Source organism: Paractinoplanes maris (genome assembly GCF_023544465.1).
In the GTDB taxonomy this organism is placed as follows: domain Bacteria; phylum Actinomycetota; class Actinomycetes; order Mycobacteriales; family Micromonosporaceae; genus Actinoplanes; species Actinoplanes maris.
On record NZ_JALPVL010000018.1, the window covers coordinates 1 to 56809 of the forward strand.

The following is a 56809-nucleotide window of genomic DNA, read 5'->3' on the forward strand; positions in this document are numbered from 1 at the left end:
GGGGGGGGGGGGTCCCCCCGCGGGCCGGCCACCCCCTGCCGGGCCGTTGGCGCCCCCCCCCCGCCTCCGCCCTTGCGGGCGAGCTTGCCGGCGGCTTTTGATTCTGGTCGCGGGCTGGTGGGTGGCTGGTCGGGGTGGCGGTCACCTGACGGGTGGGGGGTCTGGCTGCCGCGCTGGGGATGAAACCGGGCGGTCGGCTTCAGCAGGCCGGCCTTGGTGGGGGCTTGCGGGAACTTAACAATGCCGGTTGCGTCCGCCTTCGGCATCCGTCGTGCGTCGGGGCCGGGCGTGTGGGTAGCCGTCGGGGTGCGTCTCGGGTCATGGGCCGGTCAAGCAGTTATGACGACCAGACGGTCGGGCACCGCGCGGACGAGTCGGCAGGCAGCGTGCTTGGACAACTGCACGCGGCGGTCCCGTGGAAGGACAGGCGACTGGTGGCGGGGCGGCACGTGTTGAGGGGGATGTTTATCGTCCGGGGATGGTCCTTGCGCGGTTTGCTGGAATTCGTTCTGAAGCCGTGCTGCGCTGTGGTTCGGTGGGGGGCGTGGTGGACGCGCTTGTGCGAGCGGGAGAGGGCGGGTGGCCTGTCGCTGTGCGTGGGGGCGGGCACTGCTTTGCGGGGCGGTCCAGCACCACTGGGGTGGTGATCGACGTGAGCCCGATGGCCGGCGTTCGCGTCGACGGGGACCGTGCTGTGATCGGTGCTGGGACTCGCCTCGGTGAGGTGTACGACGCGCTGGCTGTGCGGGGGCGGACTGTTCCGGCCGGCTGCGGGGCCACCGTGGGTATCGCGGGACTGACGTTGGGCGGTGGGCTCGGCATCCTCGGCCGGGGGTACGGACTGACCTGCGACAGCCTTGTGGCCGCCACCGTGGTCCTCGCCGATGGTCAGGTGGTGGAGGCCGGGGACGACCTGCTGTGGATGCTGCGGGGTGGAGGTGCGCCGGGCGTGGTCACCTCACTGACCTTTCGCACCGTGCCTGCGCCCGGCTTGACCGCCTTCAAGCTGGTCTATCCGGCCGCGGCGGCCGCCGATGTGCTGGACGGCTGGCAGCATGCGCTGCCCGAGCTCGACGAGGCGCTCGCGCCCAGCCTGGTGATCGCCGTTCCGGCGGAGCCGGCGCAGCCACCGACCGTGACAGTCTTCGGCGCGGGCCCGGACAGCGCCACGGTGGGGCATCTGATTCGGCGACTCGGGCACCGGCCGATGTCGGACCATCGTCACGACGGCACCCATCGCGCGACGAAGCGGTGGTTGGCCGGGGACGACACCGTGGACACCGGATTTGCCTATTTGCACTCGGAATACTTTCGCTCGGTGGTGCCGGCGGCAGAGCTGATCGGTCGGCTCACCGCTCGGCGACGGGCGGGTGAACACCGGGAACTCGATTTCTCGCCCTGGGGTGGGGCTTACAACCGGATACCGGCCGATGCCACCGCGTTCTCGCACCGGGACGCCCGGTTCCTGCTCAAGCAGACCGCCACCGTTGCGGCGGGCGATCGGCCCGGCGAGTGGCTGGACGAGTCGTACGCGTTCACCCGTCCCTACGGCACCGGTGGCGCGTACCCGAACTTTCCCGAGCCGGGACTGCCCGCCGAGGCCTACTATCTCGGCAACACTGGTCGGCTACGCCGGATCCGGGAGGCGTACGACCCGGCGGGAGTGTTCGCCTAGGCGGTCAGCGACGGTGCGGCAGAACAGCTTTCCGCGTCGCCACGTCCAAGCGCACTGACATCGCACGGCAGTGCGGAGAGCGCGGCCGGTGTCGGCCTCGCGAGCCGGTTTGCACGCTCGATGGCTCAAGAGCGTGAGCGCTCCCGTGGCGTGCTGTTGCTGGTGATCGATCGTTAGCACTCCCCGACCGGTACTTTGCCCAGGGAGACGCCGCATGATCAGGACCAGTGCAACGCTATTTGCTCTTGGCGCCCTCGTCGTGGCGGCCGGTCTCGGCGCCTGCGCCCAGCGTCCGTCCGGGGGGAGGGCCTCCTCGACCGACGACCGCGCCCCGCGGGAGGTGATGGTCGACGCCCTCGACCAAATCCATGGAACCGCGGAGCAGCGCGCGGCCGGCTGGGAGCGGGAGCACTACGCCGTCCAGGAGGTGCTCGACAAATGTGCTGAGCGCCTGAATATCGAGTACACCGTGAATGACTGGGTGCCGGCTGAGGCTGGTTTCCCGTCCAACGCGGTCGACCTGCCAGAATTGTTCGAACCCGCGCGGGCGGACTTCGGTATCGCCCGCGGGTTCTTGAGGCAAGCGAGGCTGCGTCTCAGCTCCGCGTCGCGGCCGACCGTCGCTGATCGCGCCCAGAGCTTGAGGTTCAACGAGTGCCACCGGGAGGCGGCCACAATGGACAGTCTTCACCTCCCTGCCGGGCAAGGTGCTCTCGGGCGGGACTTCCTCGCCGACCAAGCAACCATCACTCAGGAACTGGAACCACGCCTGATCGGTGGCTACAGCACGTGCATGACCCATGCCGGGTCACCCGCCGGGAACCCGAGCGACGCGTACGTGCAGGCGCAGCGCAAGTTCCTGCCGCTCGTACACCGGTCACCGGTCAACCCGGCTGTCACGCCGGGGTGGGCTGAGGCGGTAGCGTTCGAAAAGCAGATCGCCGCTGCGGACGGACGATGCCGAACGGCAAACGCTGACGTCGTAGCAGTGGCGGGCGCGGCCACGGCGAAGAAATTCCTCGATCGGCGCCGCACCGATGTGGAAGCTGTCGCCGCAGGGTGGGCGGCTATGTCGGCCGTCCGGGACGAAGCCAGAAAGGCCGTCGGCAAGTAAGCCACGCATCGAAATCCGCAGGTCCGCGAGTCGATGGGCATTGAAGTTGGAGCGCGTGCTTCCAGACCCGCAGTGTGAGGGCGTTTCAGGGCAGAGGAAAGGGCGCCCACTTGAAGTGGGACGCCCTTTCCGCGTTGTAGCCAAGTAAGGCTAGAACCAGACTTTTCGACCACCGACGGGACGGCCGACGGCGCCGAGGATCCAGAGCACAGCACCGATCACCAGGAGAATGATTCCGATTGTGTAGAGGATGGACACCTTCAGGAAGATGCCCAGCAGCAAGAGGATGAGCCCTACGATCAACATGACTGTGCTCCGTTTCGGCGGCGGGCTTCTCCCGCCGGGCAGCCTGTACCCCGCACGTCGGAAAAGTAATCTTGGTCGATGACGGGTCCCGTGCGGCCGCCGCGGATTTTCCGGCACGCCCGCCGGCTCAAAACCCGACCAGCGAGCACGGCCGGCCGGAAGAGGACGGCTAGCTGTCGCCTCCGCGTCCGTCGCGGACCACCGCCAACCCGCCGACCCGGGTCGTGATGCCCGCCGGCCCGCGCCGGGCCGAAGCGAGCACGCCGGACGGTCGACCGAGGGTGTCGCCCTGCTCCACCTCGATGGCGACCGTCTGGGCCCCAGTCCTGTCGAGCAGGTGAGCGGCCAGGCATCCGGTGCTGTTGGCGTTGGCGACGTCCTCGTCGACACCGATCGCCGGCGCGAACATTCGCGCCGCACCCGGTCGGTCGCCCACCGGCGGTACGTACACGAAACAGCCGAGGAGTCCGTACCGCCGGCACGCCGTTGTCAGCCGGCCGAGGTGTGGACGGACGCGGAGCAGCGCCGACCGGTCGCGAACCGGTACCAGCATGCGTGGTGCGCCGGGCGCGGCAATCCGTGGCGCGTCGGTCGGATGCGGGTCGTCGTCGGTGAGCCCGAGCGCGGCGACGACCGCGGCGCGCTCGTCCTCCGCCGGGTCACGCAGCGCGACGAGGCCCTGGTCGAACCACACCTCGATGCCGGCGGGGCGGCGGATCGCGGTGGTGTCGAATGTGCGCCCGCCGGTGTGCTGGCGGTCGTTCAGCTCGCCCAGCCCGGTGCGGGTCAGCCGAACGGCCTGCGCGGCAACGGTGCCGTGGCCGCACCCGGACAGCTCGGCGGTGGCGGTGAAGAACCGGACCGGCCAGCTTCCGTCCGGCATCCGCCCCGGGCTGAGGAGGGCCGCGTGCGAGGTGCCGGCCGCAGCAGCGACCGCACGCCGGTCCGCGTCCGTCGCCGCCGGGTCGTCGTCGGTGACGGCCGTGGGGCTGCCGCCCCGACCGTCACGCCGCACGCACGCATCCACCACCGTGACATCCGGCCAGGACATCGGCCCACCTCTCAACGGTTCGGATCAGGACAACGAGGCGCGCGGCCGGGATGGTTCGGCGCCGACGAGCGTGCGGTTGGTCAGGGTTTGGTTGGCGGGGCGGTCATCGCCGCGGTCAGGAATGTGATGGCCCAGCGGCGGGCCTGGTCGCTGGGGAGCGGGGTGGCTGCCGGGGGCTGGTTGTGCAGGTCGGCCCGGTCGACGGCGGCTACGGCGAGGATGCCTCGGATGCGGAAGTGCAGCTCGTCCGGGGAGAGGTCGGGGAGCGCGCGGGTGAAGGCGGACAGGTAGCGGTCGCGGGCGGTGGCTTCGACGGAGCCGGTCCAGGCGCGGACCTCGTCGGACGGGTCGCCGAAGATGCGCATGATCAGGCGGGACGTCCGGGCGCCGCGCTCGTCGCCTGCGCGCATCTGGTCGAACATCGGGCCGGCGAAAGCCTCCACCAGATCGGTGACCGACGGGTCCGGGGTCTGGGCGAGCAGTCGGTCCAGGCCGGCCGTCTGGGCGGCGGTGATGGGCTCGATCACGCGGCGGGTGACCGCGGCCAGGAGCTCTGCCTTCGAGCCGAAGTGGTAGCCGACGGCGGCCAGGTTGGCGTGGGCCAGTTCGGTGATCGCGCGGACCGAGGTGCCCTTGAAGCCGCGCTCGGCGAAGAGATGCTCGGCCGCGTCGAGGAGTTGGGTCCGGGTGTCAGGTGGCGCCACGGGTGCATACTCTAACGTACGTTCGATTTAAACGAACGTATGAATGAAGTGCGCCGAGAGGGATGTCATGAGACTGCTGGTGTACGGCGCTGGGGTCTGCGGCAGTGTGTTCGCTGCTCAACTGCACGAGGCGGGGCATGACGTGTCGCTTCTGGCCCGGGGTGAGCGCCTGGCCGCCCTGCGCCGGCACGGCGTGCGACTTGCCGAGGGCGACAGCACCGTCGTCCGACGGGTCGCGGTGCCGGTCGTCGAGGCGCCGGCCGGGGAGTACGACCTGATCACCGTCTTTGTCCGCGCGCATCAGGTGGCCCCGGTGCTGCGATCGGTCGCCGGGGTCGGTGGCGACGTGCTGTTTCTGCTCAACTGGGCGGCCGGGGCGGAGCCGCTGGGCGCGGTGATCGGGCCCGAGCGGGTGCTGCTCGGCTTTCCCACGGTCGGGGGCGTCATGGACGGCGACGTGGTCCGCTATCGCGCGCCCAGCTGGATGACCCGCCGGGTTCCGATACCGGTCGGTGAGCCCGGCGGCCGATCCACCCCGCGAGTCGAACGGATCGTCCGGTCGTTCCGCGAGGCCGGGATCAACGCCAGGAACGAGCCGCGGATGGATGCCTGGCTCACGACGCACGCGGCGTTCGCGGTGCCGCTGGGGCAGGCGGTCATCGCGGCGGGCGGACCCGAAGCGCTGGCCGGCAACCCGGACGCGGTGCGCCGCATGATCCGCCTCATGCGGCGCAACCTGGCCGGCCTGGCCACGCCGACGGTCCCTCGCGGGTTCGTCGCTCTGCGCACTCTGCCCGAGTGGCTGCTCGCGGCCGGGTTCCGGCGCTTTCTGCGAAGCCCGGTGGCCGCACACAGCGGCCTCGCCAATTCCTCGCCGGCGGAGGCGGCGGAACTGGAGCGGGTCGCCGAACAGATGCGGGCCCGCTGAGACCTGCGCAGCCCAGGCGTACGACTCGGGTTGCCCTCAGACCACCAGGCTGAGAAGCATCACGCAGGCGAAGCCGACCACCGAGATGATCGTCTCCATCACCGACCAGGTCTTGATGGTCTGGCCCACGGTCATCCCGAAGTACTCCTTGACCAGCCAGAAGCCGGCGTCGTTGACGTGGGAGAAGAACAGCGAGCCGGCGCCGATGGCCAGGGCGAGCAGGGCGACCGTGGGCTTGTCGAGAGTGGTGGCCAGCGGCGCCACGATGCCGGCGGCGGTGATCGTCGCGACCGTGGCCGAGCCGGTGGCCACCCGGATACCGACCGCGACCAGGAAGCCCAGCACCAGCGCGTTGATGTTCGCGTCCTTCGCGGCGTCCGCGACGACGTTGCCGACACCCGCGTCGACCAGCACCTGCTTGAAGCCGCCGCCCGCGGCCACGATCAGCAGGATGCCGGCGATCGGCGGGAGCGCCCCGCCCAGCACCGACGAGGTCTGCTGCCGATCGAAGCCGGCCCGCTTGCCGAGCGACCACATCGCCAGCAGCACGCCCAGCAGCAGCGCCACGACCGGCTCGCCGAGCACCTCGAGGAAGCCCCGCACCCCGTTGCCCTCGTCGAGCACCAGCTCGGCGACGCCGCGGCCCAGCATCAGGACGATCGGCAGGAGCACGGTGAGGACGGCCGGCCAGAAGCCGGGGTTCCGCCGCTCGGCCGGGAGCTGCTCGTCGACCAGCACGGCCGGCTCCGACGCACCCGGGTTGGCCACGTCGTCACGGTCGACGAAGTCGCGGCCGCCCTGCGGCTTGTCGCCCGCGGCGGCGAGCAGCGGCGGGGTCGCCAGCGGGACCCGCTTGGCGATCCAGTTGCCGAAGACCGGGCCGGCCACGATGACCGTCGGGATGGCGCAGATCAGGCCGAACAGCAGGGTCAGGCCGAGGTCGGCGTTGAGGTTGGCGATCGCGACCAGCGGGCCCGGGTGCGGCGGCACCAGACCGTGCAGCACCGACAGGCCGGCCAGGGCCGGGATGCCGATGCGCAGCAGCCCGATGTCGGTGCGCCGGGCCACCAAAAGCACGATCGGCACGAGCAGCACCACGCCGACCTCGAAGAACAGGGGCAGGCCGATCAGCGCGGCCACACCGGCCATCGCCCACGGCAGGGCCGAGCCGCTGACGCTGTTGACGATGCGGTTCACGATGCCGTCGGCCCCGCCCGACTCGGCCAGCAACGCGCCGATCATCGAGCCGAGCGCGATCAGCAGGCCGACGCTGCCGACCGTGCTGCCCAGCCCGGCGGTGAACGAGTCGATCGTGTCGCTCGGCGAGGCACCGGCGACGAGGCCCAAGGTGGCCGAGCCGAGGATCAGGGCCAGGAACGGATGCCACTTGGCCCAGGCGATCAGCAGCACCACGACCACGATGCCCAGAACGGCGGCGAGGACGAGCTGACCGGTTCCGGCATCGGTGATGGCCTCCGCGGCCCAGGTAGTCATACGCGCGCGCTTACCCCGACGGGTGACAAGTCAATCGCCGGCCTGAGTAACGTCGCATTTCATGCCGCCCTTCTCTGCCCACGTGCGGGCCGCGGCCCGGGTCCGGCCCGTGGACGTGGCTTGGGCCTTCGCCGTGCGGGCGGGGCTGGCGGTCGCGGTGCCGCTGGTGGTGCTGGTCGCGACCGGGCACCCGGCGTGGGCCGGGGTGGCCACGTTCGGTTCTTTCACCGCGCTGTACGGGCGGGACGAGCCCTACCGCCGCCGGGCCCTGGTGGTGACGGCGGCCGCGATCGGACTGGTCGCGGCGGTCGTGGCCGGCACCCTGGCCGCGCTGGCCCCGGCTCCCGAGATCGTCGCGGTGGCCGCGGTCGCCCTGGTCGGAGCGGGCGCGACAGTGCTGAGCAACCGCTACCGGACCGGACCGCCGGGCGGCCTGATGTTCGCCTTCGCCACGGCCGTGACCAGCGCGATCCCGGCCCAGCCGAGCGACCTCGCCCGCAACGCCGCCCTGACCACCGCCGCCGCGGCCGTCTCCTGGCTGATCGTCATGTCCGGCGCGCTGATCGCTCCCGACGCCCCGCGCCGCCTGGCCATCGCCCGCGCCCTCCGAGCCGCCGCGGCCCTGGCCGAGGCCCCGGACGGCTCCGCCGGACTGGCCGCCCGCCAACAAGCCGCCCTTGCTGTGGAACGAGCCTGGCGCGCCACCCGCAACACCACCAGGACCCGCAACACCGGCGCGGCTCACGGCACCAGCACGGCCCGTGATGCAGACGACGGTGGGAGCGAGGAGATTCTGGTCGCGCACGCCGAGACCGAGCTGAGCGGCTTGCACGGCCACGACCCGCGGACCGCCGCCGAGCTTCGGACCCTGGCCGCGCGGATCACGCGTCGCGGCCCGCTCCCCCACCTGACCGCGACCGCCACCGAGGAAAGCAAGATCGCCGAGCGTCGGATGGCCGCCACCCTGCTGCGGGACCGGCCCGCCGCCGTGAAGGGCGGACCGCTGTGGCCCGCCGCCGCCCGGGTGGCGTTCGGTGCTCTGGTCGCGGGCGCCGCAGCTGGGTTCCTCGCCCATACAACCGGGCTCGGCCACTCGTACTGGGCGGCGGTCTCGGCCGTGGCCGTCCTGCAAGGGGCTTCGCTGCGACTCTCGGTGCACCGGGCGATCCAGCGGGCCGGCGGCACGATCGCCGGGCTGCTGATCGCCGGCGCCGCGGTCGCCATCCCCGGCGGCTCGTGGGTGCTGGTGGCCCTGATCGTCGTCGCCCAGGTGATCGCCGAGCTGCTGGTGGTCCGAAACTACGGCCTGGCCATGCTGGCCGTCACGCCGCTGGCCCTGCTGGTCGGCGAGCTCGGCCACGAGACGCCACCGCTCGACCTGATCGGCGACCGTCTCGTGCAGACCGTCCTCGGCTGCCTGCTGGGACTGACCGCGGCGCTGCTGGTCCGCAACCGGGCCGCCGGCCGCCACCTGGACGAGGCGATCACCGCGGTCGAGAAGGCCACCGCCGACATGCGGAACGCCCGCGAACTGGCCGGCCTGGTGGCGGCCATGCGGGAGGCCTACGAGGTGGCCGCGGGCGAGCCCGGCCTGCGTCCCGAGGTGACCGATCGGGTGCTGACCGCCGAACGCGAGGCGCGGAGCCGCCTGATCGCAGCGCCCGGCCAATGACCGGCGACCACGAGAAGCGGCCCAGCCACGACCGGCGACCACAAGAAGCGGCCCGGCCACGACCGGCGACCAGAGGAGAAGCGGCCCGGCCACGACCGGCGGACAAGAGAAGCGGCCAACAACCACCGCGCCAGAAGAAGCGGCTCAGCAACGACCGGCGACCATGACAAGCGTGGAAGTCAACCGATCACAGCGGCCGGCCACCAGCCGTCCGGGCAACGACGGGCGGGCAAGACGGCGCGAAGCTGTCCGGTCACAGCGGTTCGAGGTGGGTGCGCAGGCTGAGCAGGGCTCGCTTGACCCGGTCGAAGTCGGCGGGCTGCAGGCCGGCCCCGTCGCCGCCGTACATGAAAGTCAGGAAGACGCCGACCAGCGCGCCGGTCAGGGCGCGGGCGCCCTCGTCGCCGGAGGGCACGCCGAGGCGTTCGGCGATCACGCCGGCCAGGATGTCGACCGCCGCCACGGTCTGTTGCATCTGGCGGGCGCGCAGGTCGGGCACCGTACGGAAAAGCTCCTGCCGCTGCCGCTCGCTGGCCCATTCGTCCTCGGTGAGCCGCTCGAAGACCTCGCGCATGCCGGCCAGGACGGCCTCGATCACCGGGGTCGACGCCGGCTGGGCCCGGATCGCCGCCGCGATCAGCGGGTCGTAGTCGTCGATCAGCACGACGTCTTCCTTGGTCGGGAAGTAGCGGAAGAACGTGCTCGGCGAGACGTCGGCCGCTTCGGCGATCTGCTCGACGGTTGTCGGCGCGAACCCCTGCTCGGTGAACAGCCGCATCGCCGCGTCCCGGATCGCCACCCGCGTCCTGGCCTTCTTCCGCTCGCGCAAGCCACCCGCCGAACCCTCACCGGCCCGCGTGCCGCCCGGCAACCGCGAACCGGACGGCGAGCGTGAATCGGACGGCGAGCGCGATCCGGCGGACACCTCGGAGGTCATACGAGTGATTCTGCCAGCACCTCCGGCCGCGGCTCGGCGGCGCGCTTCGGCATGAGGGCGAGGGCGAGCACCACCCCCACCGCGGCCAGCGCCCCGGCCACCAGCAAGGACCTTTCCATCCCGTACGCGAAAGCCTCTCGCACCGAGGCCAGCAGACCGTCGTCCCCCAGCTGCCGGGCCACCGCCACGCCCGAGGTCACGCTGTCGGCGGCGACGGCCGGCACACGCTCCCGGTACGCCGAGTTGAGCACCGTCCCCAGCACGGCCACCCCGATGGCCCCGCCGACCTGGCGCATGGCCTGCAGCAACGCGTTCCCGACGCCGCTGCTCTCCGGGGTCAGCGCGCCCAGCGCCGCGTTCAAGGCGGGCGGCAGGGTCAGCCCGAGCCCGACCCCGGTGACCGTGATCCAGACCGCGATGTAGCCGTAGCCCGTGCTCGCCGTGGTCTGCGCGCCCAGCAGCGACGCCACCGCGATCAGCGTCAGCCCACCCGCGATCACCAGCCGCGACCCGAGGCGCCGGGACAGCTTCTCGGCCGCCCGCGCACCCACGATGAGCCCGCCGATCACCGGCAGCAGCCGCAACCCCGAGCCGAACGCGTCGTGCCCGCCGACCGCCGAGAACAGTTGCGGAAGCGAGAACAGCAGCCCGAGCATCGCGAAGCTGGCCACCGTGGCCAGCACGGCCCCGCCGGTGAAGGCCCGGTTGCCGAAGAGCGCGAGGTCGACCAGCGGGTGCGCCGCGCGGCGCTGCCAGAGCACGAAGACCGTCAGCAGCACGATCCCGGCCACCACGGTGACCAGCGACCGGGTGTCGGTCCAGCCCCGATCGCCGGCCTCGATGATCCCGTAGGTGAGAGCGATCAGCCCGGCCGTCGAGAGCACCATGCCGGGAACGTCGAGACGCGAGCGGGCGCCGCGCGACTCGGGCAGCCACAGGGTCAGCGCGGCCACGCCGGCGATCACGACCGGCACATTGATCAGGAAGACCGAGCCCCACCAGAAGTTGTCGAGCAGCCAGCCGCCGAGCAGCGGGCCGAGCGGGATGCCGAGTGCACTCGCGGTCACCCAGATCGACATGGCCCGGGACCGCTCCCCGGCCGGGAAGAGCACGGTGAGCACGGCCCCGGAGAGCGGCATGATCACCGCGGCGCCGAGGCCGAGCACCGCGCGGGCGGCGATGAGCTGGCCCGACGTCTGCGCGTAGGCACACGCGACGGACGCCGCCCCGAAGATCAGCAGGGCACCGATCAGCATGCGTTTGCGGCCGGCGCGGTCGCCGAGCAGGCCGGCCGGCAACAGGGCCGCGGCCAGCACGAGCAGGTAGGCGGTGGTGAACCACTGCAGGTCACCGGTGGTGGCGTCGAGGTCGCGGGCCAGCGTGGGCAGGGCGACGCTCAGCACAGTGGTGTCGAGGGCGACTGCGAGCGTGCTCAGGGCGAGCGCGGCCAGCGCGTACCAACGCGAAGTGGAAGTCAACATGTTTTGATAGTAGCTGTCATTTGCTAGTCACTGTCAACGCCTAAACTGGCGATGTGATCGAACGCCTAGGACTGCCGGGCCTCGCCGACGTGCACACGCACTTCCTCCCGCCGCGTATGCAGCGCCGCGTCTGGGAGCACTTCGACCAGGCGGGCCCGCTGATCGGGCGCCCGTGGCCGATCACCTATCGCGGCGAGGAGCACGAGCGGGTCGCGACCCTGCGGGGGCTCGGGGTGACGATGTTCAGCGCTTTGGCGTACGCGCATCGCCCGCAGATGGCGGCCGACCTCAACGACTGGACGCTCGGCTTCGCCGCGCGCACGCCCGGCTGCCTGCCCAGTGCCACGTTCTTCCCCGAGGCGGGCGTGGAGGCGTACGCGAAGCTGGCTCTTGACCGGGGGGCACGGATCTGGAAGCTGCACCTGCAGGTCGGCGGTTTCGACCCGCGCCTGCCCGCGCTCGAACCCGTCTGGGGACTGCTGGCCGAGGCGGGCACTCCGGTGGTGGTGCACGCCGGTTCGGGTCCGGTCGCCGCCGGCTTCACCGGTCCCGGGCCGATCGGTGAGGTGCTGGCCCGCCACCCGGGCCTCGGCGTGATCATCGCCCATGCCGGCGCCCCCGAGTACGAGGGCTTCCTGGAGCTGGCCGAGCGCTACCGGGACGTCCGGCTCGACACCACGATGGCCTTCACCGACTTCTTCGAGGAGATGGCGCCGTTCCCGCCGGCCCTGCGCCCGCGGCTGCGCGAGCTGGGCTTGGGCGGCAAGGTGCTGCTGGGCAGCGACTTTCCCAACATTCCGTATCGGTACGAGCACCAGCTGGAGTCACTGGACCGCCTGGAGCTCGGCGACGACTGGCTCCGGGCTGTCTGCTGGACGAATGCGCAGGCCCTGTTCGCGCCGCGCGGGTGAAGATGCGCCGAAGGGGTGCGCCGACATGCCACGATCATGTAGGCAGTCGCCCGGCCCGGGAAGGGAGCCGATCTGATGAAGAAGGCCATCGGCTGGATCGTGCTCATCCTGATCATCTTCTATATCGGCACGAACCCCGGACCGGCGGCGGAGATCGCGCAGGGCATCGGCGACGGCTTCGCCGAGGTGTTCCGCAACATCGGTGTCTTCCTGCGTGAATTGTCTGATTAGCCGCCACACTGAAGACATGGCGTTCTGGCTCCTGCAGCACAACCCGGCGCGCGGCGCCTGCGGCAGCGGCGACTGGGCGGTCCGCCGTTACCGCGAGCTGATCACGGCCGGGGACGGCATCGGGCTCTGGCTCAGCGGCCGGGACGGCGGCGTGGCGGCCGTCGGCACGATCACCGGGATACCCCGCGACGGCGTCATCACCGTCAACTTCGCCCGGTCGTTCCCCGGCCACGCGATCCGGCGGGACGTTCTGCGGGCCGACGCGCGTTTCCGCGACGCTCTGGTGCTCCGCATGCCCGGCGGCAGCAACCCGTTCCCGCTCACGCCGGTGCAGTGGCAGGCCATCGTGGAGCGTGTGCCGCCCACCGAGCGCGACCCGGCGTCATGATCCTCTGCGTCGGACTGGCCACCGTCGACCTCGTCTACCGGGTCGATCGGATCCCCGGCGCGGACGAGAAGGCCCAGGCCACGTCGTTCGAGGTGGCGGCGGGCGGACCGGCGGCCAACGCCGCGGTCACCGCGGCCGCGCTGGGCGCGCCGGTCACATTGGTCACGGCGATCGGCTCGCATCCGCTGGGTGCGCTCATCCGGTCCGATCTCGAGGACCATGGCGTACGGGTCCTCGACGCGGCCGCCTCGTCCGGCGCCCCGCCGCCGGTGTCGAGCATCGTGGTGGCGGCCGACCAGCGCACGATCATCAGCCGCAACGCCGGGGAGCAGCAGTTCGCCGTCCCGCCGGAAGGACTGCCGGACGCGGCCGTGACGCTGGTCGACGGGCATCATCCGGTGCTCGCCGTGGCCGCCGCCCGCGCCGCGCGACGCCTGGTGGTGGACGCGGGCACGTGGCGGCCGGTTTTCGCCGACCTGCTGCCGCACGCCGAGGTGGTGGCCTGCTCAGCCGCGTTCCGCCCGCCGACCGGCGTCGTCGAGGCCCCGCACGTGGTCGTGACCCACGGGCCCGGCCCGGTGACCTGGACGGTCGCCGGCGTCACGCGATCGATCCCGGTGCCCCCGGTCGAGGCCGTCGACACCGCGGGCGCCGGCGATGCGTTCCACGGCGCGCTGGCGCACGCGCTGGCGAGCGGATCCACCATGGAGGACGCTCTGACCGACGCCGTCCGGGTGGCCGGGGTGCGCGTGCGGCACCCCGGCCCCCGTCAGTGGCTTCGCTCGCTCTCGCCCTAGACCGTACGGGCGAGGCGGTCGGCGAGGATCTTGGCGAACCGGGCCGGGTCCTCCAGGTCGCCGCCCTCGGCCAGCAGGGCGGTGCCATAGAGCAGCTCGGCCGTCTCGGGCAGCGCGGTGTCGTCGGCGTGCTGCTCGAGCGCGGTGCGCAGACCGCCGACCAGCGGGTGGTTCGGGTTCAGCTCGAGGATCCGCTTGACCCGCGGGCCCTCCTGGCCCATCGCGCGATACATCTTCTCGAGCGCCGGCGTGATGTCGTCGGTGTCGCTGACCAGGCAGGCGGCCGAGGTGGTGAGGCGGTGCGACAGGCGGACGTCCTTGACCTGCTCGGTGAGCTGCTCCTTGAGGAAGGTGAGCAGCGGCGCGAAGTCACCCTCGGGCTCCGGCTCCTCTTTGTCCTTGGGCAGGTCGACCGAGCCGCGCGCGATGGACTGGAACTTCTTGCCGTCGTAGTCGGGCACCGCCTCGACCCAGATCTCGTCGACCGGGTCGGTGAGCACCAGGACCTCGTACCCCTGGGCCTGGAACGCCTCCATGTGGGGCGAGTTCTCCACCTGGGAGCGGCTGTCGCCGGTCAGGTAGTAGATCTCGTCCTGGCCCTCCTTCATCCGCTCGATGTAGGCGGCCAGCGTGGTCGGCTCGGTGCCCGCGGTGGAGCCGAACGTGGCGACGTCGAGGATGGCCTTCTGGTTGTCGGGGTCGTTGAGCAGACCCTCCTTGAGCGCCCGGCCGAACTCGCGCCAGAACGTCGCGTACTTCTCGGGGTTGTTGTTGAGCAGGTCCTTGACCGTCGACAGCACCTTCTTGACCAGCCGGCGGCGGATCATCTGGATGTGCCGGTCCTGCTGCAGGATCTCGCGGGAGATGTTCAGCGACAGGTCGGCCGCGTCGACCACACCCTTGACGAAGCGCAGGTAGTCGGGGATCAGCTCGCGGCTGTCGTCCATGATGAAGACGCGCTTGACATAGAGCTGCAGGCCGCGGCGGGCATCACGCTGGAACAGGTCGTGCGGCGCGCGGGACGGCAGGAACAGCAGCGCCTCGTACTCGAAGGTGCCCTCGGCCCGCATGTTGATGATCTCGAGCGGCTCGGACCAGTCGTGGCTGATGTGCCGGTAGAACTCGTGGTACTCCTCGTCGGAGACCTCCGAGCGCGGCCGCGCCCACAGCGCCTTCATCGAGTTGAGCGTGTCGTCGCCCATCCGGATCGGGAAGGAGATGAAGTCCGAGTACTTCTTGACGATCTCGCGGATCTTCCAGTCGTCCGCGTAGTCGTAGAGCGCGTCCTCCTCGTCCTTGGGGCGCAGGTGGACGGTGACGCTCGTGCCGATCGGCGCGTCCGGCTCGTCGTCGATCGTGAAGGTGCCCTCGCCGGTCGACTCCCACCGGGTGCCGTGCCCCTCGGTGCCGGCCTTGCGGGTCACCAGCGTGACGCGGTCGGCGACCATGAAGGTCGAATAGAAGCCGACGCCGAACTGGCCGATCAGCTCGGGGCTCTCCTTGGCCTCGCGCAGCTTGGTCAGCAGCTCGGCGGTGCCCGACTTGGCGATCGTGCCGATCAGCTCGACGACCTCGTCGCGGGTCATGCCGATGCCGTTGTCCCGGACGGTCAGCGTCCGGGCCTCGGTGTCGGCGGCCAGCTCGATGTGCAGGTCGGAGGCGTCGGCCTCGAGACCGTCCTGCAGCGTGGCCAGGCGCAACTTGTCGAGCGCGTCCGAGGCGTTCGAGATCAGCTCGCGCAGGAAGATGTCCTTGTTCGAATAGATCGAGTGGACCATCAACTGCAGCAGCTGCCGGGCCTCGGCCTGGAACTCCAACGTCTCCATCTGATTCTTACTCCCCTGAGATTTCGTGAACCCACTGCGATCGTATGACGAACGCCCCGCCCGGCAGAGGCCGGACGGGGCGTTCTTAGATCGTCAGTGTCAGCGCTTGTCGATCGCCACGAACTCGCGCTCGGCGGCACCGGTGTAGAGCTGGCGCGGCCGGCCGATCTTGTTGGCCGGGTCGTTCATCATCTCGGTCCACTGCGCGATCCAGCCGGGCAGGCGGCCCAGCGCGAACAGCACGGTGAACATCTTGGTCGGGAAGCCCATCGCCTTGTAGATGAGGCCCGTGTAGAAGTCCACGTTCGGATAGAGCTTGCGGGAGACGAAGTAGTCGTCGCTGAGCGCGATCTCCTCGAGCTGGAACGCGAGCTCCAGCATCGGGTCGGGGCGGTCGAGCGTCGAGAACATCTCCTGCGCGGCCTTCTTGACGATGGCCGCCCGGGGGTCGTAATTCTTGTAGACCCGGTGGCCGAAGCCCATCAGCTTGACGCCCTTCTCCTTGTTCTTCACTCGCGTGACGAAGGAGTTGACGTCGCCGCCGTCCTTGCGGATCTGCTCGAGCATCTCGAGCACGGCCGCGTTGGCCCCGCCGTGCAGCGGGCCGGAGAGCGCGTTGATGCCGGCCGAGACCGACGCGAACAGGTTGGCCTGCGCCGAGCCGACCAGGCGCACGGTCGACGTGGAGCAGTTCTGCTCGTGGTCGGCGTGCAGGATGAAGAGCATGTCCAGGATCTTGGCGACCTTGGGATCGACGTCGTACTGCACCGTGGGCAGGCCGAAGGTCATCCGCAGGAAGTTCTCGACGTAGTCGAAACTGTTGTCGGGATACGGCAGCGGGTGGCCGATGGACTTCTTGTACGCGTACGCGGCGATGGTCGGAAGCTTCGCCATCAGGCGAATGCCCGAGATCTCGACCTGCTCGGGGTCGAGCGGGTCGAGCGCGTCCTGGTAGAACGTCGACAGCGCGGTGACGGCCGAGGAGAGCACGGCCATCGGGTGCGCGTCCCGCGGGAACCCGGAGAAGAACGCGCGCATCTCCTCCTGCAGGAGGGTGTGCACCCGGATCTTGTCGGCGAAATCCTTGAGCTGCTGGGGGGTCGGCAGCTCGTCGTGCATCAGAAGGTACGAGACCTCGAGGAACGACGACCGCTCGGCCAGCTGCTCGATCGGGTATCCGCGGTAGCGGAGGATGCCGGCGTCACCATCGATGTAGGTGATCGTCGACGTCGTCGAGGCGGTGTTGACGAAACCCTGGTCGAGGGTGACGAAGCCGGTCTCCTTGAGAAGGGCACTGACGTCGATGCCGCCCGGGCCCTCGACCGCCTCGCGTACCGGCATCGACAGCTGGCCACCAGGGTGGTCGAGCTTGACATCCGTCATGTATTTCCCTCACTTCACCGGCAGATGTCCCACAAATTTTGTAGTTCACCGTAAACCCTCAACCTGAATGGGTCATCAGGCGGATCCCTGCTGAGGGATTGATCACGAAGAGTGGCGGTCTTGTATAGATAATGGTTGTAGTCAACGCGGAGGTGCGAGCCAATGCTGAATCCGAGTCCGTCTCCCGTGCTCGTGGGGGTCAACGGCACCTCCGCGGGCCTGGCCGCCGTCCGGCTGGCCGCCCGGGAGGCCGTGTCGCGTGATCGTGAACTCCGGATCGTGCACGCCTTCACCTGGTCGCTCCCCGGCCGGGGTCAGCACGCCGACCGGGCCCGGTCGGCCGCCACCCAGATCGTCGACGCGGCGGTCGCCACTGCCCAGCGTTCCACACCCGGCGTCAGGGTGCAGGGTCAACTCGTCGACGGGCTGCCCGACCAGGTGCTGCTGCGACTGAGCCGCACGGCTGAGCTTCTCGTGCTGGGCGACGACGACCTGGCGACCCTGCCCTGGCTGCCGTCGAGCTCGGTGCTGGTGCAGACGGTGGCCCGGGCCTGGTGCCCGGTGCTGGTGGCACGCGGCCCGCGACCCAAGGCCGGCCCGATCCTGGCCGCGGTCGACGGGTCACGGTGCGCGCTGCTGGGCCTGCGCCAGGCGGCCGAGGAGGGCGCCCGGCGCAACGTCGCGGTGGTCGTGGCCCACGTGGTCGAGAGTCCCGGCCCGGCGGCCGAGGCGCAGGGCCGCGAGCTTCTGGAGCGGGCGGTCGCGGCCGTCCCCGAACTGACCGACTACCGGCTCCGGCTGCTCACCGGCGCACCGGCCACCGCCCTGGTGCGCGCGTCCGGACAGGCCCGGGTCACCGTGCTGGGACCGCGCGGCGTGCACGACGCGGGCCTGCTCGGCTCGGTGGCCCGCACGGTGCTGCGCCGGGCGGCCGGTCCCACGCTCTTCGCGCACGGCGGCAGCATTCCCGCCCAGCGGGTCCCGGCCGTGCCGTCCCGTCCGGGGAAGGCTCTCGCGCGATAACCGCCGGATCGCCACTCAGCCGCTGACCGAACCATCCGAAACAACCAGTGATGACCAGGAACTGGCGGCTGTTCGCATCGCTGGGCGCGCTGGCGACCGTCGTCTACACCGCTGACGTGTCGCCGGCGTTGAACGCTGCCTGCCTGCTGATCGTCGCGGCCGGCTCGGTGTGGGCCTGTTTCACCGGGCCACGCCGGCACGGGGCCGAACCACGCACGGCCTGGCACCTGCTCGGCGGCGCGGTGCTCAGCTGCCTGACCGGAGTGCTGCTGCGGCCCGCGGTGCAGGATCTGCCGGGGCTGTGGCCACTGCTGGCCGATGCCGCCTCCATCAGCAGCTACGCGATGCTGTGCGCCTTCCTCGGCATCATGCTGCGGCGACGGCAGAGCATCGACGGCCACGCGGTGCTCGACGGGCTGATCGTCTGCGTCGCCGGCGCGCTCGTCGTCGGCGTGCTGCTGGCCGCACCCGCCGCCGCGATCTCGGACCGGCCGGAACCCGTGTCGTTCGTGGCCGGGCTCTATCCGCTGTTCGACGTGGTCGTGCTGTTGCTGCTGGTCAACCTGACCTTCACCGCCACGACGTGGCCGGTCAGCCTGGTCACCCTGATGCTGGCCATGGTCTCGATGTTCGCCGGGGACACGGCGTACGCGATCGTCGGGGCCAACGGCATCACGTACGTGTCCCCCTTGTTCGACGTGCCGTTCCTGCTGGGTTGCGTGCTGATCGGGGTGACCGCGCTGCATCCGTCGGTGACCCGCTTCGGGCAGGCCGCCCGGCCACCGGTGCAGGCCTGGTCGGCGCGCCGGATGGCCATGCTGGCGCCGGCCCTGGCCAGCCCCTTCGTGCTGCTGGCGGTGCTCTCCCCGATCTCGCGCGGCGAACGGCTGACCGTGGCCGGCGCGGGCGTGCTGATCGTGGCGCTGCTGCTGGTGCGCGCGGTGAACGCGGTCCGCGCGCAGGCGGTGGCCCAGCTGCGCGCCGAGCATCAGGCGACCCACGACTCGCTGACCGATCTGCCCAACCGCGCGATGATCGGCGAGGAGCTGATCAGGATGCTCGGCCGGCTCGGCCCGGACGACCGGCGCCGGGTCTGGGTGCTGCTGCTCGACCTGGACGGCTTCAAGCTGGTCAACGACGGCTGGGGTCACGACACCGGCGATGAGCTGGTCATCGAGGTGGGCCGGCGGCTGCTGGACGCGGTGCCGGCCGGGGTGGTGGTGGCCGCGCTCGGCGGGGACGAGTTCGCGCTGGCCGCGATCGGCACCGAGGCCGAGGCGACGGCGCTGGCCGACGTGGTCCAGGACTCTTTCGCCCATCCGTTCCCGGTCCGCGGCACCGAGCTGACGATCACCTGCTCGATGGGCATCTCGTCGGCGCCGGCGCCGGGCGGTGCCGCGGGTGCGGGCGCGGCGGCGGCCGAGGCGCTCATGCGGGACGCGGACACGGCGATGTACCGCGCCAAGGCCGGGGAAGCGGGCAGCCGGACCGTGTTCGACGCGGCCATGCACGACCAGGTGCGGGAGCGGATCGAGCTCGAGGTGGCGCTGCGCAAGGCGCTCGGCGAGGGCCAGCTGAGCGTGGCCTACCAGCCGATCGTCGACCTGATGCCCGGGGTGCCGGCCGGGGCCGAGGCGCTGGTGCGCTGGTCCCACCCGGTGCGCGGGCCGGTCTCACCGGCGACGTTCATCCCGATCGCCGAGGACGCCGGGCTGATCGGCGCGATCGGCGACTGGGTGCGCCAGGAGTCGCTGCGCCAGCTGGGCGCGTGGCGCGCCGACGGGACGGTCGGCGACGCTTTCTACGTCTCGGTCAACGTGTCGGGCCGCCAGTTGCTCGACCCGGCTCTGCCCCGGCTCCTGGCGGCCGAGATGCAGGCGTACGGGGTCCCGCCGCGCTGCGTGGCGGTCGAGATGACCGAGTCGGTGCTGGTCGACTCGACGGGTGTCGCCGGGCGGGTCCTGTTCGAGCTGCGCGAGCTGGGCTGTCAGCTCCTGATCGACGACTTCGGCACCGGGTTCTCGGCGCTGGGCTATCTGCGCCGCTTCCCGGTGACCGGCGTCAAGATCGACCGTTCGTTCGTGACCGGCCTGGGCTCCTGCCGGGAGGACGACGAGATCGTGCGGGCCATCGTCTCGCTGTGCCACGCGCTGGGCCTCGGCGTGATCGCCGAGGGAGTGGAGACGCGGGTGCAGCGCGACGCCCTGGACGAGGTCGGCGTGACCCGCGGTCAAGGGTGGCTATGGGGCCCGGCTGTCCCCCCGGCCGAGTTCGCCCGCCACTGGCACGCCCGGGGCACCGCCGCCCTGGCCGGCCCGAACCGCTCCCAGCAGGTCGGCCCGGGCGCGCGGTAGGTCGGCTGTTTCGACCCTCGGCCCGCGGGTGCACGGGTGCCGACCACCGCATGCTGACAAACCTGACGCCTCCGCTGGCATCGGCTGCGGGAGTCGGGCATTATTCGCTGGCCGGGTTCGATGGTAACGGGGGTCACATCCGGCCTATGTTCGATGTCGGAAGGGAGACAGCATGGCGGCGCTGGTGGGCTCCGAGGGAGCCGTGGTCTGGATGGTCGCGGTGCTCCTCGTCCTCACGACGGGTCTGACCGTCGCGTTGCTGGCTGCCGGTCGCTCGATCAGGCGTCCCTGACCCGTCACGCGGGGTGACTCGCCGCCGCTGGGGAAGCGCGCGCGGGCCCGATATAGCAGTCTGGGCAGATGCGCTTCGCCACCTGGAACGTCAACTCGGTCAAGGCTCGGCTGCCGCGTCTGCTGGAGTGGCTCGACACCACCGGGCCCGACGTCCTGTGCCTGCAGGAGACCAAGGTCGCGGCCGACGGCTTCCCCGCCGCGGAGGTCCGCGAGCTGGGGTACGACGTCGCGGCGTACGGCCAGGGGCGATGGAACGGGGTCGCCCTGCTCTCGCGGGCCGGGCTCGACGACGTACGCCAGGGGTTCGCCGGGGAACCCGGATATCCGGATCCGGAGGCGCGGGCGGTCAGCGCCCTGTGCGACGGCATCCGCTTCTACTCGATCTATGTGCCCAACGGCCGTACGCCGGACGATCCGCACTACGCCTACAAGCTGACCTGGCTGGCCGCGCTGCGCACCGCACTGGCCGAGGACGTCCAGAAGGCGCCGCTCGTGGTGGCCGGCGACTACAACGTCGCCCCCACGGACGACGACGTGTGGGATCCGAAGGTCTTCGCCGGATCGACCCACGTGACGCCGCCCGAGCGCGACGCCCTGGCCGCGATCCGCGCCGTCGGGCTCCGCGACATCGTCGGACGGCCGATGAAGGGCGACCATCCGTTCACGTATTGGGACTACCGCGCGGGCATGTTCCATCAGAACAAGGGGATGCGGATCGACCTCGTCTACGCGACACCCTCGGTGGCCGACCGGGTCAGCGACGCGGTGGTGGACCGGGAGGCGCGCAAGGGCAAGGGTCCCAGTGATCACGCTCCGATCGTGGTCGATCTGGGCCCCGCGGCGGCTTGACCGGCCACCTGGGCACGGTCGTCCGGCCCAGGAGCACGTAGTCTGGGTAGATCGTGTCGGCGGGGAGAGATGAAGGAGGGACCATGACAGCGCAATCGCCGGCTTCCGCCGGCGAACGGCTGGCCGAGGGGCCCGCGCCCGCTCTGCTTCGCGCCGCGCTCGACGCCGCCAGCGAGGCGGTCCTGCTGTGCGACTCGGCCGACGACACCATCCTGATGATCAACAACGCCGCGCAGACACTGGTCCCGGGCCTGTCCGCCGGTTCGACCGCCGCCGACGGGCCGCTGCCCGGCCTGGCCGCCGCGGTCGTGGCGGGCGACGACTCCTTCACCGATGTCCACGGCGGTCGCCACCTGCGGGGTCAGCGCCGGATGCTCGGCAGCGACCACTACGGGTGGTATCTGCACGATCGCACCGACGAGGTGGCCCGGGCCGACGCGCTGCGCGCCGAGCGGGCCCGGACGGCGTTCCTGGCCGAGGCCGGGCGGCGCCTCTCCTCCTCGCTGCATCAGGGTCGCTGCACCCGGATCACCGCCGAGCTGGCCGTGGCCCACCTGGCCGGCGCCGCCGTGGTGGTGCTCCCGGTCGACCGCCGGCAGGCCCAGTGGGTGCGCCTGGTGGCCGGCGAGGCCCCCGAGGAGGGTGTGCTGCACGAGAGCTCGCTGGCCGAGGTGCCGGGCCTGGTCGAGGCACTGGGCGGCTTCCCGCCCATCCCGAGCAGGTGGCTCGACGCGTCCCAGGCCCCCGCGTGGTTGCTGCCCGACGACTTCGGCCCGATCGGGGCCCTGCTGGTCACTCCCCTGCCGGGCAACGCCGAGCCGGCCGGCGCGCTGATCCTCGCCCGCCGGGGTGACGACACCGAGTTCAGCCCGGAGGACGAGATCCTCGCCCGCATCTTCGCGGCCCGGGCCGGCGCCGCCATCTCGGCCGCCGGGCTCTACCGCGACCAGGTCGACACCACCGCCGTGCTGCAGGCCGACCTGCTGCCGCCCGAGCTGATCCAGCCCGACGGCATCGAGCTGGTCGGGTCCTACCAGGCGGCCCGCGAGGCGCTGCGCATCGGCGGCGACTTCTACGACGTGTTCGGCCCCACCGACAGCAGCTCCGACACGGTGATCGCGCTCGGTGACGTGTGTGGCAAGGGTCCTGAGGCGGCCGTGCTCACCGGCAAGGTGCGCCAGACCCTGCGGGCGCTGCGGCTGGTCGGCGCCGCCCCCGACGAGATGCTGCACGTGCTCAACAAGGCCCTGCTCGAGTCCGGGCGCCGGCACCGGTTCGTCACCATGGTGGTCGGCTCGGTCAGCCGGGCCGAGCACGGCCGGGTGCGGCTCAACCTGGCCACCGGCGGTCACCCGCCGCCCCTGGTGCTGCGGTCCGACGGCACCGTCGAAGAGGTGCCGATCAGCGGCACACTGATCGGCGCCGTCCCCCGGACCGTGGTCCGCCCGGCCGACGTCGAGCTCGCCCCCGGCGAGTTGTGCCTGCTCTACAGCGACGGCCTGACCGAGGCTCGCGGTGGCCCGAGCGGCGACGAGCAGTTCGGCGAGGCCCGCCTGCACGACGCCCTGGCCGAGTGCCGCGGCCTGCCCGCCGCGGCCACCGTCGACCGGGTCCGCCAACTGGTCAGCGACTGGGTGCACGGCGGCACCCGCGACGACATCGCCATGCTGGCCGTCCGCGCCCCCGCCCGCACCGCGCTGAGCCTGCGCAACGGCTCGCGCAACCAGTCACCGTTCGCCATCGACGCCCGGCGCAACGACCGGCGCGTGCGTCAGCGCTCATGAGCGTGGTGTCGCGCCGCTCCCTCGATGAGCCCGGGCTGGCCGACGAGTTCCTGCGCCTGGTCGGCGACGGCGACGAGTACGGCGCGGTCGACTTGGTCACGGCACTGCTCGACGACGGTGTGCCGCCGCAGCGCATCATGATCGACCTGATCGCCGGCACGCAGGTCCGGGTCGGCGAGCTGTGGGCGGCCAACGAGTGGTCGGTGGCCCGCGAGCACGCCGCGACCGCGATCAGCGAGCGCGCGCTGGCCGCGGTGGCGGCCCGGACAAATGTGCGGCCCACCCGCGGCCGGGTGACCATCGCCTGTGTCGACGGCGAGTGGCACGCGCTGCCGACCCGCATCCTGGCCGAAATGCTCCGCCTGGACGGCTGGCGGGTCGACTTCCTGGGGGCCAACGTGCCCGGCCCGCACCTGGTCACCCACCTGCACCAGACCGGGCCCGACGTGGTCGCCCTGAGCTGCATGATCGCGACCAGGCTGCCGCGGGCGCACGCGGCGATCACGGCCTGCCGGGCGGCCGGGGTGCCGGTCATCGCCGGGGGTCGCGGCTTCGGTCCCGGCGGCCGCTATGCCCAGCACCTGGGGGCCGACGCGTGGGCCGCGGGAGCTGAGGAAGCGGTGCAGCGCCTGGCCCGCAACTGGCCGCCGTACAGCCAGGATCCGCAGCTGTCGGCCTTCCTGGGCGACGAGGAATACACCTACGTGGTGCGTAACCGCGGCGGGCTCATCAGCACGGCCATGAGCCGCCTGACCGAGGCCTATCCCGCGATGCGCGACTACAACCAGCGCCAGCTCGACTCGACGGCCGAGGACATGGCCCACATCGTCGACTTCCTGGCGGCCGCGCTCTATGTGTCGGAGTCCCAGGTCTTCACCGATTTCGTGGCCTGGACCGACAGTGTGCTGCAGGCCCGCGGCGTGCCCCCGGTGGCGCTGCGGGTCGGGCTCGAGTCGGTGCAGGCCCAGCTGCGGGATTACCCGACCGCCACGGCGATGCTCACCGCGGGAGCGGCACGAATTAAATGAGTGGCGGGCCGGCGGGCCCTCTCCTATCGTTGCCCGCATGATCTCCTGATGCGCCGGCCGTCGAGGCCGTCCACCGTGCTCGGTTCCGGGTGCTCCGGCGGGGTTGTCCGCCGTGGAGCCACGATCGTGCCGACACCCGGAGCACCCACGCCATCTTTTCCCCTGGCTTCACCGTGCCCGGCCCTGCCCCGCGCAGGGCGCCGAGGAGGTTTGTATGCCTGGCCAGCGCTTCACCGTCCAGCTCAACCCGGATGACCTCGCGATGAGCGAGCTCGCCCCGGTCCTGCCCCGCAGCGAGGGTTCCACCAGCCGCAAGACCAGCGCCGAGCACCACGGTGCCCGCGACGAGCGGCAGGCCGCCCGGCAGCAGTCCGAGCGGGCCCACGCCGGCCGCGCCGCCGGCACCGGTGGCGGCCGTTCCTACGCCTTCCGCCGCAGCTAGGCCGACCCGCAAGACACAGTTCGACGAGGCGCCCGGGCAGGAACCCGGGCGCCTCGCTGGTCGCTGGGGATAGGGTCGTGCGATGGGGACCCGGTCGGAGATCAGCGCGCTGCCGCCGGAGGCCGATCTGGCCCGGGCCGACTCGCTGGCCCGGGAGATCTTCTCGGACGTCGCCACCAAGTGGGCGCTGCTGATCATCGAGTTTCTCGGGCAGCGCACCATGCGCTTCAACGAGCTGCGCCGCGAGGTCGGCGGCATCAGCCACAAGGTGCTGACCCAGAATCTGCGCGTTCTCGAGCGCAACGGCCTGGTCGAGCGGACCGTGCACCCCACCGTGCCGCCCAGCGTCGACTACACCCTCACCGAGGCCGGCCAGGCGCTGCGCAAGGTGGTCGACGGCATGTGCGGCTGGACCCAGACGTATTTGTCGGAGATCGAAGCCTCCCGCCGCCAGTTCGAGGGCTGAGCAGGCCGGGCGCAGCCGGGCTGCGCCGTCAGTCGAGCACGGCGGTCGCCTCGACCTCGACCAGGTGCTCGGGGACGTCCAGGGCGGCGATCCCGAACAGCGACGCGGGCGCCTCGACGGTCACGCCCAGCTTGGCCGAGGCGCGGGCGATGCCGTCCAGCAGCTCCGGCATGCGCTCAGGGGTCCAGTCGACGACGTGCACGGTCAGCTTCACCACGTCGGCGAAGGTCGCCCCGGCTGCGGCGAGCGCGGTTCCCACGTTCAGATAGCTCTGCTCGACCTGGGTGGCGAAGTCTCCCCCGTCCCAGGCGACCTGGCCGGCGATGTGGATGAGCTTGGTACCGGTCGCGACCGACACCTGGCGGTAGACGTCGACAGTGGGCAGTCCGGGCGGGTTGATCAGGGAAACAGCCATGGACACCACCGTACGAGGAGGGCCCTGACCTCGGAAGAACGCACTTTTCCGAGCTCAGGGCACCTCGAGGTAACCGCCTGGGTCAGCCGAGCTCGGCGTACACGTCGTCGAGGCGGCCGTGGTACATGTCGGTCTTGGTCTTGAAGTTGGGGCCGCCGACGCGCAGCGGCATGGTGTTGCTGATCGACAGGTTGGCCGGGATGGTCGTCTGGCCCGCCTGCTGGTTGTCGACCCACACCGAGAGGGTGGTGCCACTGCGCTGGCACAGCACCTTGTGCCAGTTGCCGTCGGCCACCGAGCCGGACGAGCGGGCGAGGTAGACGGTGGACGAGCCGGTGCCGGTGACGACGCACTGGGCCTTGCCGTTGGTCCGGCCGATCTGCATCTTCCACTGGCTCCCGGTGCCGGCCACGCCCTTCTGCATGATGTTGGCCGAGCCGGTGATCTGCGTCTTGATCGTCAGCATCCGGGCCGACCAGCGGAACGTCCGGGTGCCCGGGTTGAGGTTGGCGATGTTGGGAGTCTCGAGGAGAGCACGCGGGCAGGTCTTGGCGGTGGTCGCGCAGGCGACCGGGAAGCTGGCGTACCGGCCGCTCGGGGTGGTGGTGTCGAAGCGGATCACGCCCTGGTCGGCGGTGCGGGTGGTGAGCGCGGGTCCGCGGCCCGAGGTGTCGGCGACCTGGCCGTTGACCGCGCCGGCGTCGAAGGTCCAGCGGGCGACCAGCTGGGAGGTGGCCGCGGCAGCGGCGGCCGGCGAGACCGACGGGGCGGGGGCCGGGGCGGCGGCCGCGGGCGCCGCGGGGACGACCAGGCCGGTGATCGCGGCAAGAGCGAGAGCGAGCTTCATACGTACAAGATGGCGTATTGACCGTTTTCGCCGCAACACACCCCTATAGGCGTTTCGGGCGAGCCGGAAAGAGTGACCGGCCCGCCCGTAACCCGAAAACTCAGAGAACGCCGTTCTGCTCGGCGATCATGCAGATCGCCACCAGGCGCAGCAGGTGCCAGTCGGCCGCCTTCCACTCGGCCGGCGCGGCGGGCGCGAAACCGGGCTCGGGCAGCGCCCGGCCCATCCGGCGAGCCCCGGCGACGATGGCCCGGGCGTAACCGGCGAGACCGTCGGCGCCGGCGTCGCGGCCGGCCGACTCGAGAGCGTCCCGGACGGCGGCGGCATGCTGGTCGACCAGGGCGAGCAGGCCCGGGTCGGCGAGCGCGGCGACGATCCCGTCGACCCCCACCCGAGCCATCATCTCGTCCAGCAGGCCGGTCGCCGGGGAGGCCGGAACAAGGGCGGAAACGGGGGCGAAGGCGAGGAATTCGTTCGTCATGGCCAGAACGCTAGGGCCTCGGTGACCCCCATGACAGGGGGGTAACCGAACGGCACCCAAGCGCCAACGAGCGCGCTACACCGGGAGCTGGTCCATCGCCTTATAGATCCGTTTGTCCGATATCGGATAGGCGGTTCCCAACGATTGAGCGAAGAAGTTGATCCGCAACTCCTCGATCATCCAGCGGATCTCCCGCAGCCCCTCCTCCGGGGCGCCGAGCGTGCGCAGCTCGCGGTACTCCGACTCGATCTCGTGGATCTGGCCGGTCAGCTGACGGTCGCGGGTCAGGTTGCCGCCCAGCCGGTCGAGCCGATAGACGATGCCGCGCAGGTAACGAGGCAGGTGGTGCAGCTGGCGCCAGCCGGTCTCGGTCACGAACCCGGCGTGCACGAGCCCCTTGAGCTGCTGCCGGATGTCGGCCAGGGCGGGCAGCAGCGTGGGGTCCCGCAGCGATTTCAGGCGCTGCTCGATGTCGTACGCGGTGGACAGCACCTGGCGCACCTGGGTGACCACGTTGGCCACGGCGTCGACCAGGTCCTGGCGTACGGTGTCGCGCAGCGAGGCGAACTCGATCGACGACCACACCGGGCCGCCGGCGTCGGCCACCAGCCGGTCGACCGACGCGCCGGCGCAGTCGTCGAGCAGGTCGGCGATCGAGCGGTAAGGGTTCCCGCGGGTCAGCTCGAGCTTGGCCCGGTTGTCGAGCCGGCCCTGCAGATATCGCGCGGCCGGTGGCAGCGTCAGCAGCAACAGCTTGCGGGTGCCGGCGACCATCGCCACCCGTTGCTCGGCCTCGGTCTCGAAGACCTTGATGGCCACACTGTCACCCTCGTCGACCAGCGCCGGGAAGACGTTGACCTCGTAGCCGCCGCGGACCTGGGCCACCCGCCGCGGCAGCATCCCGAAGTCGTTGGTGGTGATCCCGCGCCGCTCGATGTCGCCGGCCGCCCGGGAGATGGTCTGCTGCACCTTGGGCGCGAGCGAGCGCCGCAGCACCTCCAGATCGCGGCCCTCCCCCACCACCTGGCCCTGCTCGTCGACCACGCGGAAGTTGACACGCAGGTGGCCGGGCACGTCGCCGGGCCGCCAGGCGTCCCGGGGCACGACGGTCCCGGTGAGCCGCCGCAACTCGTTGCCGACGGCGTCGGGCAGCGGTCCGCGGCGGGCCGGGACCCGGTCGAGCACCGCCTCGGCCCAGTCCGGCACCGGTACGAAATTGGTGCGCAACGCCTTGGGCAGGGCCCGGATCAGCGCGATCACCACGTCCTTGCGGAACCCGGGCACCGACCAGCCGAAATCGTCCGGGTCGAGCTTGTTGAGCAGGGCGATCGGCACCTCGACGGTGACGCCGTCGGCCTGGGTGTTGGGCTCGAACTCGTACGTCAAGGGAAGCCGCACGCCGTTGGCCAGCCAGGCGTCCGGGTACGCGTTGGGGTCGACGCCGTCGCGGCCGGCGTTGACAAGCATGTCGCGGGTGAACGTCAGCAGCTCGGGCTCGTCGCGCCGGGCCTTCTTCCACCACGCGTCGAAGTGCCGGGCCGAGACCACGTCGGCCGGGATGCGGGCGTCGTACAGCGCGTACACGGTCTCGTCGTCGACCGCGATGTCGCGCCGCCGGGCCCGGTTCTCGATCTCCTCGATCCGGGCCAGCAGCTTCGCGTTCTCGGCAAAGAACTTGTGGTGGGTCTCCCAGTCGCCCTCGACCAGCGCGTGCCGGATGAACAGCTCGCGCGACACCACCGGGTCGACCTTGGAATAGCCGACCTTGCGCCGGGGCACGATCGGCAGACCGTAGAGGGTCACCTTCTCGTACGCCATGACGGCGCCCTGCTTCTTCTCCCAGTGCGGCTCGCTGTAGGAATGTTTGACCAGGTGCGGTGCCAGTTTCTCGGCCCACTCGGGCTCGATGCGGGCGTTGACCCGGCCCCACAGGCGGCTGGTCTCGACCAGCTCGGCCGACATCACCCAGCGCGGCTGCTTCTTGAAGAGCGCGGAGCCCGGGAAGATGGCGAACTTGGCCCCGCGAGCACCCAGGTATTCCCGCTTGTCGGTGTCCTTGAGACCGAGGTGCGAGAGCAGGCCGGACAGCAGGGCGGTGTGCACGTTCTGCCCGGCGGCGACCTCCTCCCGGTCCTCCACGAGAGACAACCCGAGGGTACGAGCCACCTGGCGCAGCTGCGCGTAGATGTCCTGCCACTCGCGTACGCGAAGGTAGTTGAGGAACTCACTGCGGCACAGCCGCCGGAACTGGTTGCCGCTCAGCTCCTGCTGCTTCTCCCGCAGATAGCGCCACAGGTTGAGGTAGCTGAAGAAGTCCGATTCCTTGTCGGTGAACCGGGCGTGCTTCTCGTCGGCCTGCTGCTGCTTGTCGACCGGGCGCTCGCGCGGGTCCTGGATGGACAGCGCGGCCGCGATCACCATCACCTCGGCCACACACTCCTGCCGGTCGGCCTCGATGACCATGCGGGCCAGCCGCGGGTCGACCGGCAGCTGCGCGAGCTGACGGCCGAGCGGGGTGAGCTTGCGCTCATCGAGCGCGCCGAGCTCCTCGAGCAGCTTGACGCCGTCGGTGATGTTGCGCCGGTCCGGCGGGTCGATGAACGGGAACTTGGCCAGGTCGCCCAGCCCGAGGTTGGTCATCTGCAGGATGACGCTGGCCAGGTTGGTCCGCAGGATCTCGGGCTCGGTGAACTCGGGGCGCGCCTCGAAGTCCTCCTCCGAGTAGAGCCGGATGCAGATGCCGTCGGCCACCCGGCCGCAGCGGCCCTTGCGCTGGTTGGCGCTGGCCTGCGACACCGGCTCGATCGGCAGGCGCTGCACCTTGAGCCGGCTGGAGTAGCGGCTGATCCGGGCCGTGCCCGGGTCGATGACATAGCGGATGCCGGGCACGGTCAGCGACGTCTCGGCGACGTTGGTGGCCAGCACGACCCGGCGCTGCGAGTGCCGCTCGAAGACCTTGTGCTGCTCGGCCGCGGAGAGCCGGCCGTAGAGCGGGACGATGTCGGTGTTGCGCAGGTTGCGCTTGCCCAGCGCGTCGGCCGTGTCCCGGATCTCGCGCTCGCCGGAGAGGAAGACCAGGATGTCGCCGTCGCCCTCGCGGCCCAGCTCGTCGACCGCGTCGGCGATGCCGTCGACCTGGTCGAGGGGCTCCTCGGTGTCGTCCTCGGTCGTGGTGACCAGCGGCCGATACCGGGTCTCGACCGGGAACGTCCGCCCGGAGACCTCGATGACCGGGGCCGGTTTGCCCTCGGCGTCGGCGAAGTGCTCGGCGAACCGCTGCGTCTCGATCGTGGCCGACGTGATGATCAGCTTGAGATCCCGCCGCCGCGGCAGCAGCTCCCGCAGGTAGCCCAGGATGAAGTCGATGTTGAGGCTGCGCTCGTGTGCCTCGTCGATGATCAGCGTGTCGTACCGGTGGAGGTTGCGGTCGTTCTGGATCTCGGCCAGCAGGATGCCGTCCGTCATCACCTTGACCATGGTGTCGTCACTGACCTGGTCGGTGAAGCGCACCTTATAGCCCACCGTCTGCCCGAGCGGCCGCCCCACTTCCTCAGCGATGCGCTCGGCCACGGTCCGAGCCGCAATCCGCCGGGGTTGCGTGTGCCCGATCTGCCCACGGACGCCGCGCCCCAGCTCCATGCAGATCTTCGGAATCTGCGTCGTCTTACCCGACCCGGTCTCCCCGGCCACCACCACGACCTGGTGGTCGCGAATGGCCGCCGCGATGTCGTCCTTGCGCTGACTGACCGGCAGCGACTCGGGGTAGGTGATCGCGGGAACGCTCGCCAGCCGCGCGGCCAGGCGCTCGGCCGCCGCGTCGACCTCCGCCGAGATCTCGCTCAGGGCCGCCGCACGGGCAGCCTCGTCCTTGATACGGCGGGTCCCCTCCAGACGCCGCCCGAGGCGGTGCTCGTCGCGGGGGAGGAGGTCAGCTATGCGCTTACGGAGCTCAGGCAGGGCAGTTGTTGTCGACATCGCGCGACAAGAATAGGCGGATCCGGCCGCGAACGCCTGGTGATTAACACCGCCCCCACCCCGGGAATCAGCTGCCGGGCGCCTTCTGCGGGTTCGCCGCGAGCCACTGATCGATGGTGTCGGCCCGGATGGCCGCGAACATGGCCGCCGACTTGGCCTTGTCGAGCTGCACCGCGGAGCCCGCCCGGGTCTTGAGGCCGGCCGAGGTGTGCGGCACCGTCGCGTACGTGATCGCGTCGGGTTTGATGCCCCGCACGGTCAGGGCCAGCCGGCGGATGTCGAGGCTCCGGTCCACGGTCAGCGCGTCGGCCGCCGTGACCAGCAGGGCATCCAGCTTCCCGGGGTCGGTCAGCAGGCCGCCCCGGGCCGACTTGGCGATCACCGCCTTGACCACGAGCTGCTGGTTGTACATCCGGCCGAAGTCGCCCCCGGGCACCTCGTAGCGCTGGCGCATGAACTCCTCGGCCTGGTCGCCGTCCATGTCGTGGCACCCCTTCGGCCAGACCTTCTCGGAGAAGGTCGAGCGCACGTCGTAAGGCACGCACACGTTCACCCCCCGCACCGCGTCGACCATCTGATGAACGCCGCCGAAGTCGGCGATCATCGCCCCGTCCAGCGGCACGCGGGTGAGCTTGCTGACCGTGGCCGCGGTCAGCTTGGCCCCACCGAACGCGAAAGCAGCGTTGATCTTGTTCTTCCCGCCGCGCCACGACCCGCCCGCCGGCACGTCGACGTAGCTGTCGCGCGGGATGGACACGATGGTGGCCCGGTCCCGGCTCCTCGCCACGTGCACCAGCATGATCGTGTCGGACCGCTCCCCGATCGGGCTCCGGCCGCCGGCTTCCTCCGCCCGCGAGTCCGAACCCAGCAGCAGCAGGTTCAGCGGTCCCGACTTCCAGTTCTGCTCACGCTGCCGCCGCTCACCGGCGCCGGTCGCCTCGGGAAGCAGGTCGTCCCGCGCGACCTTGCGGTCGTAACGCGAATAGAGATAGAAGCCGCCACCGGCGAGGCCGCTGCCCAGGACGAGCAGCAGGACGGCGAGGACCAGCAGGGCTTTCTGCCACCCCGCAAGGCGTCCGAATCGCGATTCACGACGCATTCGAGATGGACGGGATTCCGTCGATGCCATGCCTGCCACGATGGCGGCAAATTAATCGTCGGTCAAGCTCACTCCGGCCGGCCGAAAGCGATTCATGATTGCCCTGCCCGAAAGAAGCAACCCCGTAACACGTCTTGTCACCCGATCGGTTCTTCATCATCCCGCCCAGGGAATTGGCATAGGCAGCCACCGTAGCTGCTCCACCCCAGCAGACGTTGTCATATGTCCATTTTGAGCGTCTCCTAACCAGTCATAAGCTCCGCCTAGATACATTTATGTCCGCTTTATGACCGTTAGCCTGATTCAGCCGATTTCAACCCGCCGGGACTGTCAAACCCGACGAACGGACGAGGTGCCCACGTTCCCGCAACCTTCTAGTGTTCCTCCGTTCCCAGGACCACATCGGACCTGAAGATCGAGACAAAGAATTGCGGAGGAGACGTTGCCCGCCGATGCTTCCATCGCCCTTTCCACCGGGCTGAGTCACCGATCAGGTGCCCACCCATCGGGCTTGGATGCCCCCGCCGCCGTCGCGTTCCTTTCGTTGACGGCCACCTTTCCCGGAAGCGGCCCCACGAATGACTGAGTCGGTCAACACACGAGCGCCGCGACGTCGGACCGAGGTGCGGGTCCCCAGGCCCCGGGCCGACGCGTGGGAGAAGACGACGATCGACGTCCTCGCCCGCCAGAGCCGTCGGCGCGCCCAGCCGGAGACGTCAGCGTGGCGACGCTTCGGCGAGCACTTCAAGACGGGACGAGTGCTGTTCCTCGGCGACACCGTCGTCGCGGCCTGCTTCGCCGGCTGGTGGGTGCAGTGGACCTGGCCGTTGCTGCTGGGCTGGCTGCTGGCCGTGGCGTCGTACGCCTCCACCGGCCTCTACCGGCCGAGGCTGCATGTCACCCTCCTCGACCAGCTGCCCCAATTGGTCAGCCATTTTGTCGTCGCGATCACCATGGCCCTCACCGCACCGGCGATGCTCGGCGTCAACCTCGAACTACGGCGTCACGTCGTGGGCGCGGGTCTGATGCTCAGCGGCATGCTCCTGGCTCGTGGCCTCATCTTCATGGCGATCCGCACCGGCCGCAGCGCCGGCCTGGTCGGCCACCCGACGGTGATCCTGGGCGGCGGCACACACGCTCAGCAGGTGCTGGGCGTCCTCGACCGGAACAAGACCTACGGCCTGAACGTCATCGGCTACGTCGCGGACATCCCGGTGCCGGCCGAGGACGCGGGCGACGGGTGGCAGTATCTCGGCGGCTTCAGTGAACTCCCCCGGGTCATCGAGGAACACGGGGTGGGCGTCCTGCTCATCGACGAGATGTCGGTGGACCGCCCCCAACTGATCGACGGCCTGCGAAACCGCGCCGGCATGCCGGCGACGTTCCTCCTCCTGCGGTCCTGGCCGCTGGACAGCTCGCTGGCCACCGGCGACCACATCGGCGGCGTGCCGATCCTGCGGCTGAGCCGCGGCTGGAGCACCGGCCAGCGGATCAGCAAGCGACTGTTCGACATCGTCCTGGCCGCCGGCCTGCTGGTCTCGCTGGCCCCGCTGATGCTGCTCACGGTGGCCGCCATCCTCCTCGAGGACTGGAACAACCCCCTCTTCAAGCAGGTCCGCGTGGGCCGCGGCGGACGACTGTTCACCATGTACAAGTTCCGCTCGATGCGCACCGTCCCCGCCGACCACTCCGACTCGGCGTGGTCCGACGCCGCCGCCTCCCGGATCGGCCGGGTGGGCCGCGTCATCCGCGCGACGTCCATCGACGAGCTGCCCCAGCTGTTCAACATCCTGCGCGGCGACATGACCTTCGTCGGCCCGCGCCCGGAGCGCCCGCACTTCGTCGAACGGTTCAGCGCCATGTTCCCCGACTACCACTCCCGCCACCGCGTCACGGTCGGCCTGACCGGCCTCGCCCAGGTGAACGGCCTGCGCGGAGACACCTCCATCGACGACCGCGTACGCCACGACAACTACTACATCGACCACTGGAGCCTGTGGCTGGACATCAAGGTCATGATCTGGACCGTGAGCCAGGCGTTCGGCGCCCGCGGCAGCTGAGACCGGGCAGAAGCTGTCGCGTACCGGCCGCATTTCAGCTGGATGCCCACTTACTTGGCCGGTGTTAGCCCGCTTAGGTGCCGGTCACGTCGGAGAAGAGTGCCTCGAACGCGTCCAGCCAACGATCTTTGCCGTGATGACGAAGTACATAGTCACGACTGGTCGAGGCCTTGGCAACCAAGGCAGCCAAGTCAGCGGCGGAGGGTCGTTCGTCCTCACCGATGAGCAGGCCGCCGCTGTTAGTTATAACGTCGCTACCCGGATCGCCGGCAAAGCCCACCAAAGGCAGCCCGGTCGCGCCGGCTTCCAGAACGGCCATAGGCATGCCGTCGGTCCGGCCGCCCGAGTAGATGTAGCAGTCGGCCGCTTTCAAAACGTCCTGGATATCCTGGCGGTATCCGAGGAAAAGCACGTCGGGGGAACCTGCCGCCACTTCTTCCAGTCGACCGCGATCTGGGCCGTCGCCGACGACGGCGAGCGGGATTTCGGCAGCGCGAGCCAGAGCGATTGCTCGGTCGTGCCGCTTGTCAGCACTCAGGCGAGACGCCATCACTGCAACCGCTCGGCCGCGCCAGTGCTCCGGCAGAAGCCGGTCGCGAAGTAAGCGCTTGGACTCCTCATCCGGCACCGAATAGCGGTTGGTGTCCACTGCGTTGGGGATCACGACAAGCTTCTTCGGATTCACGAACTCCGCCAGATCTGCGGCTACCTCGCCGCTGACGCAGACGATACGGCTGACATGGCGCGAGGCGGCTGCATAGCGGTTACGCAGGGCTCCTCCAAACAGGCCGCCCAGCCAACGTCCGTGTTCTGTCCAAATCACCGGTGCTCCGGCAGCCAAGTCAGCGGAGAAGGCGATTTGCTCACGCTTGAACTGCATGTAATACGCTGCGGCCGTCGGGAGACTTCGGACCCATCTCCGCTCGGCCGGTATACGTGTGAGTCCGGGAAGGATCGTCCGGCGGGACCACTTCGGCCCCAAGGGCAGATCTTGTCGGGGCAATTGATCATCCGGCCAGCCGGCACATCGCCCGTAGAGGAAAATTCGATGCGCTCGATGAGACAGACCCATGGCCAAGGCGACCGTGTGAGCTTCAGCGCCGCCAGCAATGTCGGAAGCCGTGATTATCGAAATATCCATCGGCTTCCTCGTCACCGTCTTGCCGATATTTCTGTCGCGGCAGCAAACTCTGTCAAGTATCGTGCCGCCACCTCGGTTTCGAGTCGCTCGCCTTTTCCTCGACCATGGGCGACCTTGATTGCTTCGGCCAGCGCGGACGGCTCAAAGCTGTTCGCTACCACGGTGGCCTGCTCGACCAGTCCGCCTGCTGGGGTTGCGGCAGTCGGGACGCCGAGGATGTGAGCCACAGACAACACGCCAGATTGGCTAGCCACCTCGTACGGCGCCACAACTACATCCGCCGCCCGTACCAGGGCTGCAAAATTTTCCATATCAAGGTATCCGTATCGCGTCTCAATCCGAGCGCCGGTCTCAGCGATCAACCGATCTACGCTTTCCGCGGCACCCTTGTCCTCGCCGACGACGGCACCGGTCCAACCGTGCAGCAGAACCATCGCGCGAACGAAAAGGTCGGGGTTCTTGTCGAATCGCACCTGTCCCGGGAGGAGTGCTAACGGCCTCTCCTTCGCGGCCAACTCGGCACGCCACTTCTCGGTCAAGTGGTCAGGCACCGGTGGGACCCATTGCACGAGGGGAACGAGTCCCACCGGCACGCCGCAGTGTTCCAGCCGCTCCCGATCGCTCGCGGAGAACACTAAAACACGGTCGGATGCCGTCAACGCAGTCCGTAGCGCACGAGACGCGCCCGGCGCACCGACGCGTGCGAACGTATTGTGCGGGCTGCAAACGATGGTGGACCGAGCGAAGCGAAGCGCACGGACGACTTCTGGGGTGAGTCCGAACGAACCTTGTACGTAAACGATCTCACCCGGCTTGATATCTCGCGCCAGATGCGGCAATGTTTTCGACACCAGCCGCGCTGCAGTGAGCGCCTGCCGCACGACTCGGTTGCCGCTAACTCGGCCCCACCGGAAACAACCACAGAAATTGATACCCGGTACGTATATCTCGAAATCCCGGGCAGTGTGCAGGATAACTTTGCAACCAGCATTGCTGAGGGCCGACGCCACGGCTATCGAGTGCTGAAAAACGCCGCCCCGGCCACCCGCTTCGATGAGATGAATTCGCTCAGACATCTTTCCTCAGAGCTCGACTAGGCGTTACGCGGTCCGGGCACATTAGCTGCTCCTCGGTCCCGGCGAGGAGCTTGGCCCGCCAAAGCGAAGGCAGCGTTGATCTTGCTCTCTCCGCCCTCCGCTATCCTTCCGCCAGCACACCGACATAGCTGTCCCGCGGGATGGAAACGATGGTGGCCAGATCTCAGCCCCCCGCGACCTGAACCAACATGATCGTGTCGGACCACTCTCCGATGGGAATCGTCCTGTCAGCATCCTCCGCGCTCGAGTCGAAACCCTGTGCTGACCACGCAATTCAAGAGGACGGGATTCCTTCAAAGACATGACGCTACCTTGGCGGCATTTTCATCGACGGTCAAGCTCACACACAACGGGGTGAAAGCAATTCATGATCATATTACTCGAAAGAAGTGACGCCTCAAGCCCCTCTTGTCACTCGATCGGTTCTAATTGTCCTAGCCAAAGACACGGCCAAGATCTTGCTCGGCGACCTCTGCGCCAGGACCTGACGTAGCAATCGCTAAGATTTGGCCGGTTTTCTACCGTCACAGCCGGAACTTAAGGCACCTTTTGCACCATTTGGTTGTTCTGCGTATTTCAGGGTAATTTATTAACTTCTGAGCTTCAAACCCGTTTCAACGGAGCGAGTGCCTACCTTCCCGCAACCTTCTAGAGTTCCTGAGTCCCTAAGCACATGGACCACAAGACCGAGATCAGAATTGCGGAGGAGATGTTGCTCGTTGATGCTTCGATCGCCCCTCCTGCCGTTCGTGGTTACCGATTAGAGGGCCGTCGGCCGTGCGATTGGATGTCTGTTCTTCCGGTCCACACCCTCGCAGCCCTCACTCTTCTTCCCATGCAATTGACGCAAGTAATGAAATTGCTCGAGAGAGCGCCGGCCGGATTGAGAGAACCAACGATGGCCGTCGCGGCGTGTTCCGTCGACCGAAGGACGCCGTGGACCTGGGTGTTGCTGATGGGCCGACTGACGGCAAAGGCGCTTTCCGCCTCCACGGATCCCGACCGCTGGATGTCGCATCCCATCGCGCCGGGCCGCTTCTCGAAGGGCGTGGCGCGGTCGGCCGTGGGGACAGCCACCGACTTCGACGTCTCGGTGGCCTCGGCTGAGATGCTGATCGGAGACGACCGGCTCACCAAGCTTCCGTGCCACTCTCCAGGCCAAACGGCCGGGACGGTAACGGCAGCTGGCCAAGGCCTCCGACCTCGAAGCCCGGAGCTAAGACGCCGTCGCGAGATCCGGTCCGACTTCTTCTGGGACCAAATCCTCCAGCTACCGGAACCTCCGCCGTGAGCTCGTCGCCGGGCGAATCGATGTCCGACAATGAAGGGCCCGGCCGGCGCGTCGCGTTGGTGCATGAGTGGTTCGACTCCGTGGGCGGTTCTGAACAGGTCTTTCTGGAGATCAGCAACACGCTGCCCTCCGCGGACCGATACGTGCTCTGGCGCGAGGGGGCGGCGGTGGACGGGCCGCCGATGAAGGAGTCGTGGCTCTCGCGCACCCCGCTGCGACGGCACAAAGCTCTCGCCCTGCCATTCATGCTGCCTGCCTGGCGCATGTTGGACGGCAGCGGCTACGACCTAGTGCTGTCGTCGAGCCACGCCTTCGCCCACAGCGCGAAGTTTCGGGATGACGCCGGCACCCGTTACCTGAGCTACGTGCACACGCCGGCCCGGTATGTGTGGAGCCCGGAGCTGGACGTCCGAGGCGGCAGCCCTCTCCTGAGTCCCGTCCGGGCAGTTCTGCGAAGGGCTGACGTCGCGATGACCCGGCATGTGCATTCCTATGCGGCGAACTCGAACGAGGTGCGCACCCGGATCCGGCGGTATTGGGGCCGGGAATGCCGGGTCATTCATCCGCCCGTCGATGTCGATTACTTCGCACCCTCGCAGGTCGAGCTCTCCGCCAGCGGCCGGGAGTACCTGTTGGGTGTCGGCCGGTGGATCAGCTACAAACGCTTCGATCTGATGATCGAGATCGCCGAGACTGCCCGTGTCCCCTTGGTGATCGCGGGCGGCGGCCCCGAGGAGGACCGGCTCCGACGACTCGCCGCGAACGCGAGGGTTGAGGTCAGGTTCGTCACGCGGCCGAGCAAGGCGCAGCTCAGAGCTCTCTATGTCGGTGCGCTCGCTCTGCTTTACCCGACCCACGAGGACTTCGGCATGGTTCCGGTCGAGGCTCAAGCCAGCGGCACCCCAGTGATCGGGCTCGGCCGAGGCGGGCTCCTCGAAACTGTGCTGCCCGGCGAGACAGGCTTCCTGGCCGACTCCTTCGAGCCGGCCGACTACGCGGCTCTGGTACACCGCCTGTCAGAGCCCGACCGCTCGGCGACGATCGCGAACGCCCAGCGCTTCTCGATCGAACGATTCCGCGCTCAGATCACCGATTGGGTACGCGAGGAAGGTTTGTCATGACCGCGGTCGATCAGGGCCTGGACATCCTCATGCTGGGCACCGCCGAATGGAACTCGCCCATCGCGACGAACCAGCACTACGTCGTACGGGAGCTGGCGATGGACTCCCCCGTCACCTTCACCGAATCGCTCGGTCTCCGCCGTCCGAAGGTCGTTCGGGCGGACCTCGAGCGGATGGCCAAGCGCGTCCGTGCGGCGTACAGCACCGCCGAGGCAACGCGCCGACCGGTGCCTGCCAACGCTCGCGTCGTCTCGCCACTGATCGCACCGGTGCACCGCGCGCCGACGCGGATCCCGAACGGCATGCTTCTCCGCCGTGCGCTGCGGCACTGGCAGACGAGCACTCGCGCCAAACTTCTCTGGACCTTCAGCCCGGTGACGTACGGGTTCGAAAAGGAGGCGAAGGGCACCGTCTACCACTGCGTCGACCTGCTGGCCGAGGTTGCGGGCATCGACCGCGTCGCGGTGTCACGGGGGGAGCACCGACTCGCCCGCTTCGGCGCCACCGCGATCGCCACGAGCAACTCCGTCGCCGATCACCTTCGGGGCGTCGGCTTCGACGAGGTCATCCTCCTACCGAATGTCGCTGACACATCCGTCTTCGTAGCCGCAAGTCGTCCGGCGGCCAAACGTGAGCCAACGGTTGTGTTCGGCGGCAATCTCTCCCCTCACAAGATCGACATGGACGTCCTGCGAACCGTCGCCGAGGCGGTGCGGGGACGGGCGCGGCTCGTGCTCGCGGGTCCGGTCGCGGCCGGGGGCGGCAGTTTCGAAGCTCAGCTCGACGAATTGACCCGGCTCGGAGCGGACTATCGCGGCTTGCTGGATCTCCAGCAACTCGCAGAGCTCACCGGCGCGGCGGCGGTCGGGATCATCCCGTACGCCGACAACGCGTACAACCGCGGCGTCAGCCCGCTCAAGTGCTACGAGTACCTCGCGTCCGGGCTGGCGGTCGTCGGCTCGGGCGTACCGGAGATCGACCGCCTAGCGGCGAACAACCCGCACGTCGAATTCGCGACGGATCCTGTCCACTTCACTCAAGCCGTACTCGTCGCACTGGGAGCTGCCGACAACAACATGATCGCGGAGCGCCAGGAGTACGCCCGAGCGATGAGCTGGGACGTCCGCGGGACGGTCCTGCGCGACCTCGCCACGAAGACCGCGGCCTGACCGGAGCTCGCCAGAGTGACCACTGAGACAACCACGGAAAAGGCCGGCCCGACAGCCGCGGCCCCGACGGCACGTTCGCTCACGCTGGCGACCGCCTTCTCGCTCGGGCTCCGGCTCGCCGGGCTGGTCGTCGGCATGACATCGACGGCCATCCTGGCGCGCTATCTCGAGCCGGGCGGCTACGGGCAACTGTCATTGGCTATCACCCTCGCCACCGGTGTGGCTCAGGTGGCGGACATGGGACTGGCGCTGACCGTCGCCTCACGTATCGCGAATCACCGGGGCACCGCTGCCGGGTCGATCCTGAGCACCGGCCTCGCGCTCCGCACGACGGCGGCCCTGATAGCGACGGCCGGGCTGTTGTTCGCGGCCGCACTCGGCGCGTTCGAGGGCTCGGGAACGGCCGTCGCCATCGTGGCGCTGTCGGTGCCGCTGTCGGCAGCGTCCATTCTGACTGCCGGATCCACGGCGAAGTTCCGGCCGGAGATCGCGGCCGGTTTGTCTGTCCTACAAGGCGTTCTCTGGCTCGGCGCGGTCGTACTGGCCTCGTCGGCCGGCTATGGCCTGCTCTGGCTGGCGTGCGCTCAAGTCGTCGTGGTGATCCTGCAGACGGCGACCGGCGTCCTTTTGAACAAGCGCGTCATTCCGCTGACGCGGCCGAGCACGCAGCACCTCGGCGCAATCGCCAAGGCGACCTGGCCGCTGGCGATCAGCGGTCTCGCCACCATGGCGTACTACCGGATCGATTCGCTCATCTTGTTCCACGCACGCGGCGCCGAGGAATTGGGCTTCTACTCGGCGGCGTACAAGTTCATCGACGTCGCCCAGATCATTCCCGCGCTGGTTGTTGCGCCGCTGCTCCCGATGATTGCGCGGAACCGCGACAACCCGGCTCGGAAGAAGGTCATCTTCAGCCTGGCCTCCCGCACCGGCGTGACCGTCGGTATCGGCACAGCAGCCATGCTCGCCGTCCTGGCCGGCCCGATCACCACGTTCGTGTACGGCGATGCGTTCGAGCCCGCGATGAATCCTCTTCGGTGGCTCGGGTTGGCCTTCGTCGGCATGTGCATGGGCTACATCGGCTCGACGACCTGTATCGCGTTGGGGCGGGTGAAGGCTCTCGCCGTGCAGTCGATCTCGATCGCAGTGGTGAGCCTAGCCGTGCAGTTCTGGGCCACCGACCGGTGGGGCGCAGCCGGCGCGGCCGCGACGAGCGCCTTCACCGAACTAGCCATCGGGCTGGGAACTCTGACGTTGGCGGCTCGCGGATTACGGACCAAGGCGCCGATTACACGCTTGCTGGCGATTTGCGCGGTCGGCTTGCTCGCGACGGCGGCCGGCGCTTCCTTCCTCGACCGGTCGTGGATCCTCGCCGGTGCAGTGACCGTCGCGATGCTCGGCGCAGGCCTGCTCGTCACCCGGGCGATCACCGTCACGGACGTCAAGCAGGCGGTATCCAGGAGGGCCTTGTGACCCGCATCCTGCTCGTCAGCGTCGAACAGCCCTGGCCGGAACACCATGGCGGCCGCTTGCGCACGGCCCGTGTCGCCACCGCTCTGGCGGAATCTTGCGATGTCGAGGTCGCCTTTCCCTTGAAGGACGGCGGGGTGGTCGACGCACCGGTTCCGGTCCACCCGTTGCCCTGGCATCCGGCCGGGAGGCTCGGGTCACGGGCTTCGCTGCGACCGCACCTGGGCGAGCATCACCTGGCCCCCGTATTGCCGTCCTTACGGCGGCTGGCTGACAAGCGCGCCCCCGACTTCGTCTACTGGTCGCACTCCTACCTCGCCGCAACGGGCATGCGTGCTTTACCGGGATTCCGGCACATCGTCGAATTCGCCAACATCGAGGGTGACCGGCTCGCCACCCTCGCCAAGTCGGCAAATGGTGCCCGAAAAGCGGTGCGGCTCGGCGAGAGCTGGAAAGCCCGCCGGTGGGAACCGGACGTGGCCGTGGGCGCCGACATCTGCGTCGCGTTGACGCAGTCCGATGCCGATCGGTTGTCATCCTGGGGCGCCCGAACGGTGCTCGTCCCGAACGGCGTCGATACCGTCGACTACACGCCCTCCCCCGCCGACGGATACGTGCTGGCGCTGGCGTCCTACGACTACGAGCCCAATCTGCGCGCCATCGAGGACTTCGTCAGCCACTCGTGGCCGGCCGTCCTCAGTAAGGTGCCACACGCGCGATTGGTGATCGCGGGCCGTAACAGTGAGGCGCTGCGTAAAGGCATACGCCTTCCCGGCGTGAGTGTCATCGGCACGCTGGATCGAGTTGACGACGCATACGCCGGCGCAGCCATGTCGCTGACACCGGCCCAGGTGGGTGGCGGGGCACAACTCAAGGTCACTGAGTCGCTGGGCCGTGGGCGGGTGGTTGTCGCGACGGCCTATTCGAGCCGGAGTGTGCCGGAGGAACTGCGAGGCACGCAGGCATGCGTCATGGCGGACAGCCCCGACGCGTTCGCGACTGCCATAGGCATGACCCTTGACGGCGTTGAGGCCCGGCACGCTGCTGAATACGAAGCCAGGCGGACGCTTCAGCACCGTAGTTGGTCTCGGCTCACGCTACCGCTGCTGGAAGCCATGTCGCCGACCCCGCCCCGGGGCAGTCAGGCCGTGAGGACCGAGTCATGAAGCAAAAGGTATCGATCGTTGTCTGCACGAGAAACCGGCGTGAGCTGGCAATGCGGCGCGCCGAATGGGCACTCGCTCAGGATACGTGCGCAGAGGCCATTTTCGTGGTCGATGGGGCGACTGACGACACTGTCCCGGCCCTGCGGGATCTGGCCACGACTGACAAACGGCTCCGAGTCCTTGCCCTGCCCTCAAACCGGGGCGTTCCGGCGGCCAAGAACATCGGCACCCGAGCGGCAACCGCCGAATGGGTCCTTCTGCTGGACGACGACGACCAGTTGAGCTCACATTTCCTGACCATCCTGCTGGAGACGGCTGAGGCCGCCGAGGCTGACATCGTCGGCGTCCCCTGGCTGCACCTACGCCCCGGTGAGAGCCTGGACGCGGCGGTCGCTCGAACTCCCCGCGTCCCCGGCGGGCCTGCCCTGGATCACCCGAGCACATTTCCGGTCGGCGACTGGCAAGAGTGCTACTGGTTGCCGTCCAACGGGCTGTACCGGCGAACTGTCTTCGACTCTGTTCACTTCGATGAGCGATACGGGGGAAACTTCTACCGCGAGGAGTCCGATTTCTTCATCTCCGCGCTGCGTGCCGGCTACAAGGTTGTTGCGACCTCACGCGCCTTCACCTACCTGCGTGACAGATCAAGCGGTGGCATCGAGCACAACGCCAAGCTCACATATGAGTACTGGGTCCTGCGTAACAATTGGCTCTTCCTCTCGAAGCACGGCGCCTGGCTGCGCCGCAATGGCCAGATCCGAGGGAAGGCGCACCATCAGTTCACCGTCGTACGGCAGCGAAGCAAGCCTCTGTTACGGGCGGCCGTCAGACGTCTCAAGCCGGCGGCAGCGCGATGAGGATCGCGATCGTCAGTCCTGACCCGACGAGCAGCTCCGGTGGGGTCGAGCGGTTCTGCCACACGCTCGACGACTGCCTGAGCGCCCTCGGGCACGACACCATGGTGGTCACGTCGGCGGACGTTGAACGGATGAGCGTTGACCTCGCCATCACCAACGGCATGACGGGAGCATCCACGGCTGCGCCGCGCATCCACGTCTATCACGGCTGCTGGGTCGAGCACGTGCGCTACAGCTACCGGCACGGATCACTTCAATGGCGTCTGAAATGGCTACTCCAGGGTGCCGCGCGAGAGATCCGAGCCGGGAGCGGCGCCCATCGCGTCGCGGTCTCGGCCACAACGGCCGGAGAACTGCATCGGTGGTACCGCATGGCGACACATCAGGTGATCCCCAACTCGGTCGACGTCGAATCGCTACGGCCGCTGATCACTCGTGGCGAAGCCCGTCGCCGCGTCGGCGTTACCGACGACCAACGAATAGCCCTCTTCGTCGGCCGCGCAGAGGACAGAAAGCGCCCCGACCTTGCATCGGAAGTCAGCGCGGCAGCGGGATACGACCTGTTCACGGCGGGTGCCGGCAGTTTCCCCGGCGGCGAAAGCTTGGGTGTGCTCTGTCCGGCGGAGCTGCAGACCTGGGTACGGGCGGCTGACTGTGTCCTCTCGCCCAGCGACTACGAGGCGTGCTCACTGGCAGTCTTGGAGGCGCTGGCCGCCGGCACACCAGTGATCGCGTCGCGGGTCGGCTGGATCAACACGCTGGTGGCCGATGTCCCAGCCTACCTGCCGCTCACCGCCCCACGAGGTGACCGGGCCGGGTTCCTTATGGCGATGCGCGACCTGTCAGCCAATATGGCGGGAGCAACTGCGGCGGCCAATTATGTCAGGGCCAACAACTCACTCGACGCCATGCGGCAACAGTGGTCGGCACTGCTTCAACGCATTTCGGTTCAAACATGGATCCATTGACGGGGGTGGCCGCACTCATCGTCGGCCTGATATTCGCCCACATATTCGTACTGACTCACAACCGTCACGTGCTGCTGGCCCAGGTGGCCATGGCGGCGACCTGCGTGACCAGAGAGGTGACGATCCTCGGCATTCAGGTCGAACTGTCACTGCTGGTTCTGCTGTTATTTGCCCCACCGCTCGCCAGTCGCTGGTGGCGGACCACCGTTCCGCGACCGATGAAGGTGGGTGCGCTGCTTCTGCTGGCAGGTCACGCCTTGGCCGTGACGCAATCAGTGGATCCGGTCATTGCGGTGCTCGGTTTCATACGGTGGGCGCTGGTACTCAACTGGGGACTCGCCGTATACGCAACCATCACCACCGGAGGAGTCGCAGTGCTCCGCCGCTACGGGGTGACCGTAACAGTCTTGGGAGCCGTTGTCGCGACCATCGGATGGTTACAGTCGGCGGCAATCTATTTACCGCAGGTCGGGCCGCCGTTCGCTGACCACCCAGATTCAACCTTCGGCTATTACTCCAACTATGCGAACTTCATCGCCGTTTCATTCGTCATAGGCTTCGGAATCATTCTGGAAAGTGTCCGGATCAGACAACCGAGCCTCCTGGCTCTATCCCTTTTATGTGTCGGTATAACCCTCAGTCAAGTCGTCGCCGCCGCTTCGCGTGGCGCACTTCTGCTGGCTGCCGTCGGTGCAGCAGTGCTTGTAGCAGCTTCGGTCAGCCATCCGGGAAGACTGGTACGCAGGATCGGCGGTGTTGCCGCAGCTGTAGCGACGGCCTACTTCTTACTACCTGCGGAAACTGTTGCTACGACGCTGACCAGATTTTCCGAAGACCAAGGTGGCGACATCGTGCGCTACTCCCTTCAGGACATAGGGTTGAATCTGGCACGCTCGCACCCTTTCGGTTTAGGTTGGGGAGGTTTTCGCGAGATGGCCGCCAGTGGCGCGATCCATACGATGCAGCCACTCGCTCACGTCCACAATCTTTTCACACAGATCGCCCTCGATGGCGGATGGCTGGCCGCAGCGGGTTTTCTTCTGTTGTCGGGATACTCCGTTCTTGTCCCGTTGTTCAGCAAGCTTCGCGGGATGGGCGCCCCGATGCACGGACTCTTCGTCGCCGCCCTTATCGGCCAGTTGGCCCAGGGCCTGAACGACTACTTCTTTTTCGAGACCGGATCGCTGATGGCTTTTGTTCTGGTCATTGTCGTTCCCCCTCTATCGCAATTGGAGCTCGATGTCTCTCGTCGAATACCTTCGCGCAATTCGTGTGCACTGGTTGATGGTCACCATCATAGCGCTGGCCGGGATCACTGCGGCAGGCATCTACACGTGGTCGGCTACTCCCATCTACAGCAGTAGCGTCCAGCTTTTCATCTCGACCAGCGCCGGGTCCGACCTTAATCAGCTCAACCAAGGCGGCACCTTCACCCAGCAGCGGGTCAAATCGTATGCCGATATCGTAACAAGCTCAACTGTCATGCGATCAGTCATAAAGGACCTCAGCCTGCCGTATTCTCCGGAACAACTGGCAAGCTCAGTCAAAGCAGAATCGCCCGCTGATACCGTACTGCTCAACGTCTCCGTAACGGATCCCTCACCGAAGCGGGCCAAGGCTATCGCGGAGTCAATCTCGACCGAGTTCCCACGCTTTATCCAGGCGATTGAGACCCCCACCGGCGCCAAAGTCTCACCGGTAAAGGTGTCAGTGACCCGGGCGGCAATTCTCGCCTCCGACCCAGTGTCCCCGAAGGCCGCGCTGAACATCGTGGCTGGACTGCTGCTGGGCCTTGCCCTCGGCATCACCGCGGCTGTTCTTCGTCGCGCGCTCGACCGCACCATTCACCACACCACCGAGGTCGTCAAGATTGCTGACGCACCGCTGCTCGGCACCGTCATCGATGATCCCAAGGCCAAGGAACGCCCCCTGATCTCGGGTCAGGACCCATCGCCTCGGGCTGAGGCCTACCGTCAGTTGCGCACCAACATCCGGTTCCTCTCGGTGGACCGGAAGATCGGGATCTTCGTAGTTACCAGCGCCCTCTCGGGCGACGGCAAGACGACCACCGCCACCAACCTCGCCATCAGTCTGGCGCAGTCGGGGCAGCAGGTGGTGCTCATCGACGCGGATCTCCGGCGGCCCACCGTCGCTGATCGCTTCGCCGTGTCGGGCGCCGTCGGGCTGACCAACGTCCTGATGGGCGAAGTGCCGGCCAACCAGGCGGTTCAGCGGTGGCGGCCGGACACGCCGCTTTTCCTCCTGCCTGCCGGCCCCACTCCGCCGAATCCCAGCGAGTTGCTCGGCTCGGCTCAGCTCAGCAAGATGATCGAGTCGTTCCGCGCCTCGGGTGTCACGGTCGTCTTCGACTCGCCGCCGCTCCTGCCGGTGACCGATGCCGCCATCCTGGCTCGGGCCACAGACGGGGCGCTGGTAGTGGCCCGGGTGGGCAAGACGCGGACCGATCAGCTCGAGGGCGCGGTCGAGGCGTTGCGTACAGCCGGCGCCCCCATCCTCGGCGTGATCGCCAACCGGGTGAAGCGGAACAGGAAGAGCAGCGCCTACGGCGGGTACTACGCGGCCACGACGCCGAAGGCTGTGCCGCGGCAGACCAAGCGGTCCGAGCAGACCAAGCAGACTGAGCAGGCCAAGCAGGCCTGAGAGGCGGTCACCTCCAGACGAGTCTCAGCACGCACATGAGTGGGTGCCCTACGCCTTCAGAGCGGCAACGATGGCGTCGATGGCTTCGGCTATCTGGCCCGAGGCACGACGGTAGTCCTTCTTTGTCCCGCCCATCGGGTCATCCACATCGAAGCGGTGCGGCGGGAGAGGGGTCAGGAAGCCTCGCCTTTGAACAGCGACCCACGGGAGGTTGAGGACCTTTTCGGCTACGTACGTGCCCGGGATGTCGGACGCCCTGACGCCGTCGAGCAGCCAGGCGATCTCGCGCCACGTGAACGTCTTGTCGCGCAACGCCAGCGGCGCCTCGCCCACCACCTGATCTCGGTGGCTTCGGGTGGCGGTGAGGACGATGTGCGCGTGACGCGCTTCGTTCCCGGAAAGTTGCCGTGACCGGAAGGTGGAGCCGTCCACTCCCCGCTGCTCCAGCTCGGCGAGTGCCATCGGCTGCATCGCGACACCGGCCGGACCTTGCGTGCCCGCGCTGGTGATCAGCACCGAGTGGGCCGCCGGTCCGAAGTGCTGCCAGAACTCGTGGATCATGAGGCGCTCGGCGAACGGCGATCTGGCCTGGTTGCCCGTGCAGACGTGCAGGATGCCGCCCAAACCGGCCGCAGCCTCCTTCCCAAGATTGTCTTCCCTGCTCAGGATACCTGTCGAGAGGATCGATCAGGATCAGCGGCCCAGGGCGTCGATCGCTCGCATCTCCTCGTCGGTCAGGACGAAGCTGTTGATGTCGGCGTTGCGGGCGATGCGTTCCGGGGTCTGGGACTTGGGGATGACCACGATCTCGTGCTGGACGTGCCAGCGGAGAACGACCCGCGCCGGGTCCACGCCGTGGGTGGCCGCTATACCGGTCAAGGCCGGGTCGTGCAGGTTGGTCGTCTTGAAGGGTGAGTAGCCCTCCAGCACCACACCCCGCTCCCGGTGCGCGGCCAGGACGCGGGCGTCGTAGAGGGACGGCCCGAAGCGGATCTGGTTGACCGCCGGCGTCTGGCCGGTCTCGGTCGTGAGCTCGTCGATCTCGCCGGTGTCGTAGTTGCTGACGCCGATCGCCCGGGTCAGGCCCTCGTCCCGGGCGGCGACGAACTGCTGCCACACCTTGACCGATCGGCCGCGGTGCGGCGGCCAGTGGATCAGCCACAGGTCGACCGCGTCGACGCCGAGGGCGCGCAGCGACGCCTCGATGGTCTGGCGTTCCTTGCCCGCGCGCTCCGGCGGAAGCTTCGTCGTGATGAACACCTGGTCGCGGGGGACGCCCGAGTCTTTCAGGGCGCGGCCCACCTCGGCCTCGTTGCCGTACATGGTGGCGGTGTCCAGGTGGCGGTAGCTGGCCTCGAGCGCGTCCCGGACCGCCTGGTACGCGGACTCGCCCTTCAGCTGCCAGGTGCCGAAGCCGAGCAGCGGCATCTCGACCGGGGTGCCGTCAGCCGCCTTGGGAAGCGGCAGTGCGGGAATCGTCATGACTCCCATCCTGCCCCTCCTTCGGGGGCGCGACACCCCCGCGTTATTCGGGGCGCGGGTGGTGGTCGGGCACGGGGGCCCGCAGGCGGGCCGCGGCCGGGTCGTGGGCGGACGGATCGGCGGCGGGCAGGGCGCTCAGCCCCGGCAGCCGGGCGTTCTCCATCGCGGCTCGTTCGGCCAGGGCGCGTTCCAGGGCGGCGCGGGTCTCAGCCTCGTTGTCGGGTGACTTCATCGGGTTCTCCTCGGGAAGAGTGAAGTGGAAGCGGGTTCCGCCTCCGGGGTTGTCGGCCACACCGATCTCGCCGCCGTGGCGTTCGACGATGCGTTTGCAGATGGCCAGGCCCAGGCCGGTGCCGGCGTATCCGGCCTCGGCGTGCGCCCGGTGGAAGCTGTCGAAGACGTCGGGCTTGGCGTCGTCGGGGATGCCGATCCCGCGGTCCGCGACCTCGATCCGGGCCCGGTCACCGGTGAGCGAGCCGGTCACGTCGACACGGGGAGCGGTGCCGGGTCGCACGTACTTGAGGGCGTTGCCGATGAGGTTGTCGAGCACGTGCCGCAGCATCGCCGGGTCGGCCGTCACCGGCGGCAGCGCGCCGACGGTGATCTCCGGCCGGGCGCCGGGCGGCAGGTGGGCCGTACGGTCGTGGACCACCTCGCCGACCAGGGCCGCCAGGTCGACCGGGCGGGTGCGCAGCGGCGCGTCCCGGGCGGTGCTGTAGGCGAGCAGGGTGTCGATCAGGCCGGCCATCCGGTCGACCGCGAAGACGATCCGTTGCAGGCTCCGCTCGACGTCCGCGTCCGGTGGGAGGTCCTCGAGCACGGCCTCACAGTGCCCGCGGATCACCGACAGCGGCGCCTTGAGGTCGTGGGCCACGACGCCGGCGAAGACGGCCAGGTCGTTCTCGTAGCGGCGCAGTTCGGTGATGTCGTGGAAGACGGCCACCGCGCCGTGCCGGTCGGCGCTGGTGTCGAGCGGCCGCCCGTCCACGCTGACCAGCACGCCCTCGGGCCGGTGGGCGTTGCGCACGACCATCTCGACGCCGTCGCACGACTCGCCGCGCAGCGCCCGGATCAGCGGCATCTCCTCGACCGGGAACGGCGTGCGCCCGTCCGGGCGGTACAGGCCGTAGTGCTCTTGCCACTGGGCCGGGTCGTCCTCGTCGGAGGCGACGCCCAGCAGGGCCCGCGCGGCCGGGTTGTGCATGAGGAACGCGCCACGCTCGTCGACCACGCCGACGGCGTCGCCGATGCTGGCCATGATCGCGCCGAGCAGGCCGGCCTGGCGGCGGCTTTCCTGTTCGGCCGCGCGCAGGCCGGCCGTCGCCACCTGCACCCGGGCCTCGGCCCGGGCCCGGCCGGTCGCCAGCACGTAGACCAGGCCGGCCAGCAGCGCCGACATGGCGATGCCGGTGAGCAGCATGGTCAGCGGGAGGGTGCTGGAGGCGCCGGGCAGGCGCGCGGCGTCGGCCCGGGTGATCAGCGTCCACTTCCGGTCGGCGACGACGAAGTCGACGCTGCGCCGCAGGTCGGTGTCGCCGGGGACGGTGTATCCGGCGACGACCGTACGGGCGCCGTCGCGGTTGGTGGCGAGCAGCTCGCCGTCGAGCTGGCCCTGGCTGACGGTGGCCAGCATGCCTTTGAGGAAGTCGGTGCCGCGCAGGCCGAGGACCAGCCAGCCCCGGAACTGGGGATAGCTGGCCCGCGTCCAGATCGGGGCGGCGAAGACGAACGAGCGCTGCTGCTGGGCGGCGGGCAGGTTGCGGTCGCGCAGCAGGATGTACGTGTCGGAGACACTGGGCTGGCCGATCCGGCGCGAGTCCTTCAGGGCGGCGGCCGCCTCGGGCGCGGCGGCCACGTCGAGGCCGTTCATCTGCGGGCCGGCGACGTTCAGGGGCCGGGTGAAGATCGAGAAGTAGTGCTCCTGACCGGCCACGGCCGGGCGCAGCCGGAGCCCTTCGGCACCCCGGGACCGCCAGAGCTCCTGCAAAGCCGGGATCTCACTCCCGGTGGCCGGCACGACGTAGGCCAGCGACGCCGCGCCGACCAGGTTGGCCGAGGCCAGCGGCGCGGTCGCGGCGTCGAAGCCCTCCCAGGTCAGCTCGGGGTCGGTGCCGATGCCCGCGGCGGCCGTCTCGACCAGCGACCGGTATCGCTCGGTCTCGGTCAGCACGGCCGCGTGGGCCATCTCGGTGCGCTGGTTCATGACCCGGTCGGCGTTCTCGTGCTGGGCCGAGCGGACGACCGCGTAGACGAAGAAGACGACGGCCAGCCCGGCGAGCAGGACGACGCCGGCCAGAAGGAGACCGGTGAGCCGCCCGCGGCGGGTGTCCGCCGCGGCGGCTGAGGGTTCCCGTCGCTTCACCGAAGCCAGCATAAGGCGCAAATCGCCCCCGTCAGCCGTGTTCGGCCGACGGGGGCTGCTGCGGGGCGGGGCGCTTACTTCCAGGTGTCGTACTGGTACAGCTTCTGCTGCGCCATCAGGGTCGTGACCTTGGTGTAGTAGTTCGGGTCGGTCGCGTAACCGGCCTTCCACACGTTCCAGATGAAGGCGTTCGCGTTGGTGGTGTAGTTGAACGCCGGCGAGTACCGCGGGTTGACCCTCAGGAAGTTGCCGTGGTCACGGAACGAGTGCCCCATCGAGGCGTACGTCCGGAAGGTCGCCGTCGTGGTGAAGCAGTTGCCGGCCTTGGTGCACTCCTGGGTGCGGTAGTCGTGGCAGCCGTTGGCCAGCGTGCCGTACTTGCCGTTCTGGCACTTGATGCCGAAGTAGTTGCGGTCGACCGACGCCAGGCCGCTGCGGCCCCAGCCCGACTCGAGGATCGCCTGGGCGATCGTCACCGAGGCCGGTACGCCGTACTCGCGCCAGCCGAGCTGCGCGCCCGGCACGGCGGCCTTGATGAACTGCTCCGGGGTCAGCGCCACGGCCGGCGCCGACGGCGTGGCCGGAGTGCCCGGGCAGGGCTTGAGCGCGGCCGTCACGACGTACGCGTGGGAGATGTAGTTGCCGTCGGTGAGCTTGTTCCACTGGGTGGTCGAGCGGATGGTGCCGTTGACCATCGCGCCGGGCACGTAGCAGAGACCGTTGACCTTGACGCCGCTGGCGACGACGCGGCGGACCGGGGCGGTGGTCGACGGACCGGAGCGGATGTTGACCTTGCCGTCCGCGCTGCGCACGGTGCCGACCTTGTAGGTGGTGGCGGCCGGGGCCGGCTTGGCCTTGACCGCCTCGGCCTGCGGCGAGGTGGTCGCGCAGCGCTTGATGGCGCCGCTTCGCACGTACGCGTGGGTGACGTACCCACCCGTGCTGAGCTTGTCCCACTGGGTCGTGGTGCGCACGGAGCCCCGTACGCTCTGGCCGGTGACCGCGCAGACGGCGGAGACCTTCTGGTTGTCCCGGACCGAGCCGAGCACCTGGGCGGCGAGCGAGGGCCCCGATCGCACCTTGAGCGTGGTGCGCACGTCGATCGTGGCCGAGACCGCGGCCGCGTTCGCCACACCGGGCGCGGCCACCAGACCGGCACCGACGGCGAACACGAGCAGCGGGCCGGCGAACCGGCGGGCGTACTGCCTCATCTAAAACGTCTCCTTCTCAACGGGCGGCGTCCGTTAAGAAGGTGTCGGCGCAGCGTTGCGGGGTCCGAGCGCGCGAGGGTGCAGTCCAGTTGCGACCAGACGCACACGTGGCGGATGTGTCGCGGTGAACTCACTGAGACTTATGATTCGACGCGCTTAGAAAAGCGACCGGTTGGGCAATCGCCCTAGCGCCCTGACAGCCCCACTTGAAGGACACCGCCCATGACGGTTCTGGCGTCCCCCCAGCCGGCCTCGGCTACCCCTGCCCGCGCCTCCCGTCACCTGCTGGCGCCGGCTGGTGTCGCCGTCCTGGCCACCCTCGCCGTCGTGGCGCTCTATCAGGTGGCGGTCCGCAGCACGCTCGGCCAGCAGATCGACACCATCGTGATGCGCGGTGCCGACGTCCACCATCCCCAGGTGGTCGGGGTGCTCGAGCGCACGCTCAACGGGACCAGCCTGATCAGCCTCGTGCTGGTCTGCGTGTTCGCCGCCGTCTTCGGGGCACTGCGCCGCCGGCTCGACCTGGCGATCGGCGCGACCCTGCTGGTGATCGGCGCGAACGCCACCACGCAGCTGCTCAAGACCCAGCTGCCCCGGCCCGACCTGGACGGCGCCGGGATGTCGAACTCATTCCCCAGCGGGCACACGACCGCCGCCGCCTCGGTCGCCTTCGCGGTGATCCTCGTGCTCCCGCAGGCGTTGCGAGGCATGGTCGCCCTGGTCGGCTTCGGCTATGTCACGGTGATCGCGGTGGCCACGGTCTGGGCCGAGTGGCACCGTCCCAGCGACACCGTGGCGGCGCTGATGGTCTCGCTGGCGTGGGGCGCGTTCGCGGTCTTCGTCACCCGGCTGCTCCGGCCGGTCGAACTCCGGCGACCCAGCCGGGTTGTCACGCTGCCGCTGCTCCTGACCGGTGCCGTCACCGCCGCGGCCGGGCTGCTGGGGCTGGCCGCGGTCGCCCTGTCCGAGCGCGCGATGCCCGATCTCGTCTCCGGCCGGTTCGCTTTCCTGGCCGGCTCGGCCGCGGTCACCGCCGCCGCGGCCGGGGCGTTCCTGATCTGGGCCCGGCTGACCGCGGCCTCGCTCATCCCGGCGCCGGCCACCCCCGCGGACGCTCCGGCGAGGACCGCGACGAAAGCGCCCGCGAAAAAGAAGTCCGGCGTCCTGGCATCCGCCGGTCGCCGCGTCAAGGGAGGTACGAAATGACCGCGCCCACCCCCGATAACCCGATCAACCCGACGACCGCCGGCGGAGTCCCGGCCGGCCCGGCCGGAGTGCCCAGCCTGCCCTCGCAGACCCAGGCCGCCGCCGGTTCGCCGACCGTCGTGGTCGGCACCTATCCCGACTACGCGCAGGCGCAGAAGGCCGTCGACACGCTCAGCGACAACAAGTTCCCGGTCGAGCGCTCGGCCATCATCGGCACCGACCTGCGCCTCGTCGAGAACGTGCTGGGCCGGGTCACCGTCGCCCGGGCCGCCCTGGCCGGCGCGGCCAGCGGCGCCTGGTTCGGTCTTTTCGTCGGCCTGCTGTTCGGCCTGTTCAGCGACTCCAGCTGGTTCGCCGTGATCCTGGTCTGCCTGCTCATCGGCGCGGTCTGGGGGGCCGTCTTCGGCGCCATCGCCCACGCCGCCACCGGCGGCCGCCGCGACTTCGCCTCCCGGTCGTCCATCCAGGCCGGGCAGTACGCCGTGGTCACCGACTCCGAGGTGGCCGAGCAGGCGCGGTCGCTCCTCGTCTCGCTGAACTGGCAGGCGTCCGGCGCCCAATAACCAAGAACGGGATGTCGTGGCGGGGTGGGTGGTGCGGACCGCAACTCCCGTCGAGGGCCCGGGCAGGGCGAGCAGGGCGCCGGCGCGCCCAGAACGCTCGCCCTACCCGGGCGACCTGCGTAAATGGTGACGCTCGAAAACCTAGAGCGTGCCGCGGAGCTCGATCCGGAGCTTGGTCAGCGCCCGGGTCAGCATCCGGCTGACGTGCATCTGCGAGATGCCCACCTGGTCGGCGATCTGCGACTGGGTCAGGTTGCCGTAGAAGCGCAGCGTCAGGATCTTCTGCTCGCGCTCGTCCAGGGTGGCCAGGGCCGGGCCGAGGGCGACGCGGGTCTCGGCCAGCTCGTATTCGTAGTCCTCGCCGCCGAGGGTGTCGCCCAGCTCGGTGGTGCCGTCGGCCGTGACCGGGGTCGACAGGCTGGCGGCGTTGTAGGCGCGGGCGCCCTCGAGGCCCTCCAGCACGTCTTCCTCGCTGACCCCGAGGTGGGTCGCGACGTCGGCGACGGTCGGGGAGCGGCCGAGGCTGTGGGTCAGCGTGGCGTTGGCCTCGGTGATCGCGAGGCGCAGCTCCTGCAGGCGGCGGGGCACGCGGACCGACCAGGTGCGGTCGCGGAAGTGGCGCTTGATCTCGCCGATGATGGTCGGGATCGCGTAGCCGGCGAAGTCGACGCCGCGCTCGGGGTCGAACTTGTCGACGGCCTTGATGAGGCCGACGGTGGCCGTCTGAACCAGGTCGTCGGTGGGCTCGCCGCGGCCGGAGTAGCGGTGCGCGAGGTGGCGGGCCAGCGGCAGCCAGGCCTCGATCGCGCGGTCGCGCATTCGGTGGCGGCCGGGATGATCGTCGGGCAGCGCGGACAGCGCGGCCAGGAGGTCGGAAGCGGTTTGCTCGGCGACGGACACGGTCATTTCAGGTCCTCCAGGGGGCGGGCAGAGAGCCGTGCCCGCACGCGGCGACCGTTCAGTGACTCAACGCTAACTGAGAAGCTGAGCCCTGCCTAGCCGAAAGTACGAGGGTCACCCCGCCCCGCCTGAGGCCCCCGGACGGGCGACGGGATTTAATGTCGGGGCTCCGTGGTAAACAGCGGGGCACAACCGGTACCTCAAGACGGGAAACACCATGGCCATTCTCGGCATCGACATCGGCGGCTCAGGGGTCAAGGGGGCCCCGGTCGACACCGCCCGGGGCGAGCTGCTCGCCGAGCGGTACCGGGTGCCCACCCCCCAGCCGTCCGACGTCACCAGCGTGGTCGAGGCGGTCGCCGAGGTGGCGGCGCAGTTCGAGGGGCAGTACGACCGGGTCGGCATCACCTTCCCGGGCGTGGTGGTCGACGGTGTCACCCGCACCGCGGCCAATGTCGACAAGTCGTGGCTCGACGCGCCGGCCGCGCGGCTGTTCACCGAGCGGCTGGGCAAGCCCGTGTCGGTGCTCAACGACGCCGACGCGGCCGGCGTGGCCGAGGTCGCCTTCGGCGCGGGCCGCGGCCAGACCGGCCTGATCATGATGCTGACGTTCGGCACCGGCATCGGCAGCGCGCTGTTCCTCGACGGCACCTTGATCCCCAACACCGAGTTCGGCCACCTCGAGCTCGACGGTCACGACGCCGAGACCAGGGCGTCCGACCGGGCCCGCGAGGCCGACGACATGAGCTGGGAGAAATGGGCCGGCCGGGTCCGCGACTACCTGGCCCACGTCGAGATGCTGCTCTCCCCGCGGCTGTTCATCATCGGCGGCGGGGTGAGCAAGAAAGCCGACCGCTTCCTGCCGCTGATCGACATCCGGACGCCGATGGTCCCGGCCACGCTGCTGAACAACGCCGGCATCATCGGCGCGGCCCGCATCGCCGAGATCGACGGGCGCAAGACCGCCGACGACGGGGTGACGCCGCACGAGGCCGGCGCGAGGGTGACGGAGTAGAAATGCCACGCACGATTGCCACCAACACCGAGGCGACCCGCGAGGAGCTGCTCGAGTTCCTGCGCCCGCGCCACAAGGCCATCCTGATGACCACCCGGCGCGACGGCCGGCCGCAGGCGTCACCCAACACGTGCGGTGTCGACACCGAGGGCCGCATCGTCATCTCGACCTATCCCGAGCGGGCCAAGGTCTACAACCTGCGGCGCAACCCGCTGGTGTCGGTCTGCGTGCTCTCCGACGACTTCGGCGGCGCGTGGGTGCAGGTCGACGGCACGGCCGAGGTGCTCGATCAGCCGGAGTCGATCGAGCCCCTGGTCGAGTATTTCCGGGTCATCTCCGGCGAGCACCCCGACTGGGACGAGTACCGCCAGGCGATGCGTGACCAGGGCAAGTCCCTGATCCGGATCACCATCGACCGCTGGGGCCCCATCGCCACCGGCGGCTTCCCGGCCCGTCTGGCCTGAGACAGCGGCGCCCGGGCCGTTGCGGCCCGGGCCTCGCCGGTCACCCCCGCCACGCGTCCAGCCGCTTGGCCAGGGCTGTGCCGAGCGTCCGGGCTGTCGTCACGTCCGACGAGAGGTTCTCGTAGCCGCGGCAGTCGATCAGGGTCACCGCGTCGCCGATCCGGACCGCCGCGACATACGTGTTGAGCCACCGGCCGTTCTTCACCGGCCTGCCTTCGGCGTCGACGTCCTCGTACGACCGCTCGATCAGCACCGACTCGTCGCCCACCCCCAGCGGCGCGAGCAGGCCGAACCGCGCGTCGAGACCGCGGACCCGGCTGGTCGCGCAGACGTCGGTGGCCCGGCGCAAGTCGGTCAGGTAGTCCTCGGCGCCGTCACCGCGATAGACGCCGACGGTGTTGTAGACCCCGTCGTCCGGGATGTTCTCGGGCGGGGTGTCCGGTTTGCGGTAGCGCGACACCCGTGACGCGCTGACGCCCAGCTGCTTCTGGCTGGCGAAGGTCGCCGCCGCGCAGAACTCGGGCACGCCGAACGGCTTGGGCATCTCCGTGACGGTCGCGTTGGCGTCGGTCTGGGCCAGCAGCACCTGGTCCGGGACCTTTTCCGGGATCGCCTCCGCGACGACCGCCGGCTCGCTGGTGGGCGGCCGG

Annotated in this window: 49 protein-coding genes (1 of these 49 cut by a window edge); 28 read left to right on the forward strand and 21 right to left on the reverse strand. The window is 69.4% G+C overall.

Annotated features, from left to right (window positions below):
- Positions 1 to 478: 478 nt before the first annotated feature.
- Both NAG42_RS40735 and NAG42_RS40740 read left to right on the forward strand, forming a co-directional pair.
- Positions 479 to 1675, forward strand: a complete 1197-nt coding sequence (locus NAG42_RS40735; protein ID WP_250037878.1) for an FAD-binding oxidoreductase — start codon at positions 479 to 481, stop codon at positions 1673 to 1675.
- A gap of 214 nt (positions 1676 to 1889) precedes the next feature.
- Positions 1890 to 2789, forward strand: a complete 900-nt coding sequence (locus tag NAG42_RS40740) for a hypothetical protein (RefSeq protein WP_250037879.1) — start codon at positions 1890 to 1892, stop codon at positions 2787 to 2789.
- A 150-nt stretch (positions 2790 to 2939) separates the two neighbouring features.
- Here NAG42_RS40740 and NAG42_RS40745 read toward each other — a convergent pair whose 3' ends face one another.
- The 3 genes from NAG42_RS40745 to NAG42_RS45245 all read right to left on the reverse strand — a co-directional run bounded on the left by NAG42_RS40745 (position 2940) and on the right by NAG42_RS45245 (position 4850).
- The gene (locus tag NAG42_RS40745) at positions 2940 to 3095 is read right to left on the reverse strand and encodes a hypothetical protein (RefSeq protein WP_250037880.1); all 156 of its coding nucleotides are present in this window, start codon (positions 3093 to 3095) and stop codon (positions 2940 to 2942) included.
- A 169-nt stretch (positions 3096 to 3264) separates the two neighbouring features.
- Positions 3265 to 4146 (reverse strand): PhzF family phenazine biosynthesis protein, encoded by an 882-nt coding sequence (locus NAG42_RS40750; RefSeq protein WP_250037881.1) that lies wholly within the window; start codon positions 4144 to 4146, stop codon positions 3265 to 3267.
- An 80-nt stretch (positions 4147 to 4226) separates the two neighbouring features.
- Positions 4227 to 4850 (reverse strand): TetR/AcrR family transcriptional regulator, encoded by a 624-nt coding sequence (locus NAG42_RS45245; protein ID WP_250037882.1) that lies wholly within the window; start codon positions 4848 to 4850, stop codon positions 4227 to 4229.
- Between the two features lie 67 nt (positions 4851 to 4917).
- Between NAG42_RS45245 and NAG42_RS40760 the strand changes: the two genes are divergently transcribed.
- Positions 4918 to 5778: a ketopantoate reductase family protein gene (locus NAG42_RS40760; protein WP_250037883.1), complete on the forward strand. Its 861-nt coding sequence runs from the start codon at positions 4918 to 4920 to the stop codon at positions 5776 to 5778.
- Between the two features lie 36 nt (positions 5779 to 5814).
- On the opposite strand, the gene NAG42_RS40765 is transcribed toward NAG42_RS40760, so the two are convergent.
- Positions 5815 to 7272 (reverse strand): GntT/GntP/DsdX family permease, encoded by a 1458-nt coding sequence (locus NAG42_RS40765; RefSeq protein WP_250037884.1) that lies wholly within the window; start codon positions 7270 to 7272, stop codon positions 5815 to 5817.
- Between the two features lie 61 nt (positions 7273 to 7333).
- On the opposite strand from NAG42_RS40765, the gene NAG42_RS40770 reads away from it, so the two are divergent.
- The gene (locus NAG42_RS40770; protein ID WP_250037885.1) at positions 7334 to 8944 is read left to right on the forward strand and encodes an FUSC family protein; all 1611 of its coding nucleotides are present in this window, start codon (positions 7334 to 7336) and stop codon (positions 8942 to 8944) included.
- A gap of 253 nt (positions 8945 to 9197) precedes the next feature.
- Here the strand turns inward: NAG42_RS40770 and NAG42_RS40775 are convergent, their stop codons facing one another.
- A complete protein-coding gene (locus NAG42_RS40775) occupies positions 9198 to 9881 on the reverse strand; it encodes a TetR family transcriptional regulator (RefSeq protein WP_250037886.1) in 684 nt (227 codons plus the stop codon).
- Positions 9878 to 11362: an MFS transporter gene (locus NAG42_RS40780; RefSeq protein WP_250037887.1), complete on the reverse strand. Its 1485-nt coding sequence runs from the start codon at positions 11360 to 11362 to the stop codon at positions 9878 to 9880. The genes NAG42_RS40775 and NAG42_RS40780 overlap by 4 nt, the downstream gene beginning before the upstream one ends.
- 53 nt (positions 11363 to 11415) lie before the next feature.
- On the opposite strand from NAG42_RS40780, the gene NAG42_RS40785 reads away from it, so the two are divergent.
- The 4 genes from NAG42_RS40785 (at position 11416) to NAG42_RS40800 (ending at position 13689) form a co-directional block, all read left to right on the forward strand.
- Positions 11416 to 12273: an amidohydrolase family protein gene (locus NAG42_RS40785; RefSeq protein WP_250037888.1), complete on the forward strand. Its 858-nt coding sequence runs from the start codon at positions 11416 to 11418 to the stop codon at positions 12271 to 12273.
- Between the two features lie 75 nt (positions 12274 to 12348).
- The gene (locus NAG42_RS40790; protein WP_250037889.1) at positions 12349 to 12504 is read left to right on the forward strand and encodes a hypothetical protein; all 156 of its coding nucleotides are present in this window, start codon (positions 12349 to 12351) and stop codon (positions 12502 to 12504) included.
- Between the two features lie 16 nt (positions 12505 to 12520).
- A complete protein-coding gene (locus tag NAG42_RS40795; RefSeq protein WP_250037890.1) occupies positions 12521 to 12892 on the forward strand; it encodes an EVE domain-containing protein in 372 nt (123 codons plus the stop codon).
- Entirely contained in the window at positions 12889 to 13689 is an 801-nt protein-coding gene (locus tag NAG42_RS40800; protein ID WP_250037891.1) for a PfkB family carbohydrate kinase, read from the forward strand. Before NAG42_RS40795 ends, NAG42_RS40800 begins: the two co-directional genes overlap by 4 nt.
- Here the strand turns inward: NAG42_RS40800 and htpG are convergent.
- Together htpG and NAG42_RS40810 are read right to left on the reverse strand one after the other, a co-directional pair.
- Positions 13686 to 15515 (reverse strand): molecular chaperone HtpG, encoded by a 1830-nt coding sequence (gene htpG, locus NAG42_RS40805; protein ID WP_250037892.1) that lies wholly within the window; start codon positions 15513 to 15515, stop codon positions 13686 to 13688. The two genes, NAG42_RS40800 and htpG, sit on opposite strands and share 4 nt — an antisense overlap.
- Before the next feature lie 99 nt (positions 15516 to 15614).
- On the reverse strand, positions 15615 to 16898 hold the full coding sequence (locus tag NAG42_RS40810; protein ID WP_221381274.1) for a citrate synthase: 1284 nt from the start codon (positions 16896 to 16898) through the stop codon (positions 15615 to 15617).
- A 162-nt stretch (positions 16899 to 17060) separates the two neighbouring features.
- Between NAG42_RS40810 and NAG42_RS40815 the strand changes: the two genes are divergently transcribed.
- From NAG42_RS40815 to NAG42_RS40845, 7 genes are all read left to right on the forward strand, one after another.
- Entirely contained in the window at positions 17061 to 17921 is an 861-nt protein-coding gene (locus tag NAG42_RS40815) for a universal stress protein (protein WP_250037893.1), read from the forward strand.
- Between the two features lie 50 nt (positions 17922 to 17971).
- The gene (locus NAG42_RS40820) at positions 17972 to 20275 is read left to right on the forward strand and encodes a putative bifunctional diguanylate cyclase/phosphodiesterase (RefSeq protein ID WP_250037894.1); all 2304 of its coding nucleotides are present in this window, start codon (positions 17972 to 17974) and stop codon (positions 20273 to 20275) included.
- Positions 20276 to 20635: 360 nt separating this feature from the next.
- The gene (locus tag NAG42_RS40825) at positions 20636 to 21418 is read left to right on the forward strand and encodes an exodeoxyribonuclease III (protein WP_250037895.1); all 783 of its coding nucleotides are present in this window, start codon (positions 20636 to 20638) and stop codon (positions 21416 to 21418) included.
- Positions 21419 to 21501: 83 nt separating this feature from the next.
- Positions 21502 to 23202 carry a PP2C family protein-serine/threonine phosphatase gene (locus NAG42_RS40830; RefSeq protein ID WP_250037896.1) on the forward strand — a complete coding sequence of 567 codons (1701 nt, stop codon included), beginning with the start codon at positions 21502 to 21504 and terminating at the stop codon, positions 23200 to 23202.
- Positions 23199 to 24230: a cobalamin B12-binding domain-containing protein gene (locus NAG42_RS40835; protein WP_250037897.1), complete on the forward strand. Its 1032-nt coding sequence runs from the start codon at positions 23199 to 23201 to the stop codon at positions 24228 to 24230. The genes NAG42_RS40830 and NAG42_RS40835 overlap by 4 nt, the downstream gene beginning before the upstream one ends.
- 214 nt (positions 24231 to 24444) lie before the next feature.
- Complete coding sequence (locus tag NAG42_RS40840) at positions 24445 to 24672, forward strand: hypothetical protein (protein ID WP_250037898.1); 228 nt, start codon at positions 24445 to 24447, stop codon at positions 24670 to 24672.
- Between the two features lie 82 nt (positions 24673 to 24754).
- Positions 24755 to 25138: a winged helix-turn-helix transcriptional regulator gene (locus NAG42_RS40845; RefSeq protein ID WP_250037899.1), complete on the forward strand. Its 384-nt coding sequence runs from the start codon at positions 24755 to 24757 to the stop codon at positions 25136 to 25138.
- Positions 25139 to 25166: 28 nt separating this feature from the next.
- Here NAG42_RS40845 and NAG42_RS40850 read toward each other — a convergent pair whose 3' ends face one another.
- From NAG42_RS40850 to NAG42_RS40870, 5 genes are all read right to left on the reverse strand, one after another.
- Positions 25167 to 25553: a RidA family protein gene (locus NAG42_RS40850; protein ID WP_250037900.1), complete on the reverse strand. Its 387-nt coding sequence runs from the start codon at positions 25551 to 25553 to the stop codon at positions 25167 to 25169.
- Positions 25554 to 25635: 82 nt separating this feature from the next.
- Complete coding sequence (locus NAG42_RS40855; protein WP_250037901.1) at positions 25636 to 26400, reverse strand: laminin G domain-containing protein; 765 nt, start codon at positions 26398 to 26400, stop codon at positions 25636 to 25638.
- A gap of 100 nt (positions 26401 to 26500) precedes the next feature.
- Positions 26501 to 26881 carry a DUF6401 family natural product biosynthesis protein gene (locus NAG42_RS40860; protein WP_250037902.1) on the reverse strand — a complete coding sequence of 127 codons (381 nt, stop codon included), beginning with the start codon at positions 26879 to 26881 and terminating at the stop codon, positions 26501 to 26503.
- A gap of 75 nt (positions 26882 to 26956) precedes the next feature.
- Entirely contained in the window at positions 26957 to 30856 is a 3900-nt protein-coding gene (hrpA, locus tag NAG42_RS40865) for an ATP-dependent RNA helicase HrpA (protein WP_250037903.1), read from the reverse strand.
- A gap of 67 nt (positions 30857 to 30923) precedes the next feature.
- Positions 30924 to 31955 (reverse strand): LCP family protein, encoded by a 1032-nt coding sequence (locus NAG42_RS40870; RefSeq protein ID WP_250037904.1) that lies wholly within the window; start codon positions 31953 to 31955, stop codon positions 30924 to 30926.
- 623 nt (positions 31956 to 32578) lie between these two features.
- Here NAG42_RS40870 and NAG42_RS40875 point away from each other — a divergent pair.
- Entirely contained in the window at positions 32579 to 34015 is a 1437-nt protein-coding gene (locus tag NAG42_RS40875) for a sugar transferase (RefSeq protein WP_250037905.1), read from the forward strand.
- A 73-nt stretch (positions 34016 to 34088) separates the two neighbouring features.
- Here the strand turns inward: NAG42_RS40875 and NAG42_RS40880 are convergent, their stop codons facing one another.
- Together NAG42_RS40880 and NAG42_RS40885 are read right to left on the reverse strand one after the other, a co-directional pair.
- Positions 34089 to 35156, reverse strand: coding sequence for a glycosyltransferase (locus NAG42_RS40880; protein ID WP_284046629.1), 1068 nt, complete (start codon positions 35154 to 35156; stop codon positions 34089 to 34091).
- A gap of 11 nt (positions 35157 to 35167) precedes the next feature.
- Complete coding sequence (locus tag NAG42_RS40885) at positions 35168 to 36232, reverse strand: glycosyltransferase (RefSeq protein ID WP_250037906.1); 1065 nt, start codon at positions 36230 to 36232, stop codon at positions 35168 to 35170.
- A gap of 1332 nt (positions 36233 to 37564) precedes the next feature.
- Here NAG42_RS40885 and NAG42_RS40890 point away from each other — a divergent pair.
- Genes NAG42_RS40890 through NAG42_RS40925 form a run of 8 tightly spaced genes read left to right on the forward strand, consistent with a single transcriptional unit; the run spans position 37565 to position 46956 of the window.
- Positions 37565 to 38665, forward strand: coding sequence for a glycosyltransferase (locus NAG42_RS40890; RefSeq protein WP_250037907.1), 1101 nt, complete (start codon positions 37565 to 37567; stop codon positions 38663 to 38665).
- The gene (locus tag NAG42_RS40895; protein ID WP_250037908.1) at positions 38662 to 39834 is read left to right on the forward strand and encodes a glycosyltransferase; all 1173 of its coding nucleotides are present in this window, start codon (positions 38662 to 38664) and stop codon (positions 39832 to 39834) included. The genes NAG42_RS40890 and NAG42_RS40895 overlap by 4 nt, the downstream gene beginning before the upstream one ends.
- 15 nt (positions 39835 to 39849) lie before the next feature.
- A complete protein-coding gene (locus NAG42_RS40900; protein WP_250037909.1) occupies positions 39850 to 41307 on the forward strand; it encodes a flippase in 1458 nt (485 codons plus the stop codon).
- Positions 41304 to 42470, forward strand: a complete 1167-nt coding sequence (locus NAG42_RS40905; RefSeq protein ID WP_250037910.1) for a glycosyltransferase — start codon at positions 41304 to 41306, stop codon at positions 42468 to 42470. Before NAG42_RS40900 ends, NAG42_RS40905 begins: the two co-directional genes overlap by 4 nt.
- Entirely contained in the window at positions 42467 to 43327 is an 861-nt protein-coding gene (locus NAG42_RS40910) for a glycosyltransferase family 2 protein (RefSeq protein WP_250037911.1), read from the forward strand. Before NAG42_RS40905 ends, NAG42_RS40910 begins: the two co-directional genes overlap by 4 nt.
- Positions 43324 to 44295: a glycosyltransferase family 4 protein gene (locus NAG42_RS40915; protein ID WP_250037912.1), complete on the forward strand. Its 972-nt coding sequence runs from the start codon at positions 43324 to 43326 to the stop codon at positions 44293 to 44295. Before NAG42_RS40910 ends, NAG42_RS40915 begins: the two co-directional genes overlap by 4 nt.
- Positions 44283 to 45659 carry an O-antigen ligase family protein gene (locus NAG42_RS40920; protein WP_250037913.1) on the forward strand — a complete coding sequence of 459 codons (1377 nt, stop codon included), beginning with the start codon at positions 44283 to 44285 and terminating at the stop codon, positions 45657 to 45659. Before NAG42_RS40915 ends, NAG42_RS40920 begins: the two co-directional genes overlap by 13 nt.
- Positions 45580 to 46956, forward strand: coding sequence for a tyrosine-protein kinase domain-containing protein (locus tag NAG42_RS40925; protein ID WP_250038065.1), 1377 nt, complete (start codon positions 45580 to 45582; stop codon positions 46954 to 46956). Before NAG42_RS40920 ends, NAG42_RS40925 begins: the two co-directional genes overlap by 80 nt.
- Positions 46957 to 47004: 48 nt before the next feature.
- Here NAG42_RS40925 and NAG42_RS40930 read toward each other — a convergent pair whose 3' ends face one another.
- The 4 genes from NAG42_RS40930 to gsmA all read right to left on the reverse strand — a co-directional run bounded on the left by NAG42_RS40930 (position 47005) and on the right by gsmA (position 52011).
- Positions 47005 to 47580: an arsenate-mycothiol transferase ArsC gene (locus NAG42_RS40930; protein ID WP_250037914.1), complete on the reverse strand. Its 576-nt coding sequence runs from the start codon at positions 47578 to 47580 to the stop codon at positions 47005 to 47007.
- 69 nt (positions 47581 to 47649) lie between these two features.
- A complete protein-coding gene (locus NAG42_RS40935; RefSeq protein ID WP_250037915.1) occupies positions 47650 to 48438 on the reverse strand; it encodes an aldo/keto reductase in 789 nt (262 codons plus the stop codon).
- Positions 48439 to 48481: 43 nt separating this feature from the next.
- Positions 48482 to 50800: an ATP-binding protein gene (locus NAG42_RS40940; protein WP_250037916.1), complete on the reverse strand. Its 2319-nt coding sequence runs from the start codon at positions 50798 to 50800 to the stop codon at positions 48482 to 48484.
- Between the two features lie 74 nt (positions 50801 to 50874).
- The gene (gsmA, locus tag NAG42_RS40945; protein WP_250037917.1) at positions 50875 to 52011 is read right to left on the reverse strand and encodes a sporangiospore maturation cell wall hydrolase GsmA; all 1137 of its coding nucleotides are present in this window, start codon (positions 52009 to 52011) and stop codon (positions 50875 to 50877) included.
- 222 nt (positions 52012 to 52233) lie between these two features.
- On the opposite strand from gsmA, the gene NAG42_RS40950 reads away from it, so the two are divergent.
- Together NAG42_RS40950 and NAG42_RS40955 are read left to right on the forward strand one after the other, a co-directional pair.
- The gene (locus tag NAG42_RS40950) at positions 52234 to 53217 is read left to right on the forward strand and encodes a phosphatase PAP2 family protein (protein WP_250037918.1); all 984 of its coding nucleotides are present in this window, start codon (positions 52234 to 52236) and stop codon (positions 53215 to 53217) included.
- A complete protein-coding gene (locus tag NAG42_RS40955) occupies positions 53214 to 53780 on the forward strand; it encodes a YflT domain-containing protein (RefSeq protein ID WP_250037919.1) in 567 nt (188 codons plus the stop codon). The genes NAG42_RS40950 and NAG42_RS40955 overlap by 4 nt, the downstream gene beginning before the upstream one ends.
- 141 nt (positions 53781 to 53921) lie before the next feature.
- Here NAG42_RS40955 and NAG42_RS40960 read toward each other — a convergent pair whose 3' ends face one another.
- The gene (locus NAG42_RS40960) at positions 53922 to 54686 is read right to left on the reverse strand and encodes an RNA polymerase sigma factor SigF (protein ID WP_250037920.1); all 765 of its coding nucleotides are present in this window, start codon (positions 54684 to 54686) and stop codon (positions 53922 to 53924) included.
- A 211-nt stretch (positions 54687 to 54897) separates the two neighbouring features.
- Here NAG42_RS40960 and ppgK point away from each other — a divergent pair, with 211 nt between their 5' ends.
- Together ppgK and NAG42_RS40970 are read left to right on the forward strand one after the other, a co-directional pair.
- Complete coding sequence (ppgK, locus tag NAG42_RS40965) at positions 54898 to 55695, forward strand: polyphosphate--glucose phosphotransferase (protein WP_250037921.1); 798 nt, start codon at positions 54898 to 54900, stop codon at positions 55693 to 55695.
- Positions 55696 to 55697: 2 nt separating this feature from the next.
- On the forward strand, positions 55698 to 56159 hold the full coding sequence (locus NAG42_RS40970; protein WP_250037922.1) for a PPOX class F420-dependent oxidoreductase: 462 nt from the start codon (positions 55698 to 55700) through the stop codon (positions 56157 to 56159).
- Positions 56160 to 56199: 40 nt separating this feature from the next.
- On the opposite strand, the gene NAG42_RS40975 is transcribed toward NAG42_RS40970, so the two are convergent.
- On the reverse strand, positions 56200 to 56809 hold the 3' portion of the coding sequence (locus NAG42_RS40975) for a hypothetical protein (protein ID WP_250037923.1). It continues 353 nt past the right edge of the window; the window shows 610 of its 963 coding nt (coding positions 354-963); its start codon lies beyond the right edge, outside the window; its stop codon occupies positions 56200 to 56202.

Coding starts and splice junctions, on each gene's coding strand:
- NAG42_RS40735 (WP_250037878.1), top strand. CDS start 479: ATGGTCCTTGCGCGGTTTGCTGGAATTCGTTCTGAAGCCGTGCTGCGC.
- NAG42_RS40740 (WP_250037879.1), top strand. CDS start 1,890: ATGATCAGGACCAGTGCAACGCTATTTGCTCTTGGCGCCCTCGTCGTG.
- NAG42_RS40745 (WP_250037880.1), bottom strand. CDS start 3,095: ATGTTGATCGTAGGGCTCATCCTCTTGCTGCTGGGCATCTTCCTGAAG.
- NAG42_RS40750 (WP_250037881.1), bottom strand. CDS start 4,146: ATGTCCTGGCCGGATGTCACGGTGGTGGATGCGTGCGTGCGGCGTGAC.
- NAG42_RS40760 (WP_250037883.1), top strand. CDS start 4,918: ATGAGACTGCTGGTGTACGGCGCTGGGGTCTGCGGCAGTGTGTTCGCT.
- NAG42_RS40765 (WP_250037884.1), bottom strand. CDS start 7,272: ATGACTACCTGGGCCGCGGAGGCCATCACCGATGCCGGAACCGGTCAG.
- NAG42_RS40770 (WP_250037885.1), top strand. CDS start 7,334: ATGCCGCCCTTCTCTGCCCACGTGCGGGCCGCGGCCCGGGTCCGGCCC.
- NAG42_RS40775 (WP_250037886.1), bottom strand. CDS start 9,881: ATGACCTCCGAGGTGTCCGCCGGATCGCGCTCGCCGTCCGATTCACGC.
- NAG42_RS40780 (WP_250037887.1), bottom strand. CDS start 11,362: ATGTTGACTTCCACTTCGCGTTGGTACGCGCTGGCCGCGCTCGCCCTG.
- NAG42_RS40790 (WP_250037889.1), top strand. CDS start 12,349: ATGAAGAAGGCCATCGGCTGGATCGTGCTCATCCTGATCATCTTCTAT.
- NAG42_RS40795 (WP_250037890.1), top strand. CDS start 12,521: ATGGCGTTCTGGCTCCTGCAGCACAACCCGGCGCGCGGCGCCTGCGGC.
- NAG42_RS40800 (WP_250037891.1), top strand. CDS start 12,889: ATGATCCTCTGCGTCGGACTGGCCACCGTCGACCTCGTCTACCGGGTC.
- htpG (WP_250037892.1), bottom strand. CDS start 15,515: ATGGAGACGTTGGAGTTCCAGGCCGAGGCCCGGCAGCTGCTGCAGTTG.
- NAG42_RS40810 (WP_221381274.1), bottom strand. CDS start 16,898: ATGACGGATGTCAAGCTCGACCACCCTGGTGGCCAGCTGTCGATGCCG.
- NAG42_RS40815 (WP_250037893.1), top strand. CDS start 17,061: ATGCTGAATCCGAGTCCGTCTCCCGTGCTCGTGGGGGTCAACGGCACC.
- NAG42_RS40820 (WP_250037894.1), top strand. CDS start 17,972: ATGACCAGGAACTGGCGGCTGTTCGCATCGCTGGGCGCGCTGGCGACC.
- NAG42_RS40825 (WP_250037895.1), top strand. CDS start 20,636: ATGCGCTTCGCCACCTGGAACGTCAACTCGGTCAAGGCTCGGCTGCCG.
- NAG42_RS40830 (WP_250037896.1), top strand. CDS start 21,502: ATGACAGCGCAATCGCCGGCTTCCGCCGGCGAACGGCTGGCCGAGGGG.
- NAG42_RS40835 (WP_250037897.1), top strand. CDS start 23,199: ATGAGCGTGGTGTCGCGCCGCTCCCTCGATGAGCCCGGGCTGGCCGAC.
- NAG42_RS40840 (WP_250037898.1), top strand. CDS start 24,445: ATGCCTGGCCAGCGCTTCACCGTCCAGCTCAACCCGGATGACCTCGCG.
- NAG42_RS40845 (WP_250037899.1), top strand. CDS start 24,755: ATGGGGACCCGGTCGGAGATCAGCGCGCTGCCGCCGGAGGCCGATCTG.
- NAG42_RS40850 (WP_250037900.1), bottom strand. CDS start 25,553: ATGGCTGTTTCCCTGATCAACCCGCCCGGACTGCCCACTGTCGACGTC.
- NAG42_RS40855 (WP_250037901.1), bottom strand. CDS start 26,400: ATGAAGCTCGCTCTCGCTCTTGCCGCGATCACCGGCCTGGTCGTCCCC.
- NAG42_RS40860 (WP_250037902.1), bottom strand. CDS start 26,881: ATGACGAACGAATTCCTCGCCTTCGCCCCCGTTTCCGCCCTTGTTCCG.
- hrpA (WP_250037903.1), bottom strand. CDS start 30,856: ATGTCGACAACAACTGCCCTGCCTGAGCTCCGTAAGCGCATAGCTGAC.
- NAG42_RS40870 (WP_250037904.1), bottom strand. CDS start 31,955: ATGCGTCGTGAATCGCGATTCGGACGCCTTGCGGGGTGGCAGAAAGCC.
- NAG42_RS40880 (WP_284046629.1), bottom strand. CDS start 35,156: ATGGATATTTCGATAATCACGGCTTCCGACATTGCTGGCGGCGCTGAA.
- NAG42_RS40885 (WP_250037906.1), bottom strand. CDS start 36,232: ATGTCTGAGCGAATTCATCTCATCGAAGCGGGTGGCCGGGGCGGCGTT.
- NAG42_RS40890 (WP_250037907.1), top strand. CDS start 37,565: ATGTCCGACAATGAAGGGCCCGGCCGGCGCGTCGCGTTGGTGCATGAG.
- NAG42_RS40895 (WP_250037908.1), top strand. CDS start 38,662: ATGACCGCGGTCGATCAGGGCCTGGACATCCTCATGCTGGGCACCGCC.
- NAG42_RS40910 (WP_250037911.1), top strand. CDS start 42,467: ATGAAGCAAAAGGTATCGATCGTTGTCTGCACGAGAAACCGGCGTGAG.
- NAG42_RS40915 (WP_250037912.1), top strand. CDS start 43,324: ATGAGGATCGCGATCGTCAGTCCTGACCCGACGAGCAGCTCCGGTGGG.
- NAG42_RS40920 (WP_250037913.1), top strand. CDS start 44,283: ATGGATCCATTGACGGGGGTGGCCGCACTCATCGTCGGCCTGATATTC.
- NAG42_RS40925 (WP_250038065.1), top strand. CDS start 45,580: ATGGTCACCATCATAGCGCTGGCCGGGATCACTGCGGCAGGCATCTAC.
- NAG42_RS40935 (WP_250037915.1), bottom strand. CDS start 48,438: ATGACGATTCCCGCACTGCCGCTTCCCAAGGCGGCTGACGGCACCCCG.
- gsmA (WP_250037917.1), bottom strand. CDS start 52,011: ATGAGGCAGTACGCCCGCCGGTTCGCCGGCCCGCTGCTCGTGTTCGCC.
- NAG42_RS40950 (WP_250037918.1), top strand. CDS start 52,234: ATGACGGTTCTGGCGTCCCCCCAGCCGGCCTCGGCTACCCCTGCCCGC.
- NAG42_RS40955 (WP_250037919.1), top strand. CDS start 53,214: ATGACCGCGCCCACCCCCGATAACCCGATCAACCCGACGACCGCCGGC.
- NAG42_RS40960 (WP_250037920.1), bottom strand. CDS start 54,686: ATGACCGTGTCCGTCGCCGAGCAAACCGCTTCCGACCTCCTGGCCGCG.
- ppgK (WP_250037921.1), top strand. CDS start 54,898: ATGGCCATTCTCGGCATCGACATCGGCGGCTCAGGGGTCAAGGGGGCC.
- NAG42_RS40970 (WP_250037922.1), top strand. CDS start 55,698: ATGCCACGCACGATTGCCACCAACACCGAGGCGACCCGCGAGGAGCTG.